The following is a 57,671-nucleotide window of genomic DNA, read 5'->3' as shown; positions in this document are numbered from 1 at the left end:
TGTAACATTGCACGAAACTCACTGCGTGGTAATTTAAATTCTTCCCCCTCTGGATTAGATAGAGTATGACTATTTAAATCTAATACCCAACCATTAAAGCGATATTGTTCAATCTCTTGTTGAGGTTGTTTGTGTTGTTCTAACATTGTACGTTGTAACAGATTTCTTGCTCTGATAGTTAACTCACGTGGGTTAAATGGCTTAGTAATATAATCATCTGCACCAATTTCCAAACCTAAAATTTTATCGACTTCATTGTCTCGTCCCGTTAGAAACATTAAAGCAGTATCAGTATTTTCTCGTAATTCTCTTGCTAGCATAAGTCCATTTTTGCCAGGTAAATTGATGTCCATAATAACGAGATCAACTTTTTGTGTAGAAATAATTTTATGCATTTGTGTACCGTCACCAGCTTCAAATACATTATAGCCTTCTGCCTCAAAAATACTTTTTAATGTATTTCTTGTAATCACTTCATCTTCAACAATCAATATTTGTGGCGTTACCATCGTTTTTTCCCCAGTGAATTTTTTAAATTCATTCTAAACTTATATAGTTTAAAGTTGTCAATTTGTAAATGCAACATATTCATAACAAATAATGAAATACGATGATTATTTTTTTACTTTTATCTTTTTTGTGGTGTCATTTTAATAGAGCTGTAAAAAAATCCCCTAATATTCAAATATCAGGGGAGAATTTTGAGTATTTACTCAAGAATTACACACAAAGTCTAAATTTCTTATCTTTTAAACATTATTTTCTCTTTTTCTTCCCGCCTTGACGTGCTTTGAAACGAGGATTTTCTTTACAAATAACGTAAACTACACCATGACGACGTACAATTTTGCAACCTGGATGTCGGTTTTTTGCACTTTTTAATGACGATAGAACTTGCATAAAGCCTCTTTATTTTGATTTTAATGTGCCAAATTTACCATAACGGGTAGCAAAGTCACTGGCTCGACCTTCATTTGCAATTTGTCTTGTTTTGCCAGTATAAAATGGATGTGAAGCTGAAGATGTGTCACACATAAAAACAGGATACTCATTGCCGTCTTCCCATTTCATTGTATTTGTAGTTCTTGCACAAGAACGAATTAGAAATCCTTTTTTTGCATTACTATCATAAAATAACACCGTGCGATAATTTTCAGGATGAATACCTTTTTTCATTAAAACCTCTTATTTTGCATTGAAAAATAACTTACATGGCAAATCTTATCTTAAATAAGAATAATAATCAAATCTTATTTTTTAATGCTAAATAAGTTTTCTTAAAATAATATATATCTTTATCCAACTAATGAAATTTTCAACATGACAAAAGAGCTAGCGAAAGCCGTACTGCTATTAGCAATTATTGCGAGTTAGTCTGTTGCTTTGAAAGTCTTTTTTGTTTTTGATTTTTTGTGGTGTTGGTGTAGACAGTAGCAACTAGCTTATTCTCTTGTTTGTTAATTAAGCCAACGAAATTAAAATCAAAATAACCCATTCCGATCCCTGTTACAAAAAAATAACGGACGCTTTTAGAAATCAATGGTTTTTAATTTATTGATTTTAAACTTAAAAATTATATTACTATTATTTCTTTTAATTTTAATTTAAAATAGTTGAAAACTATTATCATTTGACCAAAGGAATAAAATTATGCGATATTTCAATAAAACTCTTTTATCAGTTTTGGTCGGTTGTGCTTTATCAACAACTTATGCACAACCAACTAACCAATCAACAGCATCTACAAATAAGAATAATAATACAGAGTCTTATAAACTTGCAGAAATTGTAGTCTATGGTGAACAAAATAAAGGACTTTCTTCTGTTCAAACAATTAGTCAAAAAGACATGCAAAAAACACCACAAGGTAATGGTAATATTTCTGATTATCTAGCGTCTAACACTCATGTGCGTTATGAAAATAGTGATAGAGATGGTTTTACTCGAGGTGAAATAAAACCAGAAAATATCTCTATTAATGGAGCAGATTTTAATCAAACCGCTTATTTTGTCGATAATGTTAATGTGAATAATGATTTAACTGTGGATAGTCAAGTATTTGATGGATCAATGCAAGTTGTCCCTAGTATTTCACATACGCAGGCTTATTTCTTTGATGCTAGTATGTTATCAACGGTAGATGTGCATGATCACAATATTTCTGCTAGTCTTGGAGGATTTACAGGTGGTGCTGTGGTAGCAAAAACCAAGCAATACGACGGAACTGACCGCACTTTATTGAAATATCGAACTACTAAATCAGGTTGGTCGAAAATGAAAAAAGATGCAGGTGCAGCAAAAGTGTTAAGTGAAATTCGTCCTGAAAGTGATGGTAGTGCTATTTTTCAACCTAAATATAGTAAAGAATTTTATTCTCTCATGGTAGAAAAGGGATTAACAGACAACGTGGGAATGGTTTTGGGTCTAACTCGTCGTACTAGTTATATTGATCAAAATCGTTTAATTGGTTATGAGGAAAAACAAAATGAGAATGCGATACCAAATGATAAAACTTTTACTGCGAAATTGGATCAAGAAAACCATATTCGTCGCACTGATACCGCACTTTTGAATCTTAACTACACACCAAATGAAGATAATCGCTTTGAATTGGGTTTCCGTTATTCTAACTACAAAGAACAAAAGTATTTTGCAGAGAATGTAGACAATAATGTTGGTGATTATCATACTGCTTTTGGTAGTACGTTTGCTTGGGTGCATTCTTTTGACTCAGGCGTTTGGACAAATACTTTTGCTTATGATCATTTCGAAGATAAACGCAAGTCATCTTCATCAGAGGTAGGGATATACAGTGTTTATAATAATGATTATGATCTACTTTATTCTTATGAAAAAGGGGGATATGGTCATAGTAAGTCAAGACAAGACAATATTCATTTTTCGACTGAATATGCGATAAATCCATTTAATACGGGGCAAATAAATCATTCTATTTCTTTAGGTGGTATTTATCAGGCTACTCAATATCGATTTAATCGCCCACAAACAACAAAAGGTACTATTTTTATGATTCTTTCAGATAGTGGCGATGGAATAGAACCATTCCCTATGAATACTTCTGAAACACCTAAAGGAAGCGTAAAAACAAGTTATCAAAATGCAGTATTTTACGGTGAAGACTTGATGACTTGGGGTAAGGTTGAATTGCGTCCTGGTCTTCGTATTGAACGTGATGATTATTTGCAGAATAACAATATAGCCCCTCGTTTTGTTGCTCGTTATAGTCCGTGGGATGAAACTAAACTGAGTTTAGGGCTTAATCGCTATTATGGTCGTTCTTTTGCTTCATTAAAATTAACCAATAAAATTTTAAAATTAAATAATGATACATCAAGAAAACACCAAGAATTTAACCGCTTAAAAACGCCTTATGCTGATGAATTAAGTTTAGGCTTTGAGCAACAATTTGCAAATTTAGCACTAAAATTAAATTATATTCATCGTGATAATAAGAATCGTATTATTTCAGTGAAAGAAGGAGAAAGAGATCAACGAAAAACTTATTATCAAAATGGCGGTAATTATGGTGTCAATGTTTATTCTTTGCAATTAAACAATCTTGAAGCGTGGAAATGGGGTAAAACTTATTGGAATGCAGGACTTGGGTTTGATTGGCTTGATATAAATCGAGATGCTTTGTATCAAGATTTAAATCAAAACAGTTTAGTGATGCTAGATGGCAAGTTAATGAGCTACAAAGATATGGTGAAAAAAGTGAACGCTAGTACAGAGGATTGGATTGCTCGTGTACAGTTGGATATGAATGTTCCTGATCATCGTTTAACTTGGACAAATCGTTTTTACGTCAAAGCACCAATAAAAGGTTATGAAGAAATAAGTAATAATGAAAGTACTGATATAATGAGATATCGTACTTTCGATTATGGTACTCACTTTCAATGGGATATGGGGTTACGTTGGGAATTACCACTTCCACTTAGCCAACAACAATCTGCGTATGTACAATTTGATGTGCTGAATGTACTAAATCAGGTACGTAAAAAGAAAACTGTAAAATCAACATCAGCGATTTCAACTTCTGATGAGTATGGAATTTATACACCAGGACGAGAGTTTTGGCTTGAAGTCGGATATCGGTTCTAGTTTATCTTATAAATTGTAAAATCTACGGAGTTTTCTCCGTAGATTGGCAATTGGAGAAATGAATGAAAAAATTTTTCTTTATCTTTTCCCTTTTTTTATCAGCCTGTAGCACTTCTTTATCTTTGACGGAATCACAGACTTTGCCTTTTGACGACAATATTTTACGAGGTCGTTTGGATAATGGGTTGAAGTATTATATTTTGCTGAATAATCAACCAGCAGAACGAGTTTATATTCGTTTAGTTGTAAATGCAGGTTCTATGCATGAAGATAATGATCAACGAGGTGTCGCTCATATTGTTGAACATATGGCATTTAATGGTACTACAAATTATCCTGAAAATACTATTATTGATGCCCTAGAACAATTAGGCATTAAATTTGCACGGGATATTAATGCATTTACTGATTTTGAAAATACTGTTTATACGCTAAATTTAGCAAAAAATGATTTTAACAAACTTGATCTTGCATTTGATGTATTAAATGAATGGATGAATAATGTAACTATTTTTCCTAAAGATTTAGATGCTGAAAGAGGTATTGTATTAGAAGAATGGCGAGCAAGATTAAGCCCAATGTTGCGTTTAGGCAATAAAAAAAGTGCGGTAGAAATGCAAGGTTCTCGCTACGTTTTACGTGATCCTATTGGAGATGTCAATGTTATTAAAAATGTTTCAGCCTCTAGAGTGAAAGATTTTTATCAGAAATGGTATCGTCCAGATAATATGTCTCTTATTGTTGTCGGCGATATTAATGCAAGTGAAATTGAAAAGTTAGTAAAAACGAAGTTATCGAAAAAAAATGTTCAAAGTGCAACTAAACTTTTGCAACCAGATTATAGAATTCCTTTAATTAATCATTGGCGATTGTCCACCCTTTCTGAAAAAGGAATTAATGTACCAACAATTGAACTTAGTTTTTTACGTGATATTCATTCAACAGAAACAGTAGCAGAGTACAAAAAAGAATTTATTCAGCAAATGATTATTAGGTTAATTAATTTGCGATTACAACAATGGGAAAAACAGCAGCAATCTATTAGTTCAGGTAATTTTTATCAAACTTATTTAGGTAAATTTAGTTTGCAAAATATGTTTTCATTACAGTTAACAGATACTAATTATCAAGAAGTTATTAATCAATTATTTGAGTTTATAGCACAGATACATAAATTTGGCTTTACTGAACAGGAATTTCAAGAAGAAATACAAAGATTGACAGAATTGAATGAAAAACAATTAGTAATTAAAGCGGGAAGTTTAAAATTAGCGGATGATTTAATTCCAGTTGTCGCAAATAATCAAGTGAGTTTATCTTCGCAGGATAAATATCAGTTAAATAGACAAATCTTGTCACAATTAAAATTAGTTGATTTGAATCATGCGTTTAATGAAATTATAGAATTAAAAGCAAAATTATTGCTAGTTACTCAGCCTTACCCTGATAAAAAATTAAATTTTACAGTAACTAATATTGAACAAGCTTGGCAAAAAATAATGTCTAGTTCACTTACTCAATATAATCAGCAAGAAAGTGCGGTAAAAGGGTTACCAATTTTAGACTTAAAGCCAGCTACCGTAAAAAAAGAAAAATATCATTCAAAAGGTAATATTACGGAATTTCGATTAGCTAATGGTAGCTCGCTGATTTATCATTATTCTGATAAGCAACCAAATCAAGTGTATTTTAAAGCGTTGACGACTGGTGGTTTACGTTCAATTCCTAGAGACGAATATCATTTATTACGTACAGCAGTAGCATTAGTTGATGAAACGGGTATTGGTAATGCTCCACAAGCAGAAATTAATCAAACTTTATCTCACAGTCCAGTAGTATTTTCTACTTTAGTTGATGATTATCAACAAGGATTTGTTGGTGTTGGTAAGTCAACTGATTTAGGTACAATCTTACATTTATTTCGCTTGAAATTACAAGCTGCACCTATTTCATCTAAAGTTTGGTCAAAATACAACCAGGAAACTAAACAGTATTTCGCTCAAATGGATAGAGAAACAGCTTTTATGAGGTTAGTCGCAAAACAGCGTTATCCGCAAAGTGAGACGATTTATAGTCAAAATGAAGGAATTTTGCAACAAAGTCCACAAAAATTGACCGCACTTTATCAGAGCAAAATTAATGATAAAACAGATTTTACCTATTTTATTGTAGGTGATATTGCGGAAAATAAAGTAAAAGTTTTAGCTGAAAAATATCTTGCAAATTTAAGCGTTAAAAAACAAGAACGGTCATTGTTTCCATTAAAATTAGCAGTGCCAAACCACCAAATCAAGATGAAAGGTTTACTAGAACCTAGGGCTGAAGTAGAAATTTATTTAACAGCACAAAATCAATGGCAACCTGAAAATGACTATTTATTTGATGTGTTGGCAGATATTATTCAAGATAAATTACGAATAAGACTGCGAGAAAAAGAAAGTGGTATTTATTCTGTAAATACTTGGTTATCACAAGATCCTAAAATGTCACAATTGGAAGGTCGAATTAGCTTTAGTTGTGCTCCTGAACGTGTTGAACAGCTGATTAAATCTGCTCATAATATTCTTGATGATATAATGCAAGAAGGTGTTGAGGCCGATGTTGTTGCAAAAAAATTGAATGAGAAGCACACACAAGTCAAGCAGCAATTTGACTCTTTATTGTATGTGTTGGATCGTATCGAACAAAGCTATCGTTTAGACGGTAGCCCGCGTTTAATTTATTTATATCAACAATTAGACAAAATTGTTACGAAACAGAATCTTGATAGGATAGCGAAAAAAGCTTTAAATCCACAAGGACGTTTTGAAGCCATCTTAATGAAGTAAAGTAATTAATTCTAGTGGTGTTTTTCTTTTTGTGTAAAGTCACCACTAGATTGAGCAAATAAAAGTTAATGTTAAAATTCACAAACTACTTGATTAATATTTATTTTTTTTACTTCCAGAAGGTTTTTATTTTCTGCGGTTCCAATCATGATTAATCCGATGATCTTATCTTGTGATCGGCAATGAAAAGCTTCACGAATTTTTGTACCTTGTATCCAAGGACCTGTTACCCAAACATTATCAAATCCCATAGAATTTGCCGCAAGTTGAATTGCGTAAGCTGCACAACCCGCTGTTAGTTCTTGTTCATACGCTGGCACTTTTGCTATATTTTCTGTCACATGCGAAACGACAGCAATAATCATTGGAGTTCGTGTTGTAAACGATTCGGCTTTTTTTAATAATTTTTCATCTAAATTTAGTTCGATGACAGCATTTTTCAATAAATTAGACAATCTTTCTAGTTTTTCACTTTCTAGCACAAAAAAACGATAGGGTTGTAAATGACCATGATCAGGTACATGTAATGCTGCTTTAAACATTGTTTCAAGCTGTTCTTTATTTGGAGCTGGTGCTATTAATTTTTTGTTTGAGCGGCGAGTTGTTAGTAATGTAAGTGAATCCATGTATTTGAGCCTTATTATTTAACTGATAATAGTGTGAAGTATAGCATACTTTATCAACCTAAATATTACAGCATAATATGTAATCATTTAAACCTTACACATCGGATTTATAGAAAGAATAGTTTATGTTAATATATTTTTGTTCTTGTTTATTTTTTAAGGGACTTTATGAAATCTTTTATTCAATTTTTAAAAATATGCTGGAAAATATTAACTTTTATTCGTGATATAGTCATGAATTTCGTATTTTTATTCTTTATTTTACTCGTTGTTGCTTTGTTAAGTGTATTACCAAATAATAGCCAAACAATACCGCACTTTAGTGAAAAAACAGCATTATTTCTTAAACTTAATGGTTACTTAATGGATAATCGTGAAGATAGACTTTCATTGCGTAATACTTTAAAAGAACTAGACAATCAACATATTCCTCAGCAAATTTCTACATTTGATGTTGTGCATGCAGTGACATCTGCTGCAAATGACAACAGGATTCACGGATTAGTATTAGATTTAAATTATTTCGAAGGTGGAGATTTGCCTGCACTAAATTACATTGGTAATGCAATAACATACTTTAAACAAACTGGAAAACCAGTAATTGTTTATGCGGATAATTACACTCAAAAGCAATATTTACTTGCCAGTTATGCAGATGAAATTTACATCAATCCTATTGGACGAGTTGAAATTGAAGGTATGTCGGCGGTAACTCTGTTTTATAATTCATTGTTAGATAATTTAAAAGTTACACCTCATGTTTTTCGTGTTGGAACATATAAATCAGCGGTTGAACCTTTCTTGCGTGATAGCATGTCTGCTGAAGCTAAAGCCAATACAGAGCGTTGGTTAAAGCAAATGTGGAATAGCTATAAAGAAACAGTGGCTAAAAATAGAGGTATTTCATCACAATTTGTATTGCCAGAAGAAAGTTCTTATTTAGCTATTTTGAAAAAATTAAAAGGCGATGCAACAGCTTATGCGAAGCAAAATAAGTTAGTTACACACATAGCAGATCGTTTAACGTTAGAGCAAAGATTAACAGAGCTTTTTGGCAAAAATTCTGAAAATACGGCAGATTTACTTGATTTTAATGATTATCTTAGTGTTTTACCTGATCGCATGCATCAATCTAGTAGGAATAAAATTGCCGTCGTAAATGTAGAAGGAACTATTGTTGATGGAGAAAGTTATGAAATAAATGTAGGTGGAGATAGCATTGCTGCTCTTTTACGTAAAGCTTATGATGATAGTGATATTAAAGCAGTTATATTACGAGTGAATAGCCCTGGTGGAAGTGCGTTTGCTTCTGAAATTATTCGCCAAGAAGTTGAAAATCTACAGAAAAAAGGTAAGCCAGTTGTTGTATCTATGGGAGCAACGGCAGCTTCAGGTGGGTATTGGATTTCTTCGACTGCTGATTATATTGTTGCAGATCCAAATACGATAACAGGATCAATAGGTATTTTTGCAATGTTTCCTAGCTTTGAAAAAACAATAAAAGGAATTGGCGTTTCTGCGGATGGTGTCAAAACAACAGAATTAGTAGGTGATCCTCTGTTCACTGGATTATCTAGTATATCAAGTGACATTATTCAATTATCAATTGAAAATGGCTATGATCGTTTCATTTCTTTAGTCAGTCAAGGGAGAAAAATGTCAAAAGCTGAAGTTGATAAAATTGCACAAGGGCAAGTATGGAGCGGGGTTGATGCCTACAAACATAAATTAGTGGATCAGTTAGGTGATTTTGACACAGCAGTGGATAAAGCACGAGAGCTAGTGTTACAGAGAATTGGGCAAGACAGCATTGAGAATAACATATCTGTAGAATGGCTAACAGAAGACGATCATTCAGTATTAGGCAGTTTGATGAAAGATTTTAAAAGAAGTAGTCAAACTGTAATAAAGAATGCAATAGCAGAATTTGTTGGATTACCATTACCTCTACAGCAAGCAAAAGAAAAAGTAGATATATTAGCTCAATTCAATGATCCTAAAGGGCAATATTTATATTGTATTAACTGTGGAATAATTCGGTAGATTACAAAGACCGCACTATGTTAAGTGCGGTCTTTTTAGCTGAAATTTTTACTAAATATAAAAATTTGAGTTTAGATTGCTCACTTACATATCTATTTTAAAAAAAGTTGTTGACCTAACCGTCGATAGTTAGCAATATAACGGAAATTTAATATTAATGAATATCACCAGGTACGTAAAATGAGTAAATCCTTAGTTATTGTGGAGTCGCCAGCAAAAGCGAAAACCATTAATAAATATTTGGGTAGTGATTATATAGTAAAGTCGAGTGTAGGACATATCCGTGATTTGCCGACAGTCGGTAGTAGTACCTCAGAAAAGACTAAGTCTATTTCAACTAAAGGATTAAGTGCTGAGGAAAAACAACAAATTAAGAAAGAAAAAGAACGTAATGCATTAGTCAAACGCATGGGAATAGATCCTTATCATAACTGGCTAGCTAATTATCAAATTCTACCAGGTAAGGAAAAAGTTGTTTCAGAATTAAAATCTTTAGCCAAAAAAGCAGATCACATTTACCTTGCTACCGATTTAGATAGAGAAGGAGAGGCTATTGCTTGGCATTTACGTGAAGTTATTGGCGGTGATGATAATCGTTTTAGTCGAGTTGTTTTTAACGAAATTACTAAAAATGCAATAAAGCAAGCATTTGAAAAACCTGAACATCTTAATTTAGATCGTGTTAATGCCCAGCAAACCAGACGATTTTTAGATCGTATTGTTGGTTTTATGGTCTCTCCTTTGCTATGGAAAAAAGTAGCAAGAGGATTGTCAGCTGGACGAGTTCAATCTGTTGCGGTGAAGTTATTAGTTGATCGTGAGCGAGAAATCAAAGCGTTCAAACCTGAAGAGTATTGGCAACTTGCAGTTTTAGCAAAAAATAATGAGGCAACACAAATCAGGCTAGATGTGACTGATTTTAAAGGAAAAAGTTTTGATCCAAAACAAAAAGAAGAAGCTCAAAGTGCGGTAGATTTTTTACAAAAATCATCTTATTTAGTATCAAATTTGGAAACTAAGCCAACAGGATCTAAACCTAAAGCACCATTTATCACTTCAACTCTGCAGCAAACCGCGAGTACAAGGTTAGGGTTTGGTGTTAAAAAAACTATGATGTTAGCTCAACGATTATATGAAGCTGGGTATATTACCTATATGCGTACTGATAGTACTAATTTAAGTCAGGATGCATTGAAGATGGTGCGTGAATATATAGCACTTCAATATGGAAAATCGTATTTGCCTGAAAAACCGAATTTTTACTCTAGTAAAGGGAATGCTCAAGAGGCACATGAAGCGATTCGTCCTTCTGATATTCAGGTTTTAGCAGATGATTTATCTGCAATGGAAAAAGATGCTATACGTTTATATGATTTAATTTGGCGACAGTTCGTTGCGTGCCAAATGCCTGCAGCACAATACGATACATCGACATTAACAGTAACAGCAGGTGATTATAAACTGAAAGCAAAAGGACGAATTTTGCGTTTTGATGGTTGGACAAAAGTGCTGCCTCCAATTGGGAAAAATGCAGATGATCAGGTGCTTCCTGATGTGAAGGTTGGTGATTTATTAATGCTTAAAGAAATACAACCGACGCAGCATTTTACCAAACCACCAGCACGCTTTACTGAAGCTGCTTTAGTGAAAGAGTTAGAAAAACGCGGTATTGGTCGTCCTTCCACTTATGCAACTATTATTTCTACTATTCAGGAACGAGGTTATGTGCGGTCAGAAAATCGGCGTTTTTATGCAGAAAAAATGGGAGAAATTGTTACTGATCGTTTGAATCAATCCTTTAGTGAATTAATGAGCTACGATTTTACCGCTAATATGGAAGATATTTTAGATCAGATTGCTGGAGGAAATAAAAATTGGAAATCAGAATTAGATTTATTTTTCAAAGAGTTTTCTGAGCAATTGAGTCAAGCGGAATTAGATGAATCTGAGGGTGGAATGAGGCCAAATAGCTTAGTTGAGACGAATATCAACTGTCAAACGTGTGGGCGACATATGGCGATTAGAACGGCAAGTACAGGAGTATTTTTAGGCTGTACAGGTTATTCATTACCTCCAAAAGAGCGGTGTAAAACGACTTTAAATTTAATTCCTGAAACAGAATTATTGAATATTTTAGATGAATCATCAGAAACTAAGGCACTTATGGAGCGTAAGCGTTGCCAAAAATGTGGTACAGCAATGGATAGCTATATTATTGATGCTCATCGTAAGCTGCATATTTGTGGTAATAATCCTAATTGCGATGGTTATATTTTAGAACAGGGTGAATATAAAATTAAGGGGTATGATGGTCCCATTGTAGAATGTGATAAGTGCGGTGCAGATATGCACTTAAAATTAGGACGTTTTGGTAAATATATGGGATGTACAGCATGCGATAATACTCGTAAAATTCTAAAAAATGGAGAAGTAGCACCGCCTAAAGAAGAACCTGTTCACTTTCCTGAACTCAAATGTGAAAAATCTGATGCTTATTTTGTTTTGCGTGATGGTGCCAGTGGAGTGTTTATGTCAGCTCATAATTTTCCAAAATCTCGAGAGAGTAGACCTGTAAAAGTTGCTGAGCTAGTTAAATATAGAGAGCGTTTACCAGAAAAATTACAATATCTTGCTGATGCACCAGTAAAAGACCCTGAAGGCAATGAAAGTATTGTACGTTTCAGTCGTAAAGAAAAACGCCAATATGTAGTTTCTGAAAAAAATGGTAAAGCTACTAAATGGATTATGGATTATGTTGATGGAAAATGGATTGAACGTAGTAAATAGAAATTGACTTTTTTGGGAGTTTAATGGGGTGTGCTTACATCTCCACTTAAATCAAAGATGATAAGTGGAGATTTACGCACGATAAGTTAAGATAATAAAAAAGAAAAATAAACTACCGCCAGTGCTGAAAACCATAACAACACAACAAACACACAAAAAAACTACAACTAAAAAATTGAATAATCTTAGCTTATTGATATATAAAGAAATTAATTGCTAATATGAACTATATATTACCACTTAATTTTAGTAGTTTGGTTTTGATAACGTGCATTTGTGCTACTCTATCCAGTTATATTGCAATTTATCTAACTTTATATCGTGTCTATAACTTGTTATAATTTAAAGTTATCAGTTAATGAAATTGTGATAAATTAGGATTCCGTTACTATTTTATTCCTATAGTTGACTTAATAAGGAAGAGTATGAAATTGTCTAAAAAATTGTTTCTAGGATTATTGCTTTGTAGCTTTAATTTACAAGCCTTACCGAAAGAAACAGCTTTTGATACTATATCAAAAAGTGCGGTAGCAGAAAAATTTGAATTAACAGATCAACAGCGACGAAATTTAGCTCAATATGCAGCGGACTCAAATAATTGGAACTTAGTTTTTGACTTAATTTATCCATTAGCAAAAAAAGGAGACAGAAATGCTCAAGTTAACGTGGGCATTTTGTATATGCAAGGGAGGGGAGTTGCACAAAATAATGATAAAGCTTATTGGTGGTTGAGTGAGGCAGCTGAAAAAGGAAGTATTAAAGCAATTAATCATTTAGCATTAATGTACTTAGATGGTTTGGGGGTGAAGAAAAATGTTCCTCATGCGATTAAATTATTAGAAAAAACTGCAAAATCTGACAGTGTATTTGCTATGTTTGTTTTAGGTGCAGTCTATTATCAAGAAATTCAAGTACAAGATTTTAAGAAAGCTTTTATATGGTTTGAAAAATCCGCTCGTAATAACCACAATGAATCTAAATTTAGATTAGCCACGATGTATGAACAGGGTAAAGGTGTAAAGCAGGATACAAATAAAGCAATTTATTGGTATCAAGAAACATTGAAGCAGCATGATGAATTCTCTGAAAAAGCTAAAAAACGTTTAAGTATGTTGCAAGCGGATTAAAATTAAGATTATATTTTCTGATCAACATTAATTTATCTAGATTCCATTTGATTCCATGCTTTTTCAGTTAAAATTTCACCAAAATGACTTTCAAGTAAGCGTTTAGTTATTTCTGTTTTAGGATTGGTGAAAACAGAATAAGTTGATCCATATTCAATTAATTGCCCATTATCTAGCACTAAAATATCATCAGAGATATGTTTGATAATTCCTAAATGTTGTCCAATATAAATATATGAAATACCTAATTTTTCTTGTATTTCTAACATTAAATTCATTAGTTGGATTTTTACAGTTGCATCTAATAAACCTAATGCATCATCAGTAATGATGATTTCAGGCTCTAAAATCAATGCTCTGGCGAGAGCTACTCGTTGTTTTTGACTAATGGACATATTATTAATTTTGGCATTGGCATGGTCTGGATAAAGCCCAACTAGTTTTAAAGTCGAAAAAATTTTTTGATTACGATCATGCTCATCTAACCTTGTGTTTAAGCGTAATGGAGTATCGAGAATTTGTCCTACATTCATTTTAGGATCAAAAGTAGAGTTAGGATCTTGAAAGATCATGCGGATATGTTGAGTTCGATAATGATAATCGCCAAATTGCAAGGGCATACCTTTAAATAAAATTTCACCACTTGAAGGCTTTAAAATGCCAACAATCATTTTTGCTAATGTAGACTTTCCAGAACCATTTTTACCAATTACAGCTAAAGTTTTTTTACGCTTTAAAGTAAAATTAACGTTTTCAACTGGAGCAAAGCGAGTAGAAGTAAATAATCCTACTTTATCAACAGTATATTTGGATAAATTTTTTACTTGCAAAAGAGCGGTCATTTTTTCCTCTTTTTATAGTTATAGGCTAATAGTAAGCGGAATAAAGACATTTTCTTTTTCTTTACGCTGATTTTCACGTAAATTTAAAGGAAAATGGCAAGAAAATTCTCGATGTTTTAAATGTTTAGTTAAGGGTTTTATTACACATTTACTCTGAGAAAAAGGGCAACGAGGTCCTAATCTGCATCCAACGGGCATTTGTTCTAATAATGGCATTGTGCCTTTTAAAGTATTTAATCTACCTTTATGAGGTAATGGTTGTTTAAAATTAGGGATAGAATGAAGTAAAGCATTAGTATAGGGATGGTAAGGCATCTCTAAAATACTTTCTTTAGAGCCTGATTCTGCGTTTTGTCCACAGTATAAAATAGATAAAGAACTGCACCAATCGCTTATAGAATTGATTTCATTACTTGTGAGTAAAATAGATGTTCCTTGATTTTTATTCATACTTGATAATAAGCGGAATATTTGAGCTTTAGTTATCGGTTCTAGAGCATTCATTGGTTCATCTGCGATTAATAAACGGGGCTGATTAGCAATTGCCATGGCAATCATTACTTTTTGACCTTCACCTTCACTAATTTCGTTAGCGTAACTGTTCATAATATCAAGGTGATCTTTTATTCCAACACGATGCAATAATTCAATAGCCCTGCGTTTTTTCCAACCAAACCACTGCCACCATCTTCCTTTGTATGTCCAGTGGGGTATATTTTGAATTAGTTGTTTTCCTATTTTCTTACTAGGGTCTAAATAAGATAAAGGTTGTTGGAAAATCATAGAAATTTCTTTACCAATCAATTTTTTTCTTTTGTTGGGAGTAAGTTTTAATAACTCAATTTCATTAAAACGAAAACGATCTGCTGTAACTATCCAAGACTCTTTTGCTGCATTACAAATGACTTTGGCAATCAAACTTTTCCCTGAACCAGATTCGCCTACTAAACCACAAATGTCACCCTCATTGATAGTGAGATTGACATTATCTACAATTTTAATCCTGCCATTAGGAGAATTTATTTCAATACTGAGGTTACGAATATCCAGCAATGCCATATTAATTTCCTATTTATAATATTTTTCTACAGCTTTACTTATTCCATTACTGAGTGTTAAGCCAATTAAAACAGTTACTATAATTGCAAGTCCTGGGAGAATGACAGTCCAAGGGGCTAAGTAAATTAAGGGTAACGAATCCTTAATCATAGCTCCCCATTCTGGTGTAGGACGTTCAGCTCCAAGAGAAATAAAACTTAATGCACTAATATCTAAAATTGCAATAGTAAATAGTTTAGCAATTTCGCGGATATAAGAAACGTAAATATTGGGTAGAATAGTTTCTTTTAGTAATATCCAATTTGAGGCTCCTTCCAATCTCAACATGAGAATATATTCTTTTTTTAATTCTTTTTGAATTGATTGATAAATTTCATGGATAAAGTAAGGTAGCAAAGCTAAAGTAATAGCTAGCATTGCATTGACTAAACTTGGTTTCATTAATGTCGCGATCACAATAGCGATTAACAAAATGGGGATAGATAAAAAAGTATCAAAGAAGTGTCCTAAGAAACGAGATTTTAATCCTCTTGACATGCCAGCCCAAATGCCTAATAAGCTTCCCAATATTACAGTGATAGTAACTACAATTAAAGCGGATCCTAAAGTATAGCTTGTACCTATAATTAATCGACTAAATAGATCCCGCCCGATGTCATCTGTTCCAAAAAAGTAACTAATTTTTCCTCCTTCAACCCAAGATGGTGGCATTAACTCAAAACCAACAAATTGCATATCACTTGGATAAGGTGCAAGAATGGAGCTAAAAAGTGCGGTCAAAACTAGTAGCATAAATAAATATAAACTAAATAGTGCTACTTTATCTTTATAAAATAACTGCCAAATTTGTTTAAACGCCATAGTTTGACGAAAATCTTCAGGCTCTTTATCTTGCATACCAACCCTTTTTATTTAGTGGATCTAATATAAAAGTCAATATTTCAGCGAATAAGTTTACGGTAATAATACATAATCCGATTACCATAATACCAGCTGAAATACTGTTGTAATCTTGAAATTTAACAGCATCAATAAGCCATCGACCAATACCTGGCCAAGCAAATGTACTTTCTACCAGCATACATTGTGCAAGAACTAATGTAAACAGACGGGGGAGTTGAGGTATTAGTAATGGTAATGTATTGCGTAAAATATGTATACGTAGTACTTTCCAAATAGACCAGCCTTTAGTCATAGTTACTTTGACATAATTTTGTTTAAATAAAAATTCGGCACGTTGTTGAACAAGACGAATAATTTCCATTGTAGGTAAAATAGTTAAAACTAGCGTAGGTAGCACTAAATGCTGCAATACGTTTTGAATTATTTTTATTCGATAAGGCTGATCAATAAACCATACATCAATGATTGGAAAACCTGTGATTGGTTTAATTTCATATAATAGATTATATTGTCCTATGGCTGATATTTCCCATGTTTGGATTGCAGAAACATAGAGTAAAATTGGTGCAACCCAAAACACAGGCATAGATAGCCCAATGTCTGATAAAGTACGGATTAGCTTTCCAATAAAGTGTGAGTTATTCACAGCACTTAATAAACCTAAAGGAATACCAAATAGTATAGCAAATAAAATAGCAGTAAAGCAGAGCTCTAATGTAGCTGGAAGCACAACCCAAATAAGATCTTTCAAAGGCTCACCTCCGTTATAACTGATACCAAAATCACCATTCAGTAAATTATCAACATAAACGAAGTATCCCGAATAAAAGTGCGGTGTCATTAGACTCGCATTAAGAGGATCTTTAATGAGAACAATATAACTGATGATTGAAATAATCAATAACGTGATAAAAAGTAAGATAATATGACGTAAAAAGGACAATAACATAATTTATTTTCCTATTGATAAAAGAGGGTAGCAAAATCAATATTGCCGAAAGGTGTCATATGTATTCCTTGTACTTGTGATGAGGCTATTAATACTCGCTTTGCGTTAGCCAACGGAATAATGGGTACTTCAGATAAAATTAACTCTTGAGCAATATTGTAAAAATTTGCTCTCTCTTTTAAATTAGAAGTTGCGAGAGCATTATTCATCACTTCGTCAAATGGAGGATAACACCAATGAGATAAATTGAATTCTCTTTCAAGCATGTGACAACTTAAAATAGGACGCATAAAACTATCAGGATCTAAATTTCCAGCTGCCCACCCTGTTAAGATTAAGTCGTAATTTCCAGTTGAATTTTTTAGTTGCTGATTAAGATGAGTTCGGGTTATAGCTTGTATGTTAACAGTTACACCTACTTTTGCTAAATCAGCTTTGATCAATTCTGCCATTTTGATAGGCGATGGAGTATAAAAATGTTCTTCGTTTACTACCCATAAAGTTAAATTGAGTTTTTTATTCTGTAAAAAATCTGTAGCTTGTTTGGGATTATAATCATAAGCATAATCGGGAGTGTTAACTGTTGCCGCCCAAGAAATATTCGGAATAATATTGTTAGCAATAGTCGCATTATGATGATAGATTGTTTCTATGATTCTTTTGCGATCAATAGCTTGAGAGATTGCTCGGCGTAACTTAACATCTCGCATCAATGGTTTATCAAAATTAAATGCTAGATAAGATAAGTTCATACTTTCAATAGTTTTAGTGTAATATTTTTTATTGTATTGCTCTAGTAACCCTAATTGGCTAATTTCTGGGTTAGACGTAATATGACATTCTCCATTGAGAAATTTAATTAATCGTCCTGTTTTATCTGTAGAAAGATCAATAATAACATTTTCAATTTTAGCTTCTTTTTTCCAATAGTCATCATTTCGCACTAAACGAATATATTGATTTTTGAAATAATTTTTAACTTTATAGGGTCCTGTTCCTACAGGTAGTGTATCTAATTGAATTAGATTATCATCAGCGTTCAGCTGTAATGCATATTCTTGAGAAAAGATAATCGCGTATTGGCTGGCTAAGTGAGGCAAAATTGAAGCATCGGGTTCAAATAAGATAATTTGCACCTGATGAGGGTTAATTGCTTTTACTGAAGCAATTTTTTCGTTGAGTTTAATACTTTCAAAGTAAGGAAAATGAATTTTTTTTGCTTGTTCATGAAAAATACGATACTGGGGATTTTCATAGTTAACAGCCCCTTCTAATGATGGTAATTCAACATTTTGTCCTAATACTCGATTGAGAGAGAATACTACATCATCAGCATTAAAATCTCTTGTAGGAGTAAACCAATCAGTATGATGAAATTTTACTCCTTTTCGTAGATTTATTGTGATAACTTTACCGTCATTGGAAATATCGTATGAAGTAGCTAGCACAGGTAGCAGTTTCGCACTATTATTTTTGAATTCGAATAGCTTGTTATAAATTTGTTCCGTCACAACATTCATGCTAGCACCAATATCTGCCGTTTGTGGATTAAACGAAAAACTGTTAGCGTAAGTACAGTAAATCAAGCCATTTTGTGTCAGAATGTCAGGGACACGAGGAGCAGCTACAGCATCAAATTTTATAAAAATATTTATAGAAAATGCCAGTAATAGGATTATTTTTCTCATCAACATAATGCGTATTTATGGTAAATTATAGGATAATTGTAAATTAGATTATCAAAATTTAGAAATAAAAATGTTATATTCCTTTCGAAAAGAGTTAAATGATGCAATTAATCGTGGTTTTGACCGCACTTTACGACTTGCTGTGACAGGGTTAAGCCGTAGTGGAAAAACAGCTTTTATTACAAGCCTGATTAACCAACTTTTGAATATAGATCGTAATGATAATAATCATTTGCCTTTATTTGAAGCCGCTCATAATAACACTATTATTGGAGTAAAACGAATTGCACAATCGGATTTAAGTGTATCTCGTTTTGATTATGAAGGAAATATTCAGGCGTTAAATGAAATTCCACCTCAATGGCCAAAATCTACTGAAGGAGTGAGTGAGACTCGCTTAGCGATTCGTTATCAACGTCAATCGGGCTTGATGAGACATTTTAAAGAAAAAGGTACACTATATTTAGATATTTTTGATTATCCAGGTGAATGGTTATTAGATCTTCCGTTATTAAATTTGAGTTATGTCCAATGGTCGCAACAGCAACAAAGTTTATTACAAGGGAAGCGACAAGAGCTAGCTCAGAATTGGTTAGAAAAAGTAAAAAAATTAGATTTAAGTGCGGTAGTAAATGAAGATATTTTAGCTCAACTAGCGAAAGACTATACCGTATTTCTATTTGATTGTAAGGCAGAAGGATTACATTTTATTCAGCCAGGACGATTTGTGCTACCCAGAGAATTAGAGAATGCACCTATTTTACAATTTTTTCCGCTTGTCCATTTAAATCAAAGCCAGTTATTGCAACTACAACAAAATGCTAAAGAAGGAAGTTATTTCAAAGTATTAACTCAACGTTATGATTACTATTGCCAACATGTAGTGAAAGGATTTTATCATCGTTATTTTTCTACTATTGATCGACAAGTAGTTTTAGCTGATTGCTTAACGCCATTAAATTATAGTCAACAAGCATTTCTTGATATGCAACAAGTTTTACAGCAACTTTTTAGTAATTTTCATTATGGTAAACGTTCATTAATACATCGCTTGTTTTCTCCACGTATTGATAAATTAATGTTTATTGCGACTAAAGCGGATCATATAACTACAGATCAATTGCCAAATTTGATTAGTTTAATGAGACAGCTATTGCAGGAAGGAGGTCGTCATGCGGAATATGAGGGGATTGATACAGAATACACAGCAATAGCTGCAATTCGAGCAACAAAGCAATGGATGATAAAACAAGATGGCAAACGTATTTATGCTTTACAAGGAATTCGATCATCAGATAAACAACAAGTAACATTGTATCCAGGATCTGTTCCGAGCCGATTACCTAATAAACAGTTTTGGCAAAATCAAAATTTTGAGTTTGATCAATTTGAACCACAGCCTCTAGATAATAGTTCTGTAATTCCCCATTTACGTATGGATTCCGTGTTGCAGTTTTTACTATCAGATAAATTATAGGAAAGAGTATGCAAAAAAAAGTATTTTCCTCACAGGAAGAGAAAGAATTAATTCATAAAATCGATGATGATGAAATTTTTATTGCTAAACAAGAATTTGAAATCAATGAAGTTGAAGTGGACTCAGAGTGGGTAGAGGATCTTCCAATAGGAGCTAATGAAACAATAAAATTAGAGAAAGCCTTAACCCCTTCTCCTCGTTGGTGGAAAAAATTACTAGGAATCACCGCACTTTTATTCAGTATCGCTGTGGTTGCTCAATCAATCCAATGGCTGATAGATACATGGCAACAACATCAATGGATTTATTTCGCATTTGCTTTAGTAGCATTTTTTATTGTGATATTAGGGTTTACTGCTATTTTTAATGAATGGAGAACGCTCGTTAAATTAAAAAAGCATTTGCAATGGCAAGCACAAAGCAAAGAATTTTTGCAACAAACATTTTTGCAGGTTAATCACAAAAATACAGAAAATGCTACCGCACTTTGTGAAAATATAGCCAAAAATTTACAAATGCAAGATAGTACAGAATATCAACAGTGGCAAGAACAGCTTAACGATGCTTATTTACCAGCAGAGATTACTCGTTTATTTAGCCGAACAGTAGTGAAAACAGCAGACGAACAAGCAAAGAAATTGATAAGTAAAGCATCCGCAGAAGCCGCAATTATTGTTGCGATTAGCCCTTTAGCCGTAATAGACATGTTTTTTATTGCTTGGAGAAATATTCGATTGATTAATAAACTAGCTACTATTTATGGTATAGAACTAGGCTATATTAGCAGACTACGTTTATTGCGTATGGTGTTATTAAATATAGTATTTGCTGGAGCAACAGAAGTTCTACAAGATATTGGTATGGACTGGCTATCGCAAGACATGACTGCAAAATTATCAGTGCGTGCAGCTCAAGGTATAGGCGTTGGTTTGTTGACAGCACGTTTAGGTATCAAAGCAATGGAATTTTGTCGCCCTTTAGTTTTTACCCCTGAAGAAAAACCTCGGTTATCACATATACAAAAAGAATTACTTATTCAGTTAAAAAGTGCGGTATTAAAAAAAGAGAAAACAAAATAACTGTAACTACTTAAATGATTATTGTAATTGTAGCAACATTAATACATTAAGCTGTAAATTATTATTTACATTTTAACTAAAATATTTACAATAGTAGTGTGATTAAATTAAGTGGAGATTCCCATGCCCTTGAAAAATACAGCTTTTGACCAAATTATTGCTGAAAGTGCAAAAATGAGACTGATTTTAGACAATACGAAAAAGTTTGCCATGCTTGATGCTCCATTGTTGATTCAGGGAGAAACAGGAACAGGTAAAGATCACATTGCTAAGGCTTGTCATTGTCTTGGAAGTCGTAAAAATCAAAAGTTTATTGGTGTAAATTGTGCAGGTTTACCAAGTGATGATGCTGAAAGTGAAATGTTCGGAAGATCTGATAGGGGGCATGAGAGTATAGGCTTTTTTGAATATGCAGATGGTGGTACGGTGTTATTAGATAGTGTTGCTGAGCTACCTTTAGCACTACAAGCAAAATTATTACGTTTTCTTAATGATGGTACATTTCGCAGAGTGGGGGAGGAAAAAGAGCATTACGCAAACGTGCGAGTGATTTGTACAACTCAAGTTCCTTTACAACATTACGTAGAAGATGGAAAAATGCGAGGAGATTTATTTCATCGTTTGAATGTGTTGAGATTAGATATTCCACCACTGAGGGAACGCAAGGAAGATATCGAGCCGTTAACACGTCTTTTTGTTCAGCAAATTAGTGATGAGTTATCGATAGTCACTCCTCATTTTGATCAAAATTTTATTGCTTATTTATGTAATTATCCTTGGCCTGGTAATGTGCGTGAACTTTATAATGCTTTATATCGAGCTTGCTCTCTTGTAGACGATGGAAAACTGAGTGTAAATGGGTTAATCCTAGTTGAGAAAGATATATTGCCTACAAGTATAGAGCAATTTGCTAATCAAACATTAGATCAGATAATGAGTAGCTTTGAGTCCATGATTTTACAGAAATTTTATGAACAATATCCTAGTACTAGAAAATTAGCCTATCGTCTTGGCGTGTCACACACCGCGATTGCGAATAAGTTGAAACAATATGGGATTAATAAATAAGCTTATTTTAGAACGTAGCTCATAAAATTTCGTTAAAAAGAGCTACTAAATTTTTATATTTAAATTGAAATCCTGCCTGCAGTAGTTTTTGTGGAAAAATTCTCTGGCTATCTAATAAAAGATGACTTCGTTCACCGAAAAAAAGTGATAACACTGATGCTGGAATATTGATGAAGTGCGGCCGATTTAGGTATGCCCCTAAATAATGATTGAACTCTGCATTTGTGACAGGAGTAGGTGCTGTACAATTAAAAGCACCATAGCAATGCTTATTTTCAAGTAAAAAAAGCACCGCACTTATCATATCTTCTAATGCAATCCAGCTCCAATATTGTTTGCCATGACCTAATTTTCCCCCCAATCCTAAACGGTATAGTGGTAACATTTTTGCTAATACACCAGCTGAGTTATCTAATACTAGACCTGTTCTTAATAAGCAAACTCTCGTTTCTGCCTGTAACGCAACATTTTCCCATGTAGAACAAAGTTGAGCAACAAAGTGATTTTTTGGGGGAATATTTTCAGTCACAATTTGGTCATAGCAATTACCGTAATAGCCCGTAGCTGAACTTGAAATAAAACAATTAGGAGGCGATATACTTTGATTGATAAGAGCGGTTAATTTTTCTGTAGTTTTAATTCGACTTTCAATTAAACGTTGTTTTTGTTTATTTGTCCAACGATGATCAAAAATAGGTTCACCAGCAAGATTAATTACCGCAGAAAAAGAGTCTAAGTTGTGAAATTCATCTAAATTTTTAACGAAATTGAGTTGATAATTATTAAATAAAACTTCTGCTTTTGTGATATTTCGTGTCAGTACGGTTATGTTATAGTTTTTTCTGACTAAAAGAGGAATAAGTGCTGAACCGATAAATCCCGTAGCTCCAGTGAGTAAAATATCCATAATTCCTCTTTTGAAATTTATAATGAATTTTCAAATAGCTGCTGAATATGTTTGATCAGCATTTCTAAGTCCTGCTCTTTAGTGGGAGTAACGAAGATAGTATCATCTCCTGCAATTGTACCTAAGATTCCTTCCGATTTACTGATAGAGTCTAAAAGGCGTGCTATTAATTGTGCAGCACCAGGGCTAGTTTTAATCACTATTAAATAATCATTACAATCAATATCTAAGACTAGATTACTCAATGGGCTAGTCGTGTTAGGTACACTCAACTCATTAGGTAAACAATAAACAGTTTCCATTCTAGTATTTCTAGTGCGTACAGCCCCAAATTTAGTTAGAATACGCGATACTTTTGATTGGTTGATATTAGAAAATCCTTGCTTTTGAAGTGCAGCGACAATTTCACTTTGTGAACCAAATTTTTCTTGAGCTAATAAGTTTTTAATTGCACTAATTAAGGACTCTGATTTTTCATATGGCATATACTTCTCCTTCTATAGGTAATTCTGCATAGAAATTCAGAAAAAGTAAATAAAATTTGATTTATTATAGCACTTTCTCTAGTAAAAAATAATTTTTCTATGAAAAGTTTGAACTAGATCTCATATTTAAATTAATCTATTTGAATTCCTATTTTTAGGGGGCTAGAATGCCGAAAAGTTAAGTTCGAATTTAATCATAAGTCATTAAGGAGTATCAAATGAAAGTAGCTGTATTAGGTGCTGCAGGTGGTATCGGTCAAGCATTAGCTTTATTGTTAAAGTTACAACTTCCAGCAGGTGCAGAATTGTCATTGTACGATATTGCTCCTGTTACACCAGGAGTCGCAGCTGATGTAAGTCATATTCCAACAGCCGTGAAAGTAGAAGGATTTGCTGGAGAAGATCCAACCCCAGCATTAAAAGATGCAAATATCGTGCTAATTTCTGCTGGCGTAGCTCGGAAACCAGGTATGGATCGATCAGATTTATTTAATATTAATGCTGGTATAGTACGCAATCTGATTGAAAAAGTGGCATCAACTTGTCCTAAAGCTTGTATTGGTATTATTACTAATCCAGTAAATACCACAGTAGCGATTGCTGCTGAAGTATTGAAAAAAGCAGGCGTGTACGATAAACGTAAATTATTTGGTGTAACTACACTTGATGTATTACGTTCAGAGACTTTTGTCTCAGAATTAAAGAATCTCGCAGTTTCTCGCACTATTGTTCCTGTAGTTGGCGGTCACTCTGGTGTCACTATTTTACCGTTGTTATCTCAAGTACCATACGTACAATGGAATAATGAAGAAATCGCACCATTAACTAAACGTATTCAAAATGCTGGAACTGAAGTAGTAGAAGCTAAAGCTGGTGGTGGTTCTGCTACGCTTTCAATGGCACAAGCAGCAGCACGTTTTGCACTGTCTTTAGTTAAAGGTTTGCAAGGTGAAACTGTAGTAGAATGCACTTACGTAGAAGGATGTGGTAAATATGCACGTTTCTTTGCTCAACCAGTGCGTTTAGGTAAAGAAGGAGTAGACGAAATTTTACCTATTGGTGAGCTAAGTGACTTTGAGCAAAAAGCTTTAGAAGATATGTTACCAACACTTCGTGCTGATATTGAGTTAGGTGAAAAATTTGTTAATCAATAATGCCTAGATTATAGTGTTATGTAAAGAATCTATGTTAAACACCGCACTTGTAACTAAAGTGCGGTGTCTTTTTGTGAAGTTTTATTAGTATATATAGCAGTTTTACTGAAACTGAACTTACATTGAAAATCGGGTCAGTCTGTTATTTTTGATAAGATGAATTTTTTAGTGGTGGGGTGTCGCAGTTGATTAATTTGAATAAGATAGAAAAAAGACCTGAGCATGAGTAACTCAGGTCAAATATAACGGAACCCATACCGTTATAAAGCTCCTAAAAAAACGATGTATCCTGAAATAATCCGACTTTTAAATCTGTTGCAGTATAAATAACTCGTCCATCAACTTCTACTTCGCCATCTGCCATTCCCATTACTAATTTACGATTAATTACTCTTTTCATATTGATACGGTAAATGACTTTTTTAGCCGTAGGTAATATTTGCCCTGTAAATTTAACTTCTCCTACTCCTAAGGCTCTCCCCTTACCTTTGCCACCAAGCCAACCAAGATAAAAGCCAACTAGCTGCCACATCGCATCTAGTCCTAAACAGCCTGGCATAACAGGATCTCCAATAAAATGACAATCAAAAAAAGGCAACGTAGGACGAATGTCTAGTTCAGCTTCAACGTAGCCCTTATTGAAAGTGCCTCCTTTTTCATTCATTTCTATTACTCGATCCATCATCAACATACTAGGTGCTGGCAACTGTGGTCCTTGCTTTCCAAATAATTCTCCACGTCCTGAAGCCAACAACTCTTCATAATTATAACTGCTCTTTTTATTTAGTGTACATGCGTTCATTATTTATCGCTCCTCTAAACAATGACAATGTTTTTCTTAATCAACTGTCATGATTATATCAATACTAATTTGAAATTAAAATAGCTAACAAATGTTAGCTCAACTTGTCGGATCAGTTATTTTTTTTGAACTAAAAAAGCTTCCTTTAGGAAGCTTTTTACAAGACAGTGTTAACGTTTAAAAAATAATCGTTCAAATAAACGTATCTTAGGTTCTGCTCGGTGTTGTACTCGATGATTAATAAGAGTTGAGATTGATGTTTCTTCTGTATTTTTATCATCTGATAGTAAAGGACGTTTAAATAGAATTTGACAAGCTTGAAATACATCATCTACAGTCCAAATAGAAAACTTCCCATTTTTCACCGCACTTACTACGGTTTCTGATAAACTCAACTGATTAAGTACAGTAGTTGGAATTATCACGCCTTGATGACCAGTTAATCCACGTCGTTCACAAATAGTAAAAAATCCTTCAATTTTTTCATTTACTCCACCGACAGAATGCACTAGACCAAATTGATCAATAGCTCCTGTTACGGCAATGGATTGAGGCAAAGGCAAATTAGCTAATGCACTGACTAATACACAAAAACTAGCTAGTGATGCACTATCACCATCAATTTCACTATAAGATTGTTCAAACACAATTGAAGCGGAAAATGGTAATTGTGATGGCAACTCTAAAATATTTGCTAAACACAGCTCTGCAATCATAATGCCTTTACCATGAATATTGCCTGCTAGCTCATTTTTACGTTCAACATCAATTATTTCACCTTCACCAAACTGTACTATACAGCTAATACGAGAAGGCTCACCAAAAGAAGCTGGACTACCTGCATATTCAATCACTGATAAACCGTTAATTTGACCTACAATTTCTCCTTGCGTTGCTACATAAATTTGCTCTTTTAAAATTTCATTGTAAGCACATTCTCTCAGAAAGCCTTGTTGTTGAGATAAGCTGTCAAAATATCGCAGAAAATCGACCGCACTTAATGAATTACTTTGATTATAATTTTTATTACAAGCAACAACACCACTTAAAATTGATTTTAATTTCAATGGGGAAATATTAATTAAGTGTCGGTCTTCGCTTTGACGTGCTAAATACTGATAAAGTGCAGTTAATCCACTTTCTTTAATTGCTGGAAAACCATTTTGGCGAGCATATTGTTGAACAAAACTAGCCCATTTAATTTGTTTTTCACAGTTTTCCATTGAAAAGTAACTTTCAATTTCTGCATAATCAGCAATTTGTAAAATGTCTTCATCAAGTTCATCAAGAGTAGCTAACTCAGCACGATTGGCTAATAAAATAATTTTTAGCTCAACAGGATAACTTGGAATATCACAAGGCATTATTTTCAAAGGATTTAATGAATACCAGTCAAATTGCTTAGTTGTTAGAATTTGTTTTAATCGATGCCATAAATCAAATCGCTCTAATAAATTGGATGCACTTAAAATAAGTACCCCGCCGTTAAGTTGATGTACTAATCCTGCACTCAACATAATATCATGAGAGCTTGAATTAACTCGAATACAACCAAACAGTTGACTTTGGTCACAATATAGTGCGGTAGCAACTTGTTTTTTTGCTGCAAAATTGTCCATTTTCGATTTAGCAGGCTCAACAGAAACCTCAGGAAAAGAAAAACTATCAGCTTGCTTAAGATCGTATTTTACTCCCTTTATCGCTAATTCGTTAGGTTGGTTAATACGAATAAAATTCTCTAAAAGTGGAGCATATTGACCATGCTGTTCCGATTTTAACAACAGTAACGTACTATTATCATTTTTTAAAAATCGCTCAATTGCGGCTCCTGCATGTGGTTGTAAATCAAAAAAATCAGTATCTTTTGTAGTCTCTAACAAATTAATGTCTGACTTAATATTTAGCTCAGGACGCAAATCACGCCAATTTAATAGTTGGTTTGATGAATTCACTATTTGTTCCGTTAATAAAAATAAGTTTAACATTATCGCATAAACAAAACTAAAATCCACTGGTAAAAGCCAACTAAACAGCGTATATTATTAAAGGTTACCACGTCACATATACAGGCAAATAAAATGAAATACCAAAAACTGGAAAATCAAGAAGCCGATTGGAAATGGAAATACCTCATTAAAAAATATCGAGAAGGTGAAAACATCACTCGTTATGAAGAACGTAGTTTACAAAAAAATATCGTGGAAAAACTTTTCACTTGTCATAACAAACCAGCCCTTATAGAAACATGGGTTGAAAGCCATATGTCACCTAATCTAAAAGTCAAATTAGATCAAGCAATCCGTGCAAGAAGAAAACGTTTTTTTAATGCGGAAAAACAAACTACTAAGAAAAAATCTATTGATTTAGAATATACCGTATGGCTACGACTAGCAAAATATTCTCGTAAAATGAAAATGACTTTATCAGAAACTATTAACTATATAATCGATGAACGAGAAACTAAAACACTTTACCAAGATCAAATCTCTATGATGAAAGCAAGTATAAAAGAATTATTGCAAAAATAATTGGAGTCAGTCGATAAGCCGGGTTCTGTCTTGGACAATCATTCCTCTAGGCATTTGTTTGCACAAATGCTCAAGCAACCTACCCGAACTCTGAGCGGGCCACTCATTGAGTTCCTATTTGGTCTTGCTACGAGTGGAGTTTACCTTGCCGTAAAATGTTACCATTTACGCGGTGTGCTTTTACCACACCCTTTCACCCTTACCTGTGTTCTTGCGAATCATCGGCGGTCTGCTCTCTGTTGCACTTGTCGTAGGCTCACGCCTCCCAGACGTTATCTGGCACTCTGCCCTGTGTAGCCCGGACTTTCCTCTCGTTTACTTGTCCCACTAGTTTGCCTTTAGGCGGTTAAGGGCTTCAGTAAACCAGCGATTGTCTAACTGACTCAGCACCTAGTATAGCGGAAACTCATAATAAAATATAGAGTTAAATACAATCTTACGATAAAATGACCGCACTTTTCTGATTAGGAATATATTATGGACTACTTAAATATCGCTCGTGATACACTAAATATGGAGCAACAAGCACTTAACGTGCTGAGTGAAAATTTAGATCTTAATTTTAATCAAGTTGTAGAGCTAATTTTGAATTGTGAGGGTCGTTTAGTTATCAGTGGCATAGGTAAATCTGGGCTAATTGGTCATAAAATGGTAGCAACTTTTGCTTCTACAGGTACGCCAAGTTTTTTTCTACATCCTACAGAGGCATTCCACGGTGACTTAGGAATGTTGAAATCAATTGATATAGTCATGTTGATTTCTTATAGTGGTGAAACAGATGATGTTAATAAATTAATTCCAAGTTTAAAAAATTTTGGCAATAAAATCATCGCATTAACTAGTAATCCAAATTCTACTCTCGCTAAGCATGCTGATTATTTTTTAAATATTAGTGTTGAGCGCGAAGTTTGCCCCAATAATCTTGCACCAACAACTTCTGCATTAGTCACTCTTGCATTAGGAGATGCTTTAGCTGTGGCATTGATTAAAGCTCGTGATTTTCGTCCTGCGGATTTCGCTAAATTTCATCCAGGAGGGAGTCTTGGTCGTCGCTTATTGTGTAAAGTCAAAGATCAAATGAAAACAGCACTTCCTATTACTGCTCTTGATACCAATTTTACAGACTGTGTATCGATTATGAATGAGGGGCGAATGGGAGTTGCTTTAGTAATGGAAAATCAACAGCTTAAAGGAATTATCACGGATGGTGATATTCGACGAGCATTAACAGCTAAAGGTGAAAATACATTAAAGCAATGTGCAAAAGATCTAATGACCTCTAATCCAAAAACTATTCACGCTGATGCCTATTTATCAGAGGCTGAGCAATTTATGAAAGCTCATAAAATACACTCTTTAATTGTCGTTGATGATCATGGAACTGCGGTTGGTTTAGTTGAATTTTCGAGTTAATAATATGAGTCTAAATGAAAAATTAAAAAAAATTAAATTGGTAATCACCGATGTAGATGGCGTTCTCACAGATGGACAACTTTTCTACAATGCAGATGGCGAAGTAATGAAAAGTTTTCATGCTAGAGATGGTTTAGGCATAAGAATGTTAATGGAAAATGGTGTGCAAGTAGCAGTATTATCAGGTAGAGACTCTACTATTTTACGTAAACGTATCGCAGATCTTGGGATTAAACTATTTTTTCTAGGCAAATTAGAAAAAGAAGCAGCCTGCTTAGAATTAATTAAGCGTGCTGGAGTGAGTACAGAAGAAACAGCTTATATTGGGGACGATAGTGTAGATTTACCTGCTTTCGCTATTTGCGAATTATCTTTTACTGTAGCTGATGCAGCAGACTATATTAAAAGTGCGGTGGATTCTGTGTTAATTCAACAAGGCGGCAAAGGTGCATTTCGTGAATTATCAGATATGATTTTGACGGCTCAAGGTAAACAAGCCGTGTTCAATTCAGCTGAGGGATTTCTAAAAACTGCACGGAAAATGACACAATAAGCATTAACACATCAATTTAGCTTGATCCTCTGTTATCTTAAACAGCGGAGGTAATTGGGGATCTGCATCTTCTTCGTCTAAAATTTTAACTTTCGGGAGTGGTAGCAATCTTTCCTCTAAGTTATGAGGCATTTTATCTTTTCCTAATAAAGGCTTTTGTAATTGAGAAAAAACACTCTTATCAGAAAGCCAAATGGAAATAAAAGCTTGATTAAACTCAGCATCAAATTCATGCTCTAAAACGGCATCATTTAAAATAAAATAACCTTTGCTATCCAACGCAATGTAAGTTAATACGTCGTTTGGTGAGAAATCTGGCAAAATAGCCTGTAATTCAGTCAACCATTGCTCTTTGTTTTCACTTAGCTGTAAAGCATCAATTTCTTTAATTAAACTGATCGCAAAATTTTTCCCTTCAATCGGTTTATCATATTTAAATGAAATCATTAAAGGGGTCTGGTTATCTTCATATTCGCCGTTCTCTGTATAAAGACTAACAGTATAAACCTGAAAAGGTCCCCAATTATAATCTGCATTTCCTACTTGTTGCCACTTTGCTAAAAGAGCGGTCGAAAACAAATAAAAAATGAAAAACAAACAACCTTTAAATTTCATAAAATTCCCACTCTGATAATAATTGGCGAATTATATAGCAAAAACTAAAAAAGGCGAGAAATAACTCTCGCCTATTAGCGATCATTTTTTAATTTATATTACGTTATTTTAAACTGCCAATCATATCTTCAGGACGAACCCATTGTTCAAATTGTTCTGCGGTCAATAATCCTAAATTGATTGCTTCTTCTTTGAGCGTAGTACCATTTTTATGTGCTGTTTTGGCAATTTTAGCTGCATTTTCATAACCAATATGAGTGTTAAGTGCGGTTACTAACATCAAAGAATTATCCAACTGCATTTTAATCCGTGAAAAATTAGGTTGAATACCAACTGCACAGTGTTCATTAAAAGATACACACGCATCTGCTAATAATTGTGCTGATTGTAAGAAATTTGCTGCCATAACAGGTTTAAATACGTTCAACTGAAAATGTCCTTGTGAACCAGCAAAAGAAATAGTTGTATCATTTCCCATTACTTGAGCACAAACCATAGTTAAAGCCTCACATTGTGTCGGATTAACTTTGCCTGGCATAATTGATGATCCTGGTTCATTTTCTGGAATCAAAATTTCACCAATACCAGAACGTGGTCCTGATGCCAATAAACGAATATCATTAGCGATTTTGTACAGTGAAACAGCTAGTTGCTTTAATGCTCCGTGCGTTTCTACTACGGCATCATGTGTTGCTAACGCTTCAAATTTATTTTCTGCGGTAACAAATGGCAAACCAGTAAATTTGGAAATGTAATCAGCAACTTTCACATCATAGCCTTTAGGCGTATTCAGCCCTGTTCCTACAGCAGTACCACCTAATGCCAATTGAGCTAAATGAGGTAGGGTATTTTTTAATGCACGTAAACCAAAATCTAATTGAGCAGCATAAGCAGAAAATTCCTGTCCAAGTGTTAATGGAGTTGCATCCATTAAATGAGTGCGACCAATTTTTACTACATCTTTAAATGCCTGTGCTTTTTCAGCGAAGGTTTTTTGTAAACGTTCCACACAAGGAATTGTCACTTCTACCACTTTCTTATAGGCTGCTATATGCATTGCTGTAGGATAAGTATCATTAGACGATTGTGATTTATTAACATCATCATTAGGGTGAATAATAGATTTTTCGCCAAGCTTTCCACCATTTAACACATGAGAGCGATTAGAAATAACTTCATTAACATTCATATTTGATTGTGTGCCTGAGCCAGTTTGCCAAATTACTAGTGGAAATTGATCATCTAGTTTATTTGCCAAAATTTCATCACAAGCTTTAGCAATTAAATCTCGTTTTTCTACAGGTAATACCCCAAGATCATGGTTTGCAAAGGCAGCAGCTTTTTTTAAAAAGCCGAAAGCTTCAATGATTTCTTTTGGCATTGAAGCCTCAGGACCAATTTTAAAATTATTGCGAGAACGCTCAGTTTGTGCTGCCCAATATTTATCCGCAGGCACTTTAACTTCACCCATAGTGTCTTTTTCGATACGAAATTCCATCGTAATTACTCCTCTAAATTTTATAGAAAATAACCGCAGTTTAGCACTTTGAACTTTTAAATGGAATGTTGTAAAAAGTAAAAATTAATTTTTTGAGAACCAGATCACGCTTTAAAAAGAGCGGTTTAATTTTAGTAACTTTTTTTCATTAAGATTCACAATTTATATTTTATATTGTTATGATTTTAGATAAAATTAAACGTTTATAGATTTCAAATTTATTAATAACCGAATTATTGGCTAAAAGCTAAAATGACTAAACAAGCTCAATTTTACATTATCGAAAAAACACAGCCTCAATCTCTTCTTTCCGCCGTAGAAGTGTTAGCTTGTGATCTAGCTGCACAAGCATGGCGTTTAGGCAAATATGTACTGATTGTCTGTGATAATGAAAATCAAGCACTCAATTTAGATGAAGCCCTATGGCAACGTGATCCAGAAGAGTTTGTACCGCATAATTTATCAGGGGAAATTACTAAATTTATTACTCCAATTGAAATTACATGGGGTGAAAAACGCAACGCACAACGCCGTGATTTGCTCATTAATTTACAACAAACAGTCCCTGAATTTGTATCTAGTTTTAACCATCTTATTGATTTTGTTCCTGTAAATGAGGCTGAAAAAGCACAAGCTAGAGAACGTTACAAACAATATCGTCAAATGGGTTGGCAGCTGAGTACAGAGCAAGGGTAAAATGTAGTATTGATAGGAGATAACAATATTTTACTATAGGCAAATAATAAGCATAAAGTGCAGAGTTAAGTATAGCATTTAAAAATGAATAGTCACAAATTAACACAAATTGAACAGTTAAAAAATCAGCTTATGCAATATCGCCCGCTTTCCGAACTCGAAGTGAAACGCTTACGGGAAGAGTTTATTATTGAAAGTAGTTATAATTCCAACGCGATTGAAGGCAATACTATCACTCTGCGTGAAACCGTGCTGATTTTAAAAGAGGGAATGACGATTGCGGAAAAGCTACTGCGAGAACATTTGGATATTATCGGCTTTAAAGATGCCTTTAACTATATTTATGAGCTAGTAGCAAATAATGAGTCATTAAGCGAGCGGGCGATTAAAGATATTCATTCATTGGTTCTAATGAATAGTGCTGAAAACCGAGGCGTTTATCGCAAAATTCCAGTACGGATTTTAGGAGCAGAAAACGAACCGCCACCGCCTTATTTAATTGCCGAAGAAATGCAGTCATTAATCGAAAAATACCAACAAAAACTGACCGCACTTCACCCGATAGAGGCGATTAGTTGGTTGCATTTAGCTTTTGAAAGCATTCACCCTTTTATTGACGGCAACGGACGAACTGGGCGGTTGCTCATCAATTTTGAATTACTAAAACACGGCTATTTGCCTGTAGATATAAAATTTACCAATCGAGCACAATATTACCAATGTTTTGATGATTTCTATAAAAATCAGCAAGATATTGGTAGTTTAGTTGAGTTGATTAGTCAGTATGAATTAGCTGAGTTGGAAAGATATTTGGGGATTTTGGAGCAGCGATAAACAAACGGTCAGATTTTTTGGAAAATTTGCAAAAAATTATTCAAAATAAACCGCTTGTAAAACATAAATTGATAGCGTCCGTCTTTGGCGGGTGCTGAAATAAATAGGCACTCGTCAGAGACGAGCGTCATGGGAGGAAAGCTTGCTTGAAGAACTTTTAGCGTTGGAATACAAGCGGTTGGATTTTTAGAAAAGTTTATAAAATACTTATTTTGAGGAAAATAATTTTATGAAAGCTAGTGAAACTAACTTTTTGAATTTCTTAAGAAAAACAACACAGTTTATTATCCCCATTTATCAGCGTACATATTCTTGGCATTTAGAGCAATGTGAGCAAATATGGAAAGATATTAATGAGGCTGGTGAAAATGAAAATATATCTTCTCATTTTATAGGCTCAGTAGTATATATTGAACAAGATACTTACCAAATTAGTGCCAATACTGCTATGCTAGTTATTGATGGGCAACAAAGACTCACTACACTATTTTTATTACTTGAAGCATTTGCTCGTGAATTAGACAGCCGTAAAATAGAAATTGACAATATGTCAGCTGATAAACTCAGAAATCGCTATCTTTTAAACCCTAGTGAAGATGATGAACAAGAGTTCAAATTATTGCTAACAGAAACAGATAAAGATAGTTTATTGGCTTTATTAAAACAGAAAGAACTTCCAAAATCATACTCAATTAATATCAAGAATAACTTTAATTATTTTGTTGATGAACTTAAAAAATATAGTGATAATAAAATATTTAAAATTTGGAATGGTATTAATAAATTGATAGTTGTAGATGTATCTTTAACTCGAGGAAAAGATAATCCACAATTGATTTTTGAAAGTATGAACTCTACAGGTAAAGAATTAAGTCAAGTTGATCTTATCAGAAACTTTATTTTAATGGGACTAGAAGAGAAACAGCAAAAAGAACTTTATATTGATTATTGGCGTAAAATGGAATTGTTATTTGGGCAAAAACAATATGAACCAATATTTAATGCTTTCGTAAGACATTATCTAACAATGAAAAACAAATCTATACCAAGATTTGATGATATATATGATTCCTATAAAACATACAAAAAAGCAAGTAATAAATCAATAAAAGATTTAGTGATTGATCTTTATAATTATTCTACTTATTTTTGTGATATTTTCTTTGGAAATCAGAATCAATATAGCACAGAGAGCTTAAATAAATCCTTCGAAAGTTTTAGAGAACTACAAGCTGATGTAGCATACCCTCTTCTATTAGAGTTATATAATGATTTTGTGAATGGGATTTTAAAAGAAAACGAATTTTGCGAAGTAGTTAAACTTATAGAATCCTATATTTTTAGGCGTTCTATTTGTGAGATTCCAACTAATTCCTTAAATAAAACATTTTCTACATTTATTAAAGATATAAATAAAAAAGATTACCTTAAGAGCGTTAAAGAAAAATTTACCAGTTTAGACGATTATAGACGTTTTCCTAAGAATGATGAATTTGAGATAAGAATATGCCAAAAAAATGTATATAATTTTTACTATAGCAAATATCTTTTAATCTCTCTAGAAAATGCTAAAAGGCATAAAGGAAAATTCAGATTTAATGAAGAGTATACTATCGAGCATATTATGCCACAAACTTTATCCGAAGAATGGAAATTAGAATTAGGTGAAGAATGGGAAAGTTTGCATACAGAAATGCTACATACCTTAGGGAACTTAACTTTAACAGAATATAATGCTGAATATAGCAATGAATTATTTAATAAAAAATTATATCTTCCAGAAAAAGGATTAAGATATAGCCCATTAATGTTAAATAGTTATTTTAGAGATCCAACCCTTACTGAATGGAATAAACAACATATTCAAAAAAGAGCTAAGCAATTAGCTAATGATGCAATAAATATTTGGCTCTATCCAACAATTTTAGAACAATAACAGAGAACAACAATGACAAAACAATTCACAATGGAAGACCGTTTTAACCCTTCCGCCGTAGAGCAAGCGCTCTACCAACACTGGGAATCGCAAGGCTATTTTAAACCGAGCGAAGATGTTAATGCACCGAGCTACTGTATCGCGATTCCGCCGCCGAACGTAACGGGGAGCCTGCATATGGGGCACGCATTCCAACAGACTTTGATGGATACGCTGATCCGCTTTAACCGTATGGAGGGGAATAATACCCTTTGGCAAGCGGGAACAGACCACGCAGGGATTGCGACCCAAATGGTAGTGGAACGGAAAATCGCCGCCGAAGAGGGCAAGACTCGCCACGATTATGGGCGTGAAGCCTTTATCGACAAAATCTGGGAGTGGAAAGCCTACTCAGGTGGCACGATTGGTCAGCAAATGCGTCGTTTAGGCAACTCGATTGACTGGGATCGTGAACGCTTTACGATGGATGACGGTTTATCCAATGCAGTGAAGGAAGTGTTTGTTCGTCTTCACGAAGAAGGCTTAATTTACCGTGGAAAACGCTTGGTAAATTGGGATCCAAAACTACACACCGCAATTTCTGATTTAGAAGTGGAAAACAAAGAAAGCAAGGGATCGCTCTGGCACTTTCGATATCCGCTAGCGAATGGTGCGAAAACTGCGGATGGCTTGGATTATTTAGTGGTAGCGACTACACGTCCTGAAACCATGCTGGGCGATACCGCAGTTGCTGTTCACCCCGAAGATGAACGCTATCAAGCCTTAATTGGTAAAAGTGTGGTGTTACCACTAGCAAACCGTGAAATTCCAATCATTGCTGATGAATATGTGGATCGTGAATTTGGTACAGGTGTAGTAAAAATTACCCCTGCTCACGATTTCAATGACTACGAAGTAGGTAAACGTCATAGCTTGCCGATGGTCAATGTGATGACGTTAAATGCGGATATTCGTGCTGAAGCTGAAATTATTGGTTCAGATGGTAAACCATTGCAAAATTATACCGCACTTATTCCAAAAGATTATCAAGGTTTAGAGCGGTTTGCGGCTCGTAAAAAAATTGTGGCAGATTTTGAAACGCTTGGTCTTTTAGAGCAAATTAAACCGCACGACTTAAAAGTACCGTATGGCGACCGTGGCGGTGTACCTATTGAGCCAATGTTAACCGATCAATGGTATGTAAGTGTAAAACCACTTGCGGAGGTGGCGACCAAAGCAGTAGAAAATGGCGAAATCCAATTTGTGCCGAAACAGTACGAAAACCTCTACTTCTCTTGGATGCGTGATATTCAAGACTGGTGTATTTCTCGCCAATTATGGTGGGGACATCGCATTCCAGCATGGTATGACGATGCTGGAAATGTATATGTTGCTCGTGATGAAGACGAAGTGCGGTCAAAATATAAGTTAAATTCTAATATTGCTCTTCGCCAAGATGAAGATGTGTTGGACACTTGGTTTTCATCTGCTCTATGGACATTTTCTACTTTAGGTTGGCCAGAGCAAACGAAAGAACTTAAAATGTTTCACTCGACTGATGTATTAATTACGGGCTTTGACATCATCTTCTTCTGGGTCGCTCGTATGATTATGTTCACGATGCACTTTGTAAAAGATGAAAACGGCAAACCGCAAGTACCATTTAAAACCGTGTATGTAACTGGATTGATTCGTGATGAACAAGGTCAAAAAATGTCAAAATCAAAAGGAAATGTGCTAGATCCTATTGATATGATTGACGGTATCAGTCTCGAAGATCTGCTCGAAAAACGCACGGGGAATATGATGCAACCACAGCTTGCAGAAAAAATATCTAAAGCAACTAAAAAAGAATTTGCTAATGGCATTGCAGCACATGGTACAGATGCTTTACGTTTTACCCTTACAGCACTTGCAAGTAATGGTCGTGATATTAATTGGGATATGAAACGATTAGAAGGCTACCGAAATTTTTGCAATAAATTGTGGAATGCAAGTCGTTTTGTGTTGACTAACGAAAAATTAGATTTAAGCGAAGGCGAAGTGGAATACAGTTTGGCAGATCGTTGGATTGAAAGCCAATTCAATCGTACGGTGGAAACGTTCCGTACTGCACTTTCGCAATATCGCTTTGACCTTGTAGCAAATGCAATTTATGAATTCACTTGGGATCAGTTCTGTGACTGGTATTTAGAGTTGACTAAACCTGTGTTTTTCAAAGGTACTGATGCACAACGCCGTGGTGCAAGCCGTACGCTAGTTAAAATATTAGAAAAGTTGCTTCGTTTGGCTCATCCTGTTATTCCTTTTATCACTGAAGAAATTTGGCAGAAAGTAAAAGATTTTGCAGGTGTGCAAGCGGATACTATAATGCTACAACCTTTTCCACAAGTTGAACAACATGCTATTGATGAAGTTGCTGAACAACAAATTTCATGGTTAAAAGAGATTATTGTGGCAGTGCGTAATATTCGAGCTGAAAGCAGTATTGCACCAAGTAAAGAACTAGATCTATTACTGCGTAATATTAGTGATGACAAACAAATTTGTTTGGAAAGTAACCGCACTTTATTAAAATCTATGGCAAAATTAAGTAATATTCAATTGCTTAAACAAGGTGAAGAAGCTCCACTTTCTGTCACCAAACTAGTTGATAGTGCTGAAATTTTAATTCCAATGGCAGGATTTATTAACAAAGAAAATGAGCTATCTCGTCTAACTAAAGAAATTGAAAAATTACAAAATGAAGTTACTCGGATTGAAAACAAACTTAGTAATCAATCTTTTGTTGATAAAGCACCAGAGCAAGTTATTACTAAAGAGCGTGAAAAAATGCAAGGGTATCTAGAAGGAGTTGAAAAACTCAAACAGCAATATAATGCAATTGAATCTCTTTAGATTAATCGATATTCAGGCATAACTTGAAAAATAGAAAGTGCGGTAGATTAAATAAACTCACCGCACTTTCTTAACCTGCTAAATATTTGTGCATCTGTTATACAATACAATATTTGAATTTACTAAAAATTGAATAGATTTGAATAAAAACGTGAATTGGTTCACAAAATTGAAAAGATTATTTTGCGAAATTTAGGGATATTAGGTATCCTATCTGCCGTTAGAATAAGTGCTACTGCAGTAGCCAACGACATATTTTGCTTTCCGAGTAGTGCCTCAATTGAGGCACTTTTTTTATTAGCTATTATCGATTGAGTAGAATAAAAACTACATTTTTTCTACTGTTTTGATACCAAGTAAATCTAATCCTTGTTTTAACGTTTTCTGTGTCAAAAGAGCTAATTTTAGACGACTTAATTTCTGTTCTTGATTATCGCTATTTAAAATTGGGCAATGTTCATAGAAGCTGGAGAAGATCCCCGCTAAGTCATAAATATATGCACATAAAATGTGTGGGGTAGCATCTTTAGCGACAGTTTTTACAGCTTCATCAAATTGCAATAACTTCACTGCTAATGCTCGCTCTTTTTCATCTATTAAATTAAAACTAGCAGTTGATAAAGTGTTTTCATCAACATTTGTTTTATTGAAAATAGAACGAATACGGGTGTAAGCGTATTGCATATATGGTGCTGTATTACCTTCAAAACTTAGCATATTATCCCAATCAAATACGTAATCTGTCGTGCGATTTTTTGATAAATCAGCGTATTTTACTGCTCCAATGCCTACAGCTTCTACCACAGAAAGCTGTTCTTTTGTAGAAAGTGCGGTAGATTTTTCAGAGATTAATTTTTCTGCACGTTCAAGTGCTTCATCAAGTAAATCGGTCAATTTTACTGTACCGCCTGTGCGAGTTTTAAAAGGTTTCCCATCTTTGCCTAACATCATACCAAAATTGCGATGTTCTAGTTGGAAACTGTCAGGTACATAACCAGCTTTACGAGTAATCAGCCAAGCTTGCTGTAAATGTTGACTTTGACGAGTGTCAGTAAATACTAAAGCACGGTCAGCATGTAAGGTTTCATAACGATATTTCGCAGCTGCAATATCTGTTGTGGTGTAAAGAAAGCCGCCATCTTTTTTCTGTACGATAACGCCCATAGGTTCGCCATCTTTATTTTTATATTCATTAAGATAAACAACTAATGCACCATCATCTTCTACAGCTAACCCCTTAGCTTTTAGATCCATTACGATCTCAGGAAGCATTGGGTTGTATAAACTTTCTCCCATAATATCAGCATTGGTGAGAGTAACATTCAAACGCTCATAACTCAGCTGATTTTGTTCCATAGTAATATTGACTAATTTTTTCCACATAGTACGACAGTATTCATCGCCACTTTGCAATTTAACTACATAATTACGAGCTTTTTCAGCAAAGATTTCATAACTATCATAATAAGCTTTTGCCGCACGATAGAAAGCTTCTAAATCACTTAACTCCATACCGCCAGCTTGCTCGTTTTCCATTTTTTCTAAATAAGCAATCAGCATGCCAAATTGTGTTCCCCAATCGCCAATATGGTTAGCACGAATAACGTTGTGTCCTAAAAACTCTAATGTGCGTACCACCGCATCACCAATAATAGTTGAACGTAGATGACCTACATGCATTTCTTTAGCCACATTGGGGGAAGAATAATCCACAACTATTGTTTGTTTTTCTACTGCACTTACGGCTAAATTTTTATCATTTAAAGCCTGTTGTAGATGTGTAGCTAACCATTGTTGATCTAAGAAAATATTGATAAAACCTGGACCTGCAATTTCGGTTTTTTCTGCAATTCCTTGTAATTCAAGGTGTTGTAAAACTTCGCTAGCAAATTCACGTGGATTTTTCCCCGTTTTTTTTGCAGCCGCCATAATGCCATTAGCTTGATAATCACCAAATTGTAATTTTCCTGATTGACGAATCATTGGTTCACATTGTTCATCAGCTCCCGCTTTTAGCATCGCTTGTTTTACTTTTTCCGATAAAATGCTTTGAATATTCACGTGGAAATCCTATTTTTGATAAATTTGTTATTACTTAAAATAATCGCATATAATAACGTTGTTTGAACGTTTAGACAAATAAAAACAATAGTAGAAAGATGTACAGTTTTAATCAAGATCACCCATTATTTCAGCAAAATGAACATTGTTTGCTGGATTTTATTAAATTTGAACAAAAAATTACTGCACTTGCGACAGAAATGCGGATTAATTTGCATGATTATAAAATAGACCATATTGGTATAGCGGTGGAAACTCAAGAAATAGCGGAGCAATGGTTAAGAAAATTTGCTCAGTGTGGTGAAATTTTTAGTCAAAATATCATTAATGGACGAATGATTTACTTAATTAAATTAACTCATGCATTGCGATTTGCTGGACAATGGGTAGACGTTATCGAATTACCTTTCCCTAAAAATAAGCGTTATAGCAAAAATACTTGGGAACATATTGAAATAGTACTGCCTTTTACAACTAATGAAACCGTGAAAAATTGGATTTTGCGTATTAACCAATTGTATCAATGGAACAAATCGGGTAAATTAAAGGTCAAAATGAGTGAACCGAAGGGTGAGGGGGAACAAATACCGAATCCTTCTATTACAGTAGGGTATGCGAATGATGAACAATCAGTGCGAATTAAAGTGCATCCTTATGATATTCAACAAATTGTAAAAAATGACATTTCTTATAGTTAATTTAAGAGGTATTAATATGAAAAAAATGAAAATAGCAGTTGCAGTGCTTGCAGGCGTTGTATTAGCGGGTTGTGCTAATCAAGATATTTACAGCGGTAATGTTTATGAAGGCGATCAAGCTAAACAAACAACTGCTTTCAGTTATGGTGAAATTCTTTCAGTGCGTCCTGTTAAAATTCAAGCTAAAAGTGAAGGTATTATCGGTACTGTAGGCGGTGGTGTATTAGGTGGAATGATTGGTTCTACCGTTGGTGGTGGTTCTGGTAGAAATATTGCTACAGCGGCGGCCGCTATTGCAGGAGCAATTGCTGGAAGTAAAGCAGAAGAAAAGATCAATCAAGTTAATGCGGCTGAGCTTGTAATCAAGAAAGATAATGGTCAGCAAATCGTAGTGGTACAAAAAGCGGATCCAAGTTTTGTACCTGGAGCGAGAGTTCGTTTAGTTGGGACATCAAAAGTAAATGTATCTGTAATTAAGTAATATTTAAATGTAATTAAAAAATGATCAGTCCCAGAAGTTAGACCGATTTAATTCAAAAGCCGAGTTCTGTATTCTACAGGACTCGGTTATTTCATCAAACCTATCCACATCCGCAAGGCAAAGCAAACTGAATTGATTTCTTCGTACTTAAACGTTGGAGTGGCAAATTGAGCCACTGCAGGCGATTATTGCGGAGACAATCAACCACGATCAGGACATTCACCATGATTTGAAAGTGGTGTTTAAGTCTCGGTTGGCGGAATAAGCTTATTTTAGGTGAATTAATGGGTCGGCGGTTTTTCGCTCATGCTATACTATTTTTTATTTTTTTTCAATGGGTTATATTATGGCTAATGTGTTGAAAGTGAAGTGCGGTGTGTGTGGGAGTCGTTGTTTTATCCGCCGTTCTGATTTTCTTTCTGACGGTTTTGCTAGAATTTATATCACCTGTCAAAATCCGCAATGTTGCCAAACTGAGGTATATAACTTTGAACGCTCGCACGTGGTGAAAAGCTCTAAACTGTCTAAAGATAGATTGCTGGAAAATGTGATCAGTCTTCTCTCTGAACAAGACAAGCAGCACTTAAAAAAAATGCTTGAGGCGGTTTAACAAAAAAGCCTGTGTTTTAAACAGGCTTTTAAAAATTCTTAGTGTTTTGTGACTTGGTTAGCAAAACATGCCCAACCAATCATTACTACGGCAAATACCGCTAAACCGAATGTGAATCCCATTATTGTATCTCCTCTTTCATTTTTCTAAATTTACGCCGTTCTTAAATTAATTGCAAGTTTTTGCCGTTTGGGTTGTATTGTTGAATGTGTTTTAATAAGTGGCGGTTGTTTTCGTTAGTTTGTAGTGTGGCGGTGAGCCGTTGTATTATGGCGTGTCCTCGTTTAATTAAATTGGTATATTCAAAGGCTTGTTCGTATATATTAGGAGCATAGACCGATCCGAGTTTTGCTAATGGGTCAATAAAAAAAAGAAAAATCGACCGCACTTTTACAACAACACCAACAAATTTAATTTAACTTGAAATTAATGCCGATAACCAAGTTGGTGCATTTGTTGTAAAATCCAACGTTGTTTTCGTTTTACGTAGGCACTTGGTTGATTTACTCTAAAGATAATGGGGTTTGGTAAAACTGCTGCGAGCAGAGCAGCTTCTTCACGCGTTAGATTTTTTGCTGATTTTTTAAAATAGTGTCTGCTTGCTGCTTCTACTCCAAAAATTCCCTTACCAAATTCAGCAATGTTGAGATAAACCTCTAAAATTCGTTTTTTTGACCAAAGTGTCTCTAATAAAAGCGTTAAAGGGACTTCTAAGCCTTTTCGAAACCAATTTTGTCCGTGCCATAAGTAAAGATTCTTGACAGTTTGTTGTGAAATAGTGGAACCGCCTCGAACTTTAGTGGATTTTTTGTTATGTTTTAAAGCATGTTGAATAGCTCCAAAATCAAAACCGTAATGATCAAAAAAACGTTGATCTTCCGCCGCAATGACTGCAGATTGCATATGTTTTGAAATATTGCCGATATTTACCCATTTATAACGCAAATCGATAGATTTTCCTTCTAACAGTGAAACAATTTTCTGCTGTGCCATATAAGCAGAAAATGGAATAGGGATAAAGCGGAAAAAAAACGTTATTCCACAGAAAAACAAAAGAAAATAGCTTAAACAACGATAAATTTTTTTTCTGAGGGTTAATTTTTTCCGACTAATTTTTTTGCGTTTGGACATCAAGTTGTTGTTTAATCCATTCTATAAAGTCGGCAGGCATTAATTTAAGCATATTCGATCCTCTTGTGATCGTTGCTGCACTAGTATTAAGGTTATGTTGAATTTCTCGCTGTGAATGTGTTTTATCTAGTAGTTGAGCGACAATTTGTAGGCGGAGTCCAACGGCATCACGTTCATCAGCAGTCAGGAGAAGAGTTAGAAAATCTTGTTCTTTACCTTGCTCAAATGCCTCTCGCATCATTGCAATGAAAGCATCCCATTGTTCCATATTGCGACTAATATACATAATTTTTTCCTATTTTTAATATGGTAGTAGACAATACTTTTTGTGATAGTATGCTAGTATAATCTATTATATTCCTCTTGGCTAAGTATTTGTGCTGGTTGTCCTTGTAGAATTTGATAATAATAATTATAAGTGAGTACGTTTTGTACATATCCTCTAGTTTCATAAAATGGAATTGAAGCGATAAACTCGGCTACAGTTAATTTTCCATTACTTCTAGTTAACCAATTTTCTACTCTATGACTTCCTGCATTGTAAGCGGCTGCAATTAAAATCCGATTATTACCAAATTTATTGAAAAGTTCTTGTAAATGAGCTGTTCCTATCATGATGTTATAAAATGGATCAAATAGTTGCGATATATGATAATAAGGTAAAGGTAGATTGAATTTCTTTGCTGTTTGTTTCGCTGTTGTTGGGAGTAATTGCATTAATCCTCTAGCATTGGCGGGTGAACGGCTATGAGTCTGCCAAGCACTTTCTTGACGTGCAATTGCCATTGCAAAAGTGCGGTCGATTTTTTTATCTTTTAAAAATGATTCGAATAGATCTAAGTAAGCATTAGGTAGACGTAAACTAATGTAAGACCAGCTTTTGGCTTGGATCGTAGCCTCAACTTGTAAGTCATACCAGTGTTGTTGTGCTGCATAATGAGCTAGAGCTAATTTTTGTTTGAAATTAGCAGATTGTAGTATTTTTTCCCATTCATAATTCGCTTCAGTGATTTGATTGAAATAACGTAATTCGCTGATAAGTGCAAGATGAGAGTTGTAAACTTTAATATTATGCTCACTATTTTTTGAGAACTCTAACATAATGGGGCGATAAGAAATTCCTAATTCTCGTGCTGCTAACATTGGATAGAATCCCAAGTTTTGTTGAAGAGATTTAAAAATAGCGTTGGATTGGTTATTTTTTCCTTCTTGTTGTAATAGTTTTGCTTGCCAGTACAGCCATTCATCTTTTTGTTTTGTTTGCTTAGAAAGCATTTTTAACCATTTTGCAATAGGTGTTTTCTCTCGTATAGCAAGGCGAATTCTTCTTTCAATTAAGTTATCTTCTTGCAATCTAGTAATAATATGATCTCGCCATTGTTGTATTTCTTGTATGTCAGAATCAAATAAATGAGAAATGAAGCGAATTTTCCAAGCTCTAATCTTTTTATCATCAATTTTTATCTGTAATTTAATTTTTCTTAATAATTGTTCAAATTGATTGATAACTGAAACATCATCAGTTTTTAATGTATTGATAAAGGCGGGTAATATCGCAATAAGAATTTGCTGGTCTTCTATTTTCGCTGTTAATTTATCTATGTAAAACGGATTATCTTGTTGTATTAAATTCTGCGGATGTTGTAATAACTTAACTACATTCTGCAGCCAGTATTTCAATTGAAGATCGTTAGCTTGTTGATGTAAGCGTTGAAGAAGTGCGGTATTTTTTTTGGCAATTGCTAATATTGCTCGTTTGCGGATTAATTCTTGGGTGATTTTCCCTGTATTTTTCCCGTAAGCTAAAATTGGGTCACAGGATTTAGGTAAATTATTACCAGTTAGCCATAATTGTTGTAATTGTTTTGATAAATGCTCACTTGATTGCGAAAGAGAACCATTTTCTATTTTTGCTTGAAAAACAATGCATTGCGATGTTGTATCATTAGGTAGATATTGTTCATGATCAATGATCACTTGCCAGTTTTGATTTTCTTGTTGTTGTGCTAGCCAAGTTTTTTTTAATTTATCAATCAATGGAAATTGAGGATTGTGTTGTTCAAATTGAAGAATCTCATCTAAACTAGTCAATTTATTCGCACGTAAAATTTGATATTCAGCGTAAGGTCGAAGAACGTAGTTTTTTATTTCAGACAACAGTTTTTGAGCCTCTAATATATTTTCAGTGCTATAATTTGAGCTAATTATGTTATTAATTTGATTATAAATACTACGATATTGTAGGATAGTTTGTGTATCTTCTTGTGAGAATACAGATAATTGATTTGATATAGGAACAGTTTTATCAGCACTTTGGCAGCTTATTGATAAAATCGGAAAAATAAGTGCGGTTAATAATAAATTTTTTTTCATATCACGTTATTTCAATAAATAAAATTTAAATAGAGCCTAAATTCATTCTAGCATTTTATTTTTTAATGTGAAAAATCTATCTACTCTGGGGGGGGCATGTTTGATAACTTTTGATATTTAAACCGCACTTTAGTTCAAAATAAAAGCGGACAATAATGTCCGCCATTCGATTAATTGTATGTAAGTTGTGTAATATGCAAATTATGGTGTGTCATCAATATCATCTTTTGGTTTTTGAATGATCATGTGCTCTCGTTTTAAGCCAAGATCCATTGCCATTGCAATAGCCACAAAGATGGAAGAATAAGTACCGAATCCAATACCGATTAATAGAGCCAGTGAGAAGCTATTGATTGAAGGCCCACCAAAAGCATAAAGAGCAATAACCACAAATAGAGTAGTGACAGATGTCATTAACGTTCGTGCAAGTGTTTGAGTTAATGAAATATCAACAACTTCAATAGTTTCAATACGTCGAATTTTGCGGAAATTTTCTCTTACTCGGTCAAATACAACAATACTATCGTTTAACGAATAACCTACAACAGACAAAATTGCAGCTACAAAAGTGAGATCTATTTCAATTTGGAAGAAAGAGAATACACCTAAAGTAACGATAACATCATGGGCTAGTCCCAATACACCGCCAACAGCTAATCGCCACTCAAAACGCAACCCCACATAAGCTAACAACATTAATAATGTGGCTAATGTGCCGTAAATAGCTCCTTGAGTAAGCTCATCGCCGACATTAGGTCCTACAAAATCCACGCTACGGATTTGAATATCTTTATCTAAGTGGCTCAGTATTTCTTGAATTTTATTACCGACAGTTGCATCACTCGCACTGACAGGTAGGCGAATCATTACATCACGTACACCACCTGTGGTCTGTACTAATGCACTTTCCACACCATTTTCTTTTAATGTGGACCGCACTTTTGCTAGATCAGCAGGCTGTGAGAAGTGGGTATCAATGACCATACCACCAGTGAAATCTAAGCCCCAGTTAAAACCTTTAGTAAAGATAAAAAAACAGCAGGTAATAATGACGATTAATGAAAATAAATAGCCAAGTCTTCGGTACGCCATAAAGCGAACTAACGGAAACGGTAGAATTATTCCTTTATATTCACATACTTTGTTATTTTTTGATAAACTCACAATTTGTCTCCTTAAATTGATAATTTTTCAACACGTTTTCCACCGTAGATCAAATTGACAAGCATACGAGTACCAGTAATCGCCGTAAACATAGAAATGGCAACACCTAGTGCAAGCGTTATTGCGAATCCTTTTACAGGACCTGTACCTACAGCATAAAGTATGATAGAAGTTAAAATTGTGGTTAAGTTAGCATCAAAAATACTTGTAAATGCACCGTTGTAACCTTCATTAATTGCTTGCTGAATTGGGCGTTTATTGCGAATTTCTTCTTTTATACGCTCAAAAATAAGTACATTTGCATCAACGGACATACCTACTGATAATACAATCCCTGCTATACCTGGCATAGTAAGAGTTGCTCCAGGTAGTAAAGACATCAAACCAACAAGTAAAATCATATTAGCAACAAGGGCAATATTAGCGAATAAACCAAATAATTTATAGTAAATTAGCATAAACACGATAACAATACCTAGCCCCCAAAGCCCAGCTTTCATACCTTGCTCTACGTTTTGAGCCCCAAGAGAAGGACCTACAGTTCTCTCTTCTACAATTTGAATTGGAGCAGTTAATGCACCAGAACGTAACAAAACAGAAAGATTTTGAGCTTCAGCAGGGCTGTCAATACCTGTAATTTGGAATTGACTACCAAAACGCCCTTGAATAGTAGCAACATTGATCACTTCTTCATTTTTGACCAAAATAGTCTTACCATTTTCATCTTTTTTACCGCTGTCTTTGTACTCTACATAGAGTGTTGCCATTGGTTTTTTCAAATTTAGTTTAGTGGTTTGAGACATGATCTCACCACCTTCACTGTCTAGGGTAACGCTAACTTGAGGAGTACCAGTATTTTGATCTAAGCCAGAACTTGCGTTAGTAATATGTTCACCGCCTAGCACTGCTCTTTTATAAAGCACCACAGGTCGTCCATGACGATCCAGTTTAACTTCAGAATCGGCTGGTAGAATACCTTTTACCGCAGCTTCTACATTGGCTGTTTGATTCACTAAACGAAATTCAAGTGTAGCTGTTGCACCTAAGATTTCTTTCGCTCGCGCGGTATCTTGTACACCAGGTAACTCTACTACTATCCGTTCCGCTCCTTGACGTTGAATAACAGGTTCAGAAACCCCTAATTCTTCAACCCTACGGCGAAGAATACTTAGGTTTTGTTCTACTGCACGATCTCTCGCCTCAGTTAATGCAGCCTCTGATAATCGTAAAGAGAGGCTATTATCAGATACTTTTTCAATTGTTAGATCAGGATGTTGTTTACGTAAGAAACGCTGTACATCAGGAAGCTGAGATTCTTTTGCTAGCGTTATTACAGTAGAAAAATTATCACTACTTTGGATTGAGCGATATTGATATTTTTCTTTTCGCATTTCAGTACGTAGATTATCTTGCAATTGTTCTTGACGTTTACTAAGAGCAGTATTCATGTCAACTTCCATTAGAAAACGAACACCACCACGTAAATCTAGCCCCCATTTCATTGGACTACCACCAATATCTTCAAGCCATTTTGGAGTGGCTGGAGCAAGATTGAGAGCAACTGAATAATTATTACCTAATTTTTCGACAATTTTATCTTTCGCGAGTAGCTGGTCATCAGTATTTTCAAAACGAGTTAAAATTGAACCATTTTGTAAGCTAATCGATTTTATTGGTAAATTATTTTCATTTAATACTTGTTGAACCTGATCAAATACAGCTGTATCTGCTGTTTGCCCACGAGTACCTGAAATTTGTACGGCTGGATCTTCGCCGTAGAGATTTGGAAGAGAATATAAAAGACCAATGGCGACCACAAGGATCACCATTATATTCTTCCATAAAGGGTAACGATTTAACATATCTTTTTTGTTCCCCTGCGGAATAAATTACAACATTAAAGAGATTTTAATGAACCTTTTGGCAATACTGCCACGATAAAATCACGTTTAATTGTGATTTCTGTAGTGTCATTTAAAGCGAGTACTACTTGATCACTTTCAGCTGTGATCTTAGTAATTTTACCAATGATACCACCAGAAGTTAGTACTTCAGTACCTTTTGCTAATTCAGACATTAATTGTTTATGTGCTTTGTTGCGTTTTGCCTGAGGGCGATAAATCATGAAGTAAAAAATTAAACCGAAAATAATGAAAATAAAAATCATTGACATTGGATTACCTTGTTCAGCACCCATTTTTTTATCCTTCTTATTAAGTGAAAATTACGCAGAACATCTGCAACGATTGACTAAGTGCAGTGTTCGGTATTGAATCCGCAAACTCAAACCTCGCAAAGCAAACAGCGGATAAAATACCACAAATTCTAAATAAAGTGAAAATTTCTTTAAAACTCACCGCACTTTAGTTGTAAAAATTTAAATTTTAATCAATCTACGTTTTTATTTTGAGCAATCTCTAATTGCAATGGCGGCACAGCCTGCCCACGTCGAGCATAGAAATCACTAATAAATTGATCAAATGTATCTTGTTCAATGGCGTGGCGAATTTTTTCCATTAAACGCTGATAGTAACGTAAATTATGAATGGTATTCAATCTGGCACCTAATATTTCACCGCACTTATCAAGATGATATAAATATGATTTAGTGTAGTTTTTACAAGTGTAACAATCACATTCTGGATCTAACGGAGTTGTATCATCACGATATTTTGCATTACGGATTTTCACAATTCCACCCGTTACGAATAGATGTCCATTACGAGCATTGCGTGTAGGCATAACGCAGTCAAACATATCAATACCACGTCTAACACCTTCTACTAAATCTTCAGGTTTACCCACACCCATTAAGTAACGAGGTCTATCTGCGGGTAATTGCGGACAAATATATTCTAATATACGGTGCATATCTTCTTTTGGCTCACCTACTGCAAGACCACCTACAGCATAGCCATCGAAGCCAATTTTAACTAATTCTTCTGCTGATACTTTGCGTAACTCTTCAAAAGTGCTGCCTTGCACAATGCCGAATAGTGCATTTTTGTTGCCGAGTTTATCAAAGTGATCACGGCTACGTTTTGCCCACCGTAATGACATTTCCATGGATTTTTTAGCATAATCAAAAGTAGCAGGATAAGGTGTACATTCATCTAGGATCATTACAATATCAGAACCTAGATCGTATTGAATTTCCATAGATTTTTCAGGTGAAAGAAAGATACGCTCACCATTAATTGGATTTTGGAATTTTACTCCTTCTTCGGTAATTTTACGTAATTTCCCTAAGCTAAACACTTGAAAACCACCGCTATCAGTTAAAATTGGGCGGTGCCATTGCATAAAATCATGTAAATCGCCATGTTTACGCATAATTTCTTGTCCTGGTCTTAACCAAAGGTGAAAAGTGTTTCCAAGTAAAATCTCAGCACCTGTTTGTCGTACTTCTTCAGGCGTCATACCTTTTACCGTGCCATAAGTTCCTACAGGCATAAATGCAGGTGTTTGCACAGTGCATTCGCCTTGAGGTCGATAGAACGTCATTGTACCACGACGAGCAGTACCATCAGTTTTATGTAAAGTAAATTTCATTGTCATTATTTTTCCTTATCGAATAGACAGTTCGAGGGTTGTTTAAATTTAATTAGCTCAATTTTTTGCTAATAAACATGGCATCACCATAACTAAAAAAACGGTATTGATTTTCTACCGCACTTTTATAAGCATTCATAGTATGTTGATAGCCAGCAAAGGCACAAACGAGCATAATTAACGTGGTTTCAGGTAAATGAAAATTAGTGATTAAACAATCTGTTATGTAGAATTCTTTACCTGGATAAATAAAAATAGAAGTATCCGCAAAATAAGGTTCAAGTAATAGGTCGCTTCCTTTTTGTTGTGCGGACATTGCAGCACTTTCAATCGATCTGACGGAAGTTGTTCCAACAGCAATGACACGCTTACCTTGTGCTTTTGTAGTTAAAATTGCATCAACCGTTTGTTGTGGCACCTCTACATATTCAGCGTGCATTTTATGATTTTCTACTTTTTCCACTCGTACAGGTTGAAATGTGCCAGCACCTACATGTAGCGTAACGAAAGCAAAATTCACTTTTTTCTCTTTTAGTTGTTGCAACATTTCTTCATCAAAATGCAATCCTGCCGTTGGTGCTGCTACAGCACCTGGTATTTTGTTATATACCGTTTGGTAACGTTCTTTATCTGCATCTTCATCAGGACGATCAATATAAGGAGGGAGAGGCATGTGACCTATTTGTTGCAACACGTCTAAAAGTGCGGCGTTTTTATCACAAAGTTCTAGTTCAAAAAGGCTGTCTTGACGAGAGACTAATTGTACTTGAATACCTTGATTTTCGCCTAATTTATCTTCACCTAAAAATAAAATTGCACCTTCTTTTGGTGATTTAGAGGCTCGTACATGAGCTAAAAAACGATCCTCTGTTAAAATTCGTTCAACGAGTACTTCAATTTTTCCGCCACTCGCTTTACGACCAAACATTCTAGCTGGAATGACTCTAGTATTATTGAATACGAGCAGATCGCCTTCATCGATTAGCTCTAAAACATCAACAAAAGTGCGGTGCGAAATTTGACCATTTTCACCATTAAGTTGTAATAATCGACTGGCACGTCGTTTTGATTTCGGATAACGTGCAATCAATTCATCAGGTAAATCAAAATAAAAATCAGAAACTTGCATAATAATATTAGTCTATTAAAAATGTGGCTAGTCTAGAGGGATTTTAGACATAGCACAAGAAAAAATAAAATAATTTAAGCACAAAAAATCAACGCCCTTAGAAATACGGGCTACAATTTCTCTTAAATTTATTTTTGCTGAGAACCTCCATGGGGATTGCGAGTATTAGTATCAACTAAGTTTCGCATCAATAACGCATAATCAAGACAAATATCTTCAGGGACATCTAAAAATACGAAATGACCATCACCCAGTGCGGTAGAAATTTCTTCATTTTTGCGATTGACCATTCGATCAATTTTAAAAATAATATTGCCTTTAGGTGTCATTAGTTCCACTTCATCGCCTAGCAAAAATTTATTTTTTACTGCAACTTCTGCCATGCCATTTTTGCGTTGCCCTGTAAATTCACCAACAAATTGTTGGCGTTGAGAAATACTGTAACCATAATCATAGTTTTGATATTCATCATGAGTATGACGACGTAAAAAACCCTCTGTATAACCACGATGAGCAAGGCTTTCTAGCGTATCCATTAAACTTTGATCAAAAGGTCTGCCTGCTGCTGCATCATCAATTGCCTTACGATAGACTTGAGCCGTTCTTGCACAGTAATAAAAAGATTTAGTACGCCCTTCAATTTTTAATGAATGTACGCCAAGCTGAGTGAGTTTTTCTACATGTTGTACTGCTCGTAAATCTTTAGAATTCATAATATAAGTGCCATGTTCATCCTCAAATGCTGACATTTGTTCTTGCGGACGTTGGTTTTCTGCTAGTAAAAATACTTTTTCAGTAGTATTGCCAATGCCCAAACTAGGAGCAACATTTTTGACTGAAATATCACCGCACTTTTGCACAATATTGCCAATTTCATCTTCTTTTCCTTCTTCGACTGAATATTCCCAACGGCAAGCATTAGTACAAGTACCTTGATTCGGATCTCGTTTATTGATATAGCCCGACAGCAAACAACGACCTGAATATGCCATACATAATGCTCCATGAACAAAAATTTCGATTTCAATATCGGGTACTTGTTGGCGAATTTCAGCTATTTCTTCTAATGAAAGCTCTCGAGACAAAATTACTCGAGTTAACCCTAATTGTTTCCAAAATTTAACTGTTGCCCAGTTCACGGCATTAGCTTGTACAGAAAGATGCACATCAATTTGGGGAAAATGTTCTCGCACTAACATAATTAATCCAGGATCAGACATAATCAATGCATCAGGTTGCATATCTACGACAGGTTGCAAGTCCTTAATAAAAGTTTTTAATTTAGAATTGTGCGGAGCAATATTAACGACAACGTAGAATTTTTTACCTAAAGCATGTGCTTCATCGATGCCAATTTTCAAGTTAGCATGATTAAATTCATTATTTCTTACTCGCAGACTATAACGAGGTTGTCCCGCATAGACTGCATCAGCACCATAAGCAAAAGCATAACGCATATTTTTCAATGAACCCGCAGGGGAAAGCAGTTCAGGTTTAAAAGTTGTCATAAAAAATCTCTTTCTGATTACAAGTCAGGACCTACGCAGGGTAGGCGGTTAAAACGGGCATTGTACAGAAAAAGTGCGGTAATTTCTACCGCACTTTTAGTTGAAAAAAATCAAGTCAGTTAGATTTTCTTGTTTGATCATATGAATTGATGAAAAACTAAAAAATCTATTCGTTTTGTAAGGAGAAATTAATACTCTAAAAGAAAAAGTAAGATTTTATCTATTTATGTGATTTAAATTGTAAAGCTGATTGATTTATACATAAAAATCGCTAACATAACCGCAATTATACCTATTGGTCGGCATGTCAGCTCACCAAACGTTATACTCTATCGTAATTTTATTTTTTTAGGAACATGAAAAATGAACAAGATTTTTAAAAACAAATATGATCCTACTACAGGGAACACTAAAGCAGTGTCAGAATTAGGAACAAATAAACTTGCCGCATCAAAATCTACCTCTATTTCTCATTCTTTATTATTAACATCAACGCTTGGCACTCACTCACTCTTTCTTTCTTTCTTTCTTTCTTTAGCAACACTTAGCTCAACAGCCTTTGCTACTTCAAACAGTGTTGTGATTAAAATGGATAAATCTTCTAAACCAACTTTAGAACAAGGAACAAAAGACGATTCTGTTATTATTGGTGATCCTAATGAAAATGTAACAAGGTTGTTCAAGTTAGGCACAAGTTATAGTACAGCAACTAAAAGGAGTAGTGATTTTGATAAAGTGATTGTTATCGGCTCTAAATCTGTTGTAGCAGATAATGGTGCGATGGCAATTGGTTATTCGAGTAAAGCAATTGATAATGGTGATATTGCAATCGGATATGAAGCTTATGCCCGTGGCGGATTGGATTCCCAAAATCCCTATAAAACAGGTAAATATGCAGGGCGTTCTGTGGCTTTAGGATATAAAGCAAAAGTAGGGAGTGAACCCCAAAATGGATTTTTTTATAAAAAAGATCAAGATTATTTTGCTTACGGTAGTGTTGCAGTAGGCTCAGAAGCGAATGTTCAATCTTACGGAGGCATAGCCATAGGGGATCGTGCAAAAGTATTGCGGACTTCTGTTGGTAATGGACAGTTTAAAGCAAGAGCGGATAATGGCATTGCAATAGGTAGAGAAGCTATTGTTGAAGGAGATATATCTGTTCAAGAAAGAACATATTTGCAGAATAATTTTCAATCTGGCTATGGGGATAATGAACATAGTGGCGTAGCGATTGGTTATCAGGCAAAATCTAAAAAGTTTAACTCAGTTGCTTTGGGTTCACGCTCGGAGACTACAAGAGAAACGGTTCTTAATTTCAATGAGGATAAAGGTGAAAATACTAATAGCGATACAAGAACATTTATCACTAGCAGTCTCACAGCTTTGGTCAATGGACATGCAAAAGCATTAGGTGTGGTGTCGGTGGGGAAAGACAACACACATTATCGACAAATTATTAATGTCGCTCCAGGTACACAAGCTACTGATGCGGTTAACTTAGCACAATTACGTGGTGCCTATGATGATTTAAATAAAAAAATTGAAGCGTTACCATCAGGTGGCAATGGTGGAACTGCTAAAGCAAAAGAATATGACGTTATTGCTAAAGAAAACGAAACAGATATTGTTGTAGAGCCTGATACTAAAGATCAAAATAAAACAACCTTTAAGTTGTCACTTAATAAAGCAACTGAAATTAAAGAAGGTGCTAACAATACTGATGATGATAACAAAGTCGTCACTTCAAAAGCCGTTGAAACTTATGTGACTAATAAAGTGGGTTCAATTAAAACTACAGAAGTAGAAAAAGACGGTGGTTCTGATGCATTAACAATAACAAAAGATGCTCAAACTAAAGATCACAATAAATATAAAATAAAATTAGATGAATCAGTGCTGATCACTAAATTATCTGAACATGCAAATATTGCTGATCCCGATCATAAAAATGGAGGACGTGGCGATAAAAAACCATCTCTTGTTACGGATAGGCAAGTTCATGATGCTTTAGCTGAAGTGAAATTAAGCTATAAAGCAAATTCAGCCAATGGTAAAACAGTAAAATTATCAGAGGGATTAAATTTTACCGATACAGATAATATTACCGCAAGTGTAGATAATAACGGGGTAGTGAAACATACTCTTAAAGAACAATTGATTAATATTAATTCGATTAATGGAAAAGATGGCGGTTCGCTGACTTTTGATCCAGCTAAAGATCAAGGTCTTTCATTTAGCCCAAAAAATAGTAAACAGGCGACAGTAACTGGATTAACCAATAAAGATTGGGATTCCACAAAAATAGAAAGTGGTAGAGCCGCAACAGAAGATCAATTAAAAGCAGTTGAAGATAAATTGATCAAAAATTCAATCTCTGATGATTTTGCCGTTAAGTATGACGAAAAACAGGAGGGCGGTAAAACAGTTCCAAACAAAGAAAAAATTACGCTCGGTGAAAATAATAAACCTGTTTTAGTGACAAATGTTAAAGATGGTGAAATAAAAGCCAATTCCAAAGATGCCGTAAATGGTGGACAACTGTTTAATGAGCTTGCTAAAAAAGCGAATAAAAATTTGGATAATATCGATCAAGATGGCAAAGATGTAATTTCAAAAATAGCAGTCGGTGCAATCAAAGCGGAAAAAGAACCAAATTCTTCGACCGCACTTTCAGTCAGTGCAGAGCCTGCTGCTGATGGCAAATCAAAGACCATTAAAGTGGGATTGAATGAAAGTACATTAATTCAGAATCTAAGCAATGGGGCAAATATTGCAACGCCTAATAACAGTAGTCCTAAGCTCGTGACAGACAAACAAGTGAATGACTATGTTGGCAATAAAAAACTGATTTTTGCTGATAATGCCAGTGGTAAGCACGAAAGCAAGTTAGACAGCACCTTTAAACTTGTTGGTAGTGATGATATTACGGTTGCTGTGAGTAGCGATACGAATAAACAAGATGGTAAAGCAACTTTTACGTTAAATAAAACTGACACAATTAGCGATCAAAATGATACTAAAAACAAAGTTGCAACCGCAGGTGCAGTGAAAACTTATGTAGACAACGCATTGCAAAAATCAAAAGCTGAAGCGGATGAAACTGCGGTCAAATATGATAATAAAGATAAAAATACCATTACATTAGGCGGAAAAGATTCAGGCAAAGCTCCTGTTGCGATCACAAATCTGAAATCAGGTCTTGGACTTGCTGACGATGATATTACAGGAAATGCAGATACTAATAAGCAAAAAGTCGCTGAAGCAGTAAAAAACTTACTTAAAAATACTGACAAAGAGGCATTACATAAAGCAGTAAATGCTGGTGACTTAAAAGCGATTGCATTATCAGGCTTAGATTTTGCAGGTAACTCAGGAGAAGTTCACCGAAATCTTGGTGAAAAACTGAATATTAAAGGTGCTGGAACAACAGACTCTGCTAATTTTAAAGGAGCTGATGGAAACATTAATGTAAAAGCTGAAAGCACTGATACATTGACTGTAGAACTTGCTAAAAAGTTGAAGAACCTTGAATCTGCTGAATTTACCTCAGAAGAAACGAGAGGAGCAGATGTCAAACAAAAAGTGAAAACTACCATTGACGGTACAGGCACTGTAATCAAAGAAATTGAAGACAGTGGAGTTGATAAAGATGGCGGAAAAACTGCTGAGTACAAACTGGATAAAGTCCTTCTTAAAGATGGGGATAAATCAGCTGCTATAACTGCTGGTGAAACAACAGTAAAAGAGGGAAATAAACAAGTTACCACAACTGGCGATGGCATCTCCATTAAAAATGGCGACAATCAAAGTGATGAAGTGGTTTCGATTAAAAATAACAATGGCAAAGGCGAAATAAATTTTGCTAAAGAAAAAGACGCTCAAGGAAAAGAAGTAGGTACTGGTAAAATCATTGGCTTAGCAGATCTTGCTGATGATGCTGATGGTTCAAGTGCAGCGAACAAAAATTATGTAGATCGAAAACTTAAAACAGCCTTAAGTGATGCTGCTGGTAACCGTCCATTTGATTATTACTTAGATGATGTCAAAGTAAGCAAAGACAAAGAC

At 34.5% G+C, this 57,671-nt stretch carries 46 protein-coding genes and 1 other RNA gene (2 of these 47 cut by a window edge); 20 read left to right on the top strand and 27 right to left on the bottom strand.

Annotation, left to right across the window (positions count from 1 at the left end):
• From arcA to ACFQ02_RS00875, 3 genes are all read right to left on the bottom strand, one after another.
• Positions 1–509 carry the 5' portion of a two-component system response regulator ArcA gene (gene arcA / locus ACFQ02_RS00885; RefSeq protein ID WP_380818099.1) on the bottom strand. The gene continues 205 nt to the left of window position 1, outside the view, so 509 of the gene's 714 nt are visible here — the first part of the coding sequence; its start codon is at positions 507–509; the stop codon falls past the left edge of the window.
• Between the two features lie 247 nt (positions 510–756).
• Positions 757–900: a type B 50S ribosomal protein L36 gene (gene ykgO, locus ACFQ02_RS00880; RefSeq protein ID WP_380818097.1), complete on the bottom strand. Its 144-nt coding sequence runs from the start codon at positions 898–900 to the stop codon at positions 757–759.
• A gap of 9 nt (positions 901–909) precedes the next feature.
• Positions 910–1,176, bottom strand: coding sequence for a type B 50S ribosomal protein L31 (locus tag ACFQ02_RS00875; protein WP_380818094.1), 267 nt, complete (start codon positions 1,174–1,176; stop codon positions 910–912).
• Positions 1,177–1,650: 474 nt separating this feature from the next.
• Between ACFQ02_RS00875 and ACFQ02_RS00870 the strand changes: the two genes are divergently transcribed.
• Both ACFQ02_RS00870 and ACFQ02_RS00865 read left to right on the top strand, forming a co-directional pair.
• Complete coding sequence (locus ACFQ02_RS00870; RefSeq protein WP_380818092.1) at positions 1,651–4,125, top strand: TonB-dependent receptor plug domain-containing protein; 2,475 nt, start codon at positions 1,651–1,653, stop codon at positions 4,123–4,125.
• A 62-nt stretch (positions 4,126–4,187) separates the two neighbouring features.
• Positions 4,188–6,953: a M16 family metallopeptidase gene (locus ACFQ02_RS00865; RefSeq protein ID WP_380818089.1), complete on the top strand. Its 2,766-nt coding sequence runs from the start codon at positions 4,188–4,190 to the stop codon at positions 6,951–6,953.
• 71 nt (positions 6,954–7,024) lie between these two features.
• Here the strand turns inward: ACFQ02_RS00865 and ACFQ02_RS00860 are convergent, their stop codons facing one another.
• Positions 7,025–7,579, bottom strand: a complete 555-nt coding sequence (locus tag ACFQ02_RS00860) for an NAD(P)H nitroreductase (protein ID WP_380818087.1) — start codon at positions 7,577–7,579, stop codon at positions 7,025–7,027.
• A gap of 168 nt (positions 7,580–7,747) precedes the next feature.
• Here ACFQ02_RS00860 and sppA point away from each other — a divergent pair, with 168 nt between their 5' ends.
• The 3 genes from sppA (at position 7,748) to ACFQ02_RS00845 (ending at position 13,536) form a co-directional block, all read left to right on the top strand.
• On the top strand, positions 7,748–9,622 hold the full coding sequence (sppA, locus tag ACFQ02_RS00855) for a signal peptide peptidase SppA (protein WP_380818084.1): 1,875 nt from the start codon (positions 7,748–7,750) through the stop codon (positions 9,620–9,622).
• 180 nt (positions 9,623–9,802) lie between these two features.
• Positions 9,803–12,409 carry a type I DNA topoisomerase gene (gene topA / locus ACFQ02_RS00850; protein ID WP_380818082.1) on the top strand — a complete coding sequence of 869 codons (2,607 nt, stop codon included), beginning with the start codon at positions 9,803–9,805 and terminating at the stop codon, positions 12,407–12,409.
• A 425-nt stretch (positions 12,410–12,834) separates the two neighbouring features.
• Positions 12,835–13,536 carry a tetratricopeptide repeat protein gene (locus tag ACFQ02_RS00845; RefSeq protein WP_380818079.1) on the top strand — a complete coding sequence of 234 codons (702 nt, stop codon included), beginning with the start codon at positions 12,835–12,837 and terminating at the stop codon, positions 13,534–13,536.
• 32 nt (positions 13,537–13,568) lie between these two features.
• On the opposite strand, the gene ACFQ02_RS00840 is transcribed toward ACFQ02_RS00845, so the two are convergent.
• Genes ACFQ02_RS00840 through ACFQ02_RS00820 form a run of 5 tightly spaced genes read right to left on the bottom strand, consistent with a single transcriptional unit; the run spans position 13,569 to position 18,983 of the window.
• Positions 13,569–14,378 carry a peptide ABC transporter ATP-binding protein gene (locus ACFQ02_RS00840; RefSeq protein WP_380818076.1) on the bottom strand — a complete coding sequence of 270 codons (810 nt, stop codon included), beginning with the start codon at positions 14,376–14,378 and terminating at the stop codon, positions 13,569–13,571.
• Positions 14,379–14,396: 18 nt separating this feature from the next.
• On the bottom strand, positions 14,397–15,437 hold the full coding sequence (locus tag ACFQ02_RS00835) for a peptide ABC transporter ATP-binding protein (RefSeq protein ID WP_380818074.1): 1,041 nt from the start codon (positions 15,435–15,437) through the stop codon (positions 14,397–14,399).
• Between the two features lie 9 nt (positions 15,438–15,446).
• Complete coding sequence (locus ACFQ02_RS00830; RefSeq protein ID WP_380818071.1) at positions 15,447–16,334, bottom strand: ABC transporter permease subunit; 888 nt, start codon at positions 16,332–16,334, stop codon at positions 15,447–15,449.
• Positions 16,324–17,289 (bottom strand): ABC transporter permease, encoded by a 966-nt coding sequence (locus ACFQ02_RS00825; protein ID WP_380818070.1) that lies wholly within the window; start codon positions 17,287–17,289, stop codon positions 16,324–16,326. The genes ACFQ02_RS00830 and ACFQ02_RS00825 overlap by 11 nt, the downstream gene beginning before the upstream one ends.
• Positions 17,290–17,300: 11 nt before the next feature.
• Positions 17,301–18,983 (bottom strand): ABC transporter substrate-binding protein, encoded by a 1,683-nt coding sequence (locus ACFQ02_RS00820; protein WP_380818069.1) that lies wholly within the window; start codon positions 18,981–18,983, stop codon positions 17,301–17,303.
• A gap of 64 nt (positions 18,984–19,047) precedes the next feature.
• Between ACFQ02_RS00820 and ACFQ02_RS00815 the strand changes: the two genes are divergently transcribed.
• The 3 genes from ACFQ02_RS00815 to ACFQ02_RS00805 all read left to right on the top strand — a co-directional run bounded on the left by ACFQ02_RS00815 (position 19,048) and on the right by ACFQ02_RS00805 (position 22,601).
• On the top strand, positions 19,048–20,454 hold the full coding sequence (locus tag ACFQ02_RS00815) for a YcjX family GTP-binding protein (protein ID WP_380818066.1): 1,407 nt from the start codon (positions 19,048–19,050) through the stop codon (positions 20,452–20,454).
• Positions 20,455–20,462: 8 nt separating this feature from the next.
• The gene (locus ACFQ02_RS00810; RefSeq protein ID WP_380818063.1) at positions 20,463–21,533 is read left to right on the top strand and encodes a TIGR01620 family protein; all 1,071 of its coding nucleotides are present in this window, start codon (positions 20,463–20,465) and stop codon (positions 21,531–21,533) included.
• 123 nt (positions 21,534–21,656) lie between these two features.
• Entirely contained in the window at positions 21,657–22,601 is a 945-nt protein-coding gene (locus ACFQ02_RS00805) for a sigma 54-interacting transcriptional regulator (RefSeq protein ID WP_380818060.1), read from the top strand.
• Positions 22,602–22,620: 19 nt separating this feature from the next.
• Here ACFQ02_RS00805 and ACFQ02_RS00800 read toward each other — a convergent pair whose 3' ends face one another.
• The gene (locus tag ACFQ02_RS00800; protein WP_380818057.1) at positions 22,621–23,508 is read right to left on the bottom strand and encodes a TIGR01777 family oxidoreductase; all 888 of its coding nucleotides are present in this window, start codon (positions 23,506–23,508) and stop codon (positions 22,621–22,623) included.
• Between the two features lie 17 nt (positions 23,509–23,525).
• On the bottom strand, positions 23,526–23,993 hold the full coding sequence (gene argR, locus ACFQ02_RS00795) for a transcriptional regulator ArgR (protein WP_380818054.1): 468 nt from the start codon (positions 23,991–23,993) through the stop codon (positions 23,526–23,528).
• Positions 23,994–24,211: 218 nt separating this feature from the next.
• Here argR and mdh point away from each other — a divergent pair, with 218 nt between their 5' ends.
• Positions 24,212–25,147, top strand: a complete 936-nt coding sequence (mdh, locus tag ACFQ02_RS00790; RefSeq protein ID WP_380818051.1) for a malate dehydrogenase — start codon at positions 24,212–24,214, stop codon at positions 25,145–25,147.
• Between the two features lie 271 nt (positions 25,148–25,418).
• On the opposite strand, the gene fabA is transcribed toward mdh, so the two are convergent.
• On the bottom strand, positions 25,419–25,949 hold the full coding sequence (gene fabA, locus ACFQ02_RS00785; protein WP_380818048.1) for a bifunctional 3-hydroxydecanoyl-ACP dehydratase/trans-2-decenoyl-ACP isomerase: 531 nt from the start codon (positions 25,947–25,949) through the stop codon (positions 25,419–25,421).
• A gap of 170 nt (positions 25,950–26,119) precedes the next feature.
• Positions 26,120–27,901 carry an AAA family ATPase gene (locus tag ACFQ02_RS00780; protein ID WP_380818045.1) on the bottom strand — a complete coding sequence of 594 codons (1,782 nt, stop codon included), beginning with the start codon at positions 27,899–27,901 and terminating at the stop codon, positions 26,120–26,122.
• A 126-nt stretch (positions 27,902–28,027) separates the two neighbouring features.
• Here ACFQ02_RS00780 and matP point away from each other — a divergent pair, with 126 nt between their 5' ends.
• Positions 28,028–28,477 carry a macrodomain Ter protein MatP gene (matP, locus tag ACFQ02_RS00775; protein WP_380818042.1) on the top strand — a complete coding sequence of 150 codons (450 nt, stop codon included), beginning with the start codon at positions 28,028–28,030 and terminating at the stop codon, positions 28,475–28,477.
• Here matP and rnpB read toward each other — a convergent pair.
• Positions 28,476–28,863: RNase P RNA component class A (gene rnpB, locus ACFQ02_RS00770), an RNA gene on the bottom strand. The genes matP and rnpB overlap by 2 nt on opposite strands.
• A 91-nt stretch (positions 28,864–28,954) precedes the next feature.
• On the opposite strand from rnpB, the gene ACFQ02_RS00765 reads away from it, so the two are divergent.
• Together ACFQ02_RS00765 and ACFQ02_RS00760 are read left to right on the top strand one after the other, a co-directional pair.
• A complete protein-coding gene (locus ACFQ02_RS00765; protein ID WP_380818039.1) occupies positions 28,955–29,890 on the top strand; it encodes a KpsF/GutQ family sugar isomerase in 936 nt (311 codons plus the stop codon).
• A 4-nt stretch (positions 29,891–29,894) separates the two neighbouring features.
• Positions 29,895–30,443, top strand: coding sequence for a KdsC family phosphatase (locus ACFQ02_RS00760; protein WP_380818036.1), 549 nt, complete (start codon positions 29,895–29,897; stop codon positions 30,441–30,443).
• A 3-nt stretch (positions 30,444–30,446) separates the two neighbouring features.
• Here the strand turns inward: ACFQ02_RS00760 and ACFQ02_RS00755 are convergent, their stop codons facing one another.
• Complete coding sequence (locus tag ACFQ02_RS00755; protein ID WP_380818033.1) at positions 30,447–31,058, bottom strand: chalcone isomerase family protein; 612 nt, start codon at positions 31,056–31,058, stop codon at positions 30,447–30,449.
• A gap of 103 nt (positions 31,059–31,161) precedes the next feature.
• Positions 31,162–32,556, bottom strand: a complete 1,395-nt coding sequence (gene fumC, locus ACFQ02_RS00750) for a class II fumarate hydratase (RefSeq protein ID WP_380818030.1) — start codon at positions 32,554–32,556, stop codon at positions 31,162–31,164.
• A gap of 252 nt (positions 32,557–32,808) precedes the next feature.
• Between fumC and ACFQ02_RS00745 the strand changes: the two genes are divergently transcribed.
• The 4 genes from ACFQ02_RS00745 (at position 32,809) to ACFQ02_RS00730 (ending at position 38,899) form a co-directional block, all read left to right on the top strand.
• Entirely contained in the window at positions 32,809–33,252 is a 444-nt protein-coding gene (locus ACFQ02_RS00745) for a DNA polymerase III subunit chi (protein WP_380818027.1), read from the top strand.
• A gap of 84 nt (positions 33,253–33,336) precedes the next feature.
• The gene (locus ACFQ02_RS00740) at positions 33,337–34,086 is read left to right on the top strand and encodes a Fic family protein (protein WP_380818024.1); all 750 of its coding nucleotides are present in this window, start codon (positions 33,337–33,339) and stop codon (positions 34,084–34,086) included.
• A 229-nt stretch (positions 34,087–34,315) separates the two neighbouring features.
• On the top strand, positions 34,316–36,022 hold the full coding sequence (locus tag ACFQ02_RS00735; RefSeq protein ID WP_380818021.1) for a DUF262 domain-containing protein: 1,707 nt from the start codon (positions 34,316–34,318) through the stop codon (positions 36,020–36,022).
• Positions 36,023–36,034: 12 nt separating this feature from the next.
• Positions 36,035–38,899 (top strand): valine--tRNA ligase, encoded by a 2,865-nt coding sequence (locus ACFQ02_RS00730; RefSeq protein ID WP_380818018.1) that lies wholly within the window; start codon positions 36,035–36,037, stop codon positions 38,897–38,899.
• A gap of 327 nt (positions 38,900–39,226) precedes the next feature.
• Here ACFQ02_RS00730 and argS read toward each other — a convergent pair whose 3' ends face one another.
• Positions 39,227–40,960, bottom strand: coding sequence for an arginine--tRNA ligase (gene argS / locus ACFQ02_RS00725; protein ID WP_380818015.1), 1,734 nt, complete (start codon positions 40,958–40,960; stop codon positions 39,227–39,229).
• Positions 40,961–41,058: 98 nt separating this feature from the next.
• On the opposite strand from argS, the gene ACFQ02_RS00720 reads away from it, so the two are divergent.
• From ACFQ02_RS00720 to ACFQ02_RS00710, 3 genes are all read left to right on the top strand, one after another.
• Positions 41,059–41,658, top strand: a complete 600-nt coding sequence (locus tag ACFQ02_RS00720; protein WP_380818012.1) for a VOC family protein — start codon at positions 41,059–41,061, stop codon at positions 41,656–41,658.
• Positions 41,659–41,674: 16 nt separating this feature from the next.
• Complete coding sequence (locus tag ACFQ02_RS00715) at positions 41,675–42,139, top strand: outer membrane lipoprotein (RefSeq protein WP_380818009.1); 465 nt, start codon at positions 41,675–41,677, stop codon at positions 42,137–42,139.
• A 346-nt stretch (positions 42,140–42,485) separates the two neighbouring features.
• Positions 42,486–42,749, top strand: coding sequence for an ogr/Delta-like zinc finger family protein (locus ACFQ02_RS00710; protein WP_380818006.1), 264 nt, complete (start codon positions 42,486–42,488; stop codon positions 42,747–42,749).
• A 163-nt stretch (positions 42,750–42,912) separates the two neighbouring features.
• Here ACFQ02_RS00710 and ACFQ02_RS00705 read toward each other — a convergent pair whose 3' ends face one another.
• From ACFQ02_RS00705 to trhP, 10 genes are all read right to left on the bottom strand, one after another.
• Positions 42,913–43,137, bottom strand: coding sequence for a P22AR C-terminal domain-containing protein (locus ACFQ02_RS00705; protein ID WP_380818003.1), 225 nt, complete (start codon positions 43,135–43,137; stop codon positions 42,913–42,915).
• 38 nt (positions 43,138–43,175) lie between these two features.
• Positions 43,176–43,880 (bottom strand): monofunctional biosynthetic peptidoglycan transglycosylase, encoded by a 705-nt coding sequence (gene mtgA / locus ACFQ02_RS00700; protein WP_380818000.1) that lies wholly within the window; start codon positions 43,878–43,880, stop codon positions 43,176–43,178.
• Positions 43,858–44,166: a trp operon repressor gene (gene trpR, locus ACFQ02_RS00695; protein WP_380817997.1), complete on the bottom strand. Its 309-nt coding sequence runs from the start codon at positions 44,164–44,166 to the stop codon at positions 43,858–43,860. Before trpR ends, mtgA begins: the two co-directional genes overlap by 23 nt.
• Before the next feature lie 53 nt (positions 44,167–44,219).
• Complete coding sequence (locus tag ACFQ02_RS00690; RefSeq protein ID WP_380817994.1) at positions 44,220–46,253, bottom strand: transglycosylase SLT domain-containing protein; 2,034 nt, start codon at positions 46,251–46,253, stop codon at positions 44,220–44,222.
• Between the two features lie 201 nt (positions 46,254–46,454).
• Positions 46,455–47,345 (bottom strand): protein translocase subunit SecF, encoded by an 891-nt coding sequence (gene secF / locus ACFQ02_RS00685; RefSeq protein WP_380818198.1) that lies wholly within the window; start codon positions 47,343–47,345, stop codon positions 46,455–46,457.
• Positions 47,346–47,428: 83 nt separating this feature from the next.
• The gene (gene secD / locus ACFQ02_RS00680; RefSeq protein ID WP_380817991.1) at positions 47,429–49,279 is read right to left on the bottom strand and encodes a protein translocase subunit SecD; all 1,851 of its coding nucleotides are present in this window, start codon (positions 49,277–49,279) and stop codon (positions 47,429–47,431) included.
• A 35-nt stretch (positions 49,280–49,314) separates the two neighbouring features.
• Complete coding sequence (gene yajC, locus ACFQ02_RS00675; protein WP_380817988.1) at positions 49,315–49,614, bottom strand: preprotein translocase subunit YajC; 300 nt, start codon at positions 49,612–49,614, stop codon at positions 49,315–49,317.
• A 191-nt stretch (positions 49,615–49,805) separates the two neighbouring features.
• A complete protein-coding gene (gene tgt / locus ACFQ02_RS00670) occupies positions 49,806–50,969 on the bottom strand; it encodes a tRNA guanosine(34) transglycosylase Tgt (protein ID WP_380818196.1) in 1,164 nt (387 codons plus the stop codon).
• 52 nt (positions 50,970–51,021) lie between these two features.
• Complete coding sequence (queA, locus tag ACFQ02_RS00665; RefSeq protein WP_380817985.1) at positions 51,022–52,098, bottom strand: tRNA preQ1(34) S-adenosylmethionine ribosyltransferase-isomerase QueA; 1,077 nt, start codon at positions 52,096–52,098, stop codon at positions 51,022–51,024.
• A gap of 128 nt (positions 52,099–52,226) precedes the next feature.
• Positions 52,227–53,606, bottom strand: coding sequence for a prephenate-dependent tRNA uridine(34) hydroxylase TrhP (gene trhP, locus ACFQ02_RS00660; RefSeq protein WP_380817982.1), 1,380 nt, complete (start codon positions 53,604–53,606; stop codon positions 52,227–52,229).
• Positions 53,607–53,969: 363 nt separating this feature from the next.
• Here trhP and ACFQ02_RS00655 point away from each other — a divergent pair, with 363 nt between their 5' ends.
• Positions 53,970–57,671: the 5' portion of a YadA-like family protein gene (locus ACFQ02_RS00655; RefSeq protein WP_380817979.1), read on the top strand. The gene runs 1,836 nt beyond the window's last position; 3,702 of the gene's 5,538 nt are visible here — the first part of the coding sequence; it begins with the start codon at positions 53,970–53,972; the stop codon falls past the right edge of the window.

The organism is Seminibacterium arietis (assembly GCF_042675725.1).
Classification (GTDB): domain Bacteria; phylum Pseudomonadota; class Gammaproteobacteria; order Enterobacterales; family Pasteurellaceae; genus Seminibacterium; species Seminibacterium arietis.
Note: the sequence above shows the minus strand (reverse complement) of the source record. Positions and strands in the feature narration are given on the sequence as shown.

Excerpts from the sequence above, each read along its gene's own strand:
- ykgO (WP_380818097.1), bottom strand. The coding sequence starts at position 900 with ATGCAAGTTCTATCGTCATTAAAAAGTGCAAAAAACCGACATCCAGGT.
- ACFQ02_RS00875 (WP_380818094.1), bottom strand. The coding sequence starts at position 1,176 with ATGAAAAAAGGTATTCATCCTGAAAATTATCGCACGGTGTTATTTTAT.
- ACFQ02_RS00870 (WP_380818092.1), top strand. The coding sequence starts at position 1,651 with ATGCGATATTTCAATAAAACTCTTTTATCAGTTTTGGTCGGTTGTGCT.
- ACFQ02_RS00865 (WP_380818089.1), top strand. The coding sequence starts at position 4,188 with ATGAAAAAATTTTTCTTTATCTTTTCCCTTTTTTTATCAGCCTGTAGC.
- ACFQ02_RS00860 (WP_380818087.1), bottom strand. The coding sequence starts at position 7,579 with ATGGATTCACTTACATTACTAACAACTCGCCGCTCAAACAAAAAATTA.
- sppA (WP_380818084.1), top strand. The coding sequence starts at position 7,748 with ATGAAATCTTTTATTCAATTTTTAAAAATATGCTGGAAAATATTAACT.
- topA (WP_380818082.1), top strand. The coding sequence starts at position 9,803 with ATGAGTAAATCCTTAGTTATTGTGGAGTCGCCAGCAAAAGCGAAAACC.
- ACFQ02_RS00845 (WP_380818079.1), top strand. The coding sequence starts at position 12,835 with ATGAAATTGTCTAAAAAATTGTTTCTAGGATTATTGCTTTGTAGCTTT.
- ACFQ02_RS00840 (WP_380818076.1), bottom strand. The coding sequence starts at position 14,378 with ATGACCGCTCTTTTGCAAGTAAAAAATTTATCCAAATATACTGTTGAT.
- ACFQ02_RS00835 (WP_380818074.1), bottom strand. The coding sequence starts at position 15,437 with ATGGCATTGCTGGATATTCGTAACCTCAGTATTGAAATAAATTCTCCT.
- ACFQ02_RS00830 (WP_380818071.1), bottom strand. The coding sequence starts at position 16,334 with ATGCAAGATAAAGAGCCTGAAGATTTTCGTCAAACTATGGCGTTTAAA.
- ACFQ02_RS00825 (WP_380818070.1), bottom strand. The coding sequence starts at position 17,289 with ATGTTATTGTCCTTTTTACGTCATATTATCTTACTTTTTATCACGTTA.
- ACFQ02_RS00820 (WP_380818069.1), bottom strand. The coding sequence starts at position 18,983 with ATGTTGATGAGAAAAATAATCCTATTACTGGCATTTTCTATAAATATT.
- ACFQ02_RS00815 (WP_380818066.1), top strand. The coding sequence starts at position 19,048 with ATGTTATATTCCTTTCGAAAAGAGTTAAATGATGCAATTAATCGTGGT.
- ACFQ02_RS00810 (WP_380818063.1), top strand. The coding sequence starts at position 20,463 with ATGCAAAAAAAAGTATTTTCCTCACAGGAAGAGAAAGAATTAATTCAT.
- ACFQ02_RS00805 (WP_380818060.1), top strand. The coding sequence starts at position 21,657 with ATGCCCTTGAAAAATACAGCTTTTGACCAAATTATTGCTGAAAGTGCA.
- ACFQ02_RS00800 (WP_380818057.1), bottom strand. The coding sequence starts at position 23,508 with ATGGATATTTTACTCACTGGAGCTACGGGATTTATCGGTTCAGCACTT.
- argR (WP_380818054.1), bottom strand. The coding sequence starts at position 23,993 with ATGCCATATGAAAAATCAGAGTCCTTAATTAGTGCAATTAAAAACTTA.
- mdh (WP_380818051.1), top strand. The coding sequence starts at position 24,212 with ATGAAAGTAGCTGTATTAGGTGCTGCAGGTGGTATCGGTCAAGCATTA.
- fabA (WP_380818048.1), bottom strand. The coding sequence starts at position 25,949 with ATGAACGCATGTACACTAAATAAAAAGAGCAGTTATAATTATGAAGAG.
- matP (WP_380818042.1), top strand. The coding sequence starts at position 28,028 with ATGAAATACCAAAAACTGGAAAATCAAGAAGCCGATTGGAAATGGAAA.
- ACFQ02_RS00765 (WP_380818039.1), top strand. The coding sequence starts at position 28,955 with ATGGACTACTTAAATATCGCTCGTGATACACTAAATATGGAGCAACAA.
- ACFQ02_RS00760 (WP_380818036.1), top strand. The coding sequence starts at position 29,895 with ATGAGTCTAAATGAAAAATTAAAAAAAATTAAATTGGTAATCACCGAT.
- ACFQ02_RS00755 (WP_380818033.1), bottom strand. The coding sequence starts at position 31,058 with ATGAAATTTAAAGGTTGTTTGTTTTTCATTTTTTATTTGTTTTCGACC.
- fumC (WP_380818030.1), bottom strand. The coding sequence starts at position 32,556 with ATGGAATTTCGTATCGAAAAAGACACTATGGGTGAAGTTAAAGTGCCT.
- ACFQ02_RS00745 (WP_380818027.1), top strand. The coding sequence starts at position 32,809 with ATGACTAAACAAGCTCAATTTTACATTATCGAAAAAACACAGCCTCAA.
- ACFQ02_RS00740 (WP_380818024.1), top strand. The coding sequence starts at position 33,337 with ATGAATAGTCACAAATTAACACAAATTGAACAGTTAAAAAATCAGCTT.
- ACFQ02_RS00735 (WP_380818021.1), top strand. The coding sequence starts at position 34,316 with ATGAAAGCTAGTGAAACTAACTTTTTGAATTTCTTAAGAAAAACAACA.
- ACFQ02_RS00730 (WP_380818018.1), top strand. The coding sequence starts at position 36,035 with ATGACAAAACAATTCACAATGGAAGACCGTTTTAACCCTTCCGCCGTA.
- ACFQ02_RS00720 (WP_380818012.1), top strand. The coding sequence starts at position 41,059 with ATGTACAGTTTTAATCAAGATCACCCATTATTTCAGCAAAATGAACAT.
- ACFQ02_RS00715 (WP_380818009.1), top strand. The coding sequence starts at position 41,675 with ATGAAAAAAATGAAAATAGCAGTTGCAGTGCTTGCAGGCGTTGTATTA.
- ACFQ02_RS00710 (WP_380818006.1), top strand. The coding sequence starts at position 42,486 with ATGGCTAATGTGTTGAAAGTGAAGTGCGGTGTGTGTGGGAGTCGTTGT.
- mtgA (WP_380818000.1), bottom strand. The coding sequence starts at position 43,880 with ATGTCCAAACGCAAAAAAATTAGTCGGAAAAAATTAACCCTCAGAAAA.
- trpR (WP_380817997.1), bottom strand. The coding sequence starts at position 44,166 with ATGTATATTAGTCGCAATATGGAACAATGGGATGCTTTCATTGCAATG.
- ACFQ02_RS00690 (WP_380817994.1), bottom strand. The coding sequence starts at position 46,253 with ATGAAAAAAAATTTATTATTAACCGCACTTATTTTTCCGATTTTATCA.
- secF (WP_380818198.1), bottom strand. The coding sequence starts at position 47,345 with ATGGCGTACCGAAGACTTGGCTATTTATTTTCATTAATCGTCATTATT.
- secD (WP_380817991.1), bottom strand. The coding sequence starts at position 49,279 with ATGTTAAATCGTTACCCTTTATGGAAGAATATAATGGTGATCCTTGTG.
- yajC (WP_380817988.1), bottom strand. The coding sequence starts at position 49,614 with ATGGGTGCTGAACAAGGTAATCCAATGTCAATGATTTTTATTTTCATT.
- tgt (WP_380818196.1), bottom strand. The coding sequence starts at position 50,969 with ATGAAATTTACTTTACATAAAACTGATGGTACTGCTCGTCGTGGTACA.
- queA (WP_380817985.1), bottom strand. The coding sequence starts at position 52,098 with ATGCAAGTTTCTGATTTTTATTTTGATTTACCTGATGAATTGATTGCA.
- trhP (WP_380817982.1), bottom strand. The coding sequence starts at position 53,606 with ATGACAACTTTTAAACCTGAACTGCTTTCCCCTGCGGGTTCATTGAAA.